A 57671-nucleotide genomic window follows, 5' to 3' on the forward strand; every position below is an offset into this window, starting at 1 on the left:
AGAATCCGAAGTTCGCGGTCGGCGATAAGGTCGTCGCGATGTTCGGCTGGCAGGAGTACGGCACCTCGAACGGTGCGGGCGTGCAGAAGGTCGACGATACGCATGTGCCGTTGTCGGCCTATCTCGGCCCGGTCGGCATGCCCGGCGTCACTGCCTGGTACGGCCTGAACAAGATTATCGTGCCGAAGGCGGGTGACACGGTGGTGGTCAGCGCGGCGAGTGGCGCCGTGGGCAGCGTAGTCGGGCAACTGGCGAAGCTGGCCGGTGCGCGTGCGGTCGGTATCGCGGGCGGCGCGGATAAGTGCCGCTATGTGGTCGAGACACTCGGCTTCGACGCCTGCGTCGACTACAAGGCCGGCAACCTGTATCAGGAGCTCAAAGCCGTGACGCCGGACGGCGTAGATGGCTACTTCGAGAACGTTGGCGGCGAAGTGCTCGACGTGACGCTTGCGCGCATGAATGCGTTCGGCCGCATCGCGTTGTGTGGGTTTATCGCGGGCTACGATGGCCAGCCGATGCCGCTCAAGCATCCGTCGCTGATGCTCACGCAGCGGCTGCTGGTACAGGGCTTCATCGTCAGCGAGCATATGGATGTGTGGCCGGAAGCGCTCAAGCAGCTCGGCACGCTGGTCGCGCAGAAGAAGCTGCAATATCGCGAGACCATCGCGCAAGGGCTCGATGCGGCGCCCGAGGCGTTTATCGGCCTCCTGAAGGGCAAGAACTTCGGCAAGCAGCTCGTCAAGCTGATCTAAGCTCGGCGGTCGTCGAGCCGCGCATGCGGGAGATGTCGATGAAACTCAGCCGATAAACATATCGGCTGAGACGGTTCCCAGCCGATAGTCCCCGACCGCTAAATCCAGGAGAGGAAGGATGTTCGAATTTGAAGGCAAGGTGGCGGTGATCACCGGTGCGGCAAGCGGTTTCGGCCGGGCGTTCGCGGAGAAGGGCGCGTCGCTCGGCATGAAGCTCGTGCTCGCCGACGTGAATCCCGAGGCGCTCGCGCAAACCGTCGACGCATTGCGCGCCGGCGGTGCGGAGGCGATTGGCGTGCCGACCGACGTGTCCGACGCCGCCCAGGTCGAAGCGCTCGCGCAAGCGGCGCTCGATGCCTTCGGTAAAGTCCATCTGCTGTTTAACAATGCGGGCGTGGGCTCGGGCGGCTTCCTCTGGGAAAGCACGGCGAACGACTGGGCGTGGGTGTTCAACGTCAACGTGATGGGTGTCGCGCACGGCGTGCGCGCCTTCACGCCGATCATGTTGCGGCAGAACGAACCCGCGCATATCGTCAACACGGCGTCGGTGGCGGGCTTGTTGTCGCCGCCCGCGATGGGTATCTACAACGCCTCGAAGCATGCCGTCGTGTCGTTGACGGAGACGCTTTATCACGACCTGCAGTTGGCGCAAGCCGGGAGTACGGAGGGCGGCACAGTCGGCTGTTCATTGTTGTGCCCGGCCTTCGTGCCGACCGGCATCGCCGATGCGGAACGCGCGCGGCCGGCGGATTTGCGCAACGATAGCAGGCCGACCCGCTCGCAGATCGCCGCCGGCAAGCAACTGCAGCGCGCGGTGCAATCGGGCAAGCTGACCGCGGCCGACGTCGCTGAGATCACGTTCGAAGCGATCGCTGCGCGGCGTTTCTACATCGTCACGCATCCGGGCATCATGGCGACGGTGAAGCTGCGTCATGAGGACATCGAGCAGTTGCGTAACCCGACTGATCCGATGTCGCTGAAGCCCGAAGTGAAGAACGCAGGCTAGGTGCTGTTTCCTCACTTTTGATCCACTAACCTTCGCCGCCCACGCGCCACCCGACGCCCAATGCCGCTGAACCCGAAAATCGAGCAGGTGCTCGACATGATCGCGCGCGCGAAACGCCCGCAGCTTCACGAGTTGACTCCACAACAGGCGCGCGCGTCCTACGAAAAAAGCGCGCCGATTCTGGAGATTGCGAGTGCGCCGATGTTCGCGATCGAAGATCTGCGCGTGCCGACGCGCGACGGCGCGACGATTCGCGCACGTCTTTATCAGCCGGTCGAGCCGAGTTGGGCCGAGCCTGCGCCGGCGCTGGTGTATTACCACGGTGGCGGTTTCACGGTTGGCAGTGTCGATACGCACGATGCGCTGTGCCGGATGCTCGCGCGCGACGGCAAGTGCACGGTGTTGTCGGTCGATTACCGGCTCGCGCCCGAGTACAAATTTCCCACCGCCGTTGAAGACGCATTCGATGCGTTGACCTGGCTGCACGCGCATGCAGCGGAGTACGGCATCGATGCGGAGCGGCTAGCCGTGGGTGGCGATAGCGCGGGTGGAACGCTGGCAACGGTGTGCGCAGTGCTGGCACGCGACGCGGGCATCAAGCTCGCGCTGCAATTGTTGATCTATCCGGGTACCACGGGTTATCAGCAAACCGATTCGCACTCGCGCCTCGCCAATGGCTTCCTGCTGTCGGGCGACACGATTCAATGGTTCTTCGACCAATACGTGCGCGATAAAAGTGACCGCGACGACTGGCGTTTCGCGCCGCTCGACGGCACGCGCGGCGCACCGGATTTCGGCGGCCTTGCGCCGGCATGGATCGCGACCGCCGAATACGATCCTTTAAGCGACGAAGGCGATGCGTATGCGGAGAAACTGCGCGCAGCGGGCAACCGGGTCACGCTGAAACGTTACCCGGGCATGATTCACGAGTTCTTCAAGATGGGTGGCTACGTAGCCGAGGTCGCAGAGGCGCATGCGGATGCCGCCGCGGCATTGCGGGTGGCGTTTGGCGTGGAGTAATCGCCGCTGCTGGTAGCGCCTCAGGCGATCTCGCGTTCAACGTTGAACGCAAAGCTTCGTTCGAAGTCTCCGGGCCGCACGATCCGATGCGAGCCGTTGTCATCGCTGCGTTCGGCGGCCGCTACGCTGATCACCTCGCCATGCGCCACCACGCGCACCGCGGTCGTGCCGCGCGTGCCGTACTCCGGCGTTTCGATAAACGCCGCCGACAACGCCCGCTCCCGTTCGAGCGGAATACCGGTGGACGGCAATTCATCATCGCGTGCGAGGTGCGGATCGCGCATCAGATCGATCAGGCGTTCGAGCGTCGGCATCGCATCACGCGCAAGCATGGCGCCCAGTTCCGCACGCTTTTTAACCAGCTTCGGCCAGGCGGTATCGAGCACCGCGTTCGAGATACCGTGCGTGCCGGACTCGAGCAGTGTGGGCGCGGTGTTCGACCGGTTGCAGTACCAGCCGAGTTCGCGGCGCGTCCAATCGCCGACGAGCAGATTGAAGCCGTTGTAGATGTCACCGGTTTGCGCGACGTGTTGCAGATAGTCGAGCGGCGTTTCGTGCGCTCCGTTGTGCGAGTCTTTTGCCGAGGGACTGAGCCAGTCGCTGACAAGCGTGCCGCGGGTCGGCGCATCGGCGCGCATTTCGTGCGGCGCGCGGTAATTGGTCAGCGCGGCGAAGCGGCCATCGCGCGACATGCCGAGCCACGTGCCGCCGCCCACCAGATCGCGTCCGGCCAGCACGGTCGGCGCGTCATGCCACCAGCTGATCGGTTCGGCCGTGCGGCGAAAAAATTCGTCGCGATTCGCGGTGAGCGTGAAGAGCGGTCCGTCGACCGCATCGGGCCGCCAGTCGAAAACGATCAGGCACATCGGGTGGAGTCTCCCGGTGGGGACGGTGGAGGAACAGAGACAGATGCCATGAAAAAGCGGCGCTCGATTGCGCCGCTCGGGTTGGGGCGTTTAAACCTCAGTCGGCAACCCATACGGCAACGCGAGGAATGTCAGCACCGGACCCTCCGCCGCGCCCAGATGCACCGTGCCGCCTTCGAGCGCCGCCAGCTTGATCTCCACCAGCACGTCGACACCACCTTCCGGCGCCGACGCTGCATTTACCACCATACCGCACGGCTGGCCGGGATCGGCCGAGTGGAACAGTTCGGCACCGGCCTTGACCGTCTCCAGTTCGCCCGTCACGTTCGCAAGCGACGTGCGCCGCTTGATCGTGCCGCGATACTGGCTGCGCGCCACCACTTCCTGACCCGGATAGCAGCCTTTGCGGAAATTGACCGCGCCGAGCACGTCGAAGTTGACCATCTGCGGCACGAACTGCTCGACCACCGGTTGCGTGATGCGCGGTTCGCCCGCGCGAATGTCGAGCCAATCCCATACCGCCGGCGACACGCGCTTGAGCTTTTCGTCGAGCAAGGGCAGGCGCGCCTCGACCGCGGCCTTCGGGCCAACCCACAGATAGCGCAGCCGGCCCAGCGCGTCCGGAACGCGAATCAGCGACCCCGCCGTGCCGTCCACCTGGACGTGCACGCCGTCGGGCAACGCGTCGAACACACCGGAAAGCGCTTTGCGCACGTCGCCCGCCAGACCCACCACCGCCAGTTCGCCGCTCGCATCAACCAGCTTGGCCTTGGCGCGCAGAACGAACATGGAGAGCCGTTTCTGCACGGCGGCCTGTACGTCCTTCGACACCAGCAGACGGATCGTCTCGCCGGTGCGCCACGTCAGGAACGACGCCAGCAGCCGGCCCTTGGCCGAGCAATAGCCCGCGAGGCGCGCATTGGCTGCGTCGAGATGCTGGGTGTCGTTGGTCAACTGGCCGTGCAGGAAGCTTGCCGCATCGTCACCGGTCGCGTCGATCACGCCGAATTGCGTCAGCGGCATGTAGGCGCCTTGCCCGATGACAGCGTCGAATTCGTCAGCGGCGGGGCGCGGCAAGACAGGAAGTCCGACGGGCGCGGAAGCCTGTGCCGTGGCAGCGGTACCCGTGTGAGCAACTGCGGGCGTAACTGAAGGCGTGCCTGAAGCGGTAGCGAGCGGTGTGTTCATGGATTCCGGGAACAGTCAATTCTGACTTTAGCTAAGGCAAACAAGTATTATATGAGGTCCAACCCAGCCACGTTTCGCATGTCCCTTCTGAAGAAATGTTTCGTCGCCGGCTCAATCGTCATTGTGCTGGCCGCAGCCGCAATCGCAGGCGGATATCACTGGGCCACCAGCCCACTCGATTTGACCCCCGCGCAACTCGATGTCACCGTCAAGCCGCACAGCAGCTTGCGCAGCGTCACGCTGCAGCTCAACCGCGGCGGCGTGCCGGTCGAGCCTGAGCTGTTCGTCATCATGACGCGGCTGCTCGGTCTGCAAAGCGACCTGAAATCGGGCAACTACGAGTTCAAGACGGGCATCACGCCGTACGAAGTGCTGCAAAAAATCGCCCGCGGCGACGTCAACGAATACGTGGCGACCATCATCGAAGGGTGGACCTTCAAGCGCATGCGCGCCGAGCTGGACGCCAATCCGGCGCTCAAGCACGACACGATCGGCATGAGCGACACCGATCTGATGAACGCGATCAACGCGCCGGAAGCGTCGATCGGCAACGGCGAGGGGCTATTTTTCCCGGACACCTATCTGTTCGACAAGAACACCAGCGATCTGGACATCTATCGCCGCGCGTATCGTCTGATGCGGCTGCGTCTGGACGAAGCGTGGACCGCGCGTGCGCCGAACCTGCCGTACAAGACGCCGTATGATGCGTTGACGATGGCGTCGATCATCGAAAAGGAAACCGGCAGGAAATCGGACCGGCCGATGGTCGCGGCCGTGTTCGCGAACCGTCTGCGCGTGGGCATGCCGCTGCAAACCGACCCCACGGTGATCTACGGCATGGGCGACAGCTACGCCGGCCGCATCAGGAAGAAAGACCTGCAGACCGACACTCCCTACAATACCTACACCCGGATGGGGCTTCCGCCAACGCCTATCTCGCTGCCCGGTGTCGCATCGCTGCAGGCGGCGATGAACCCGGCGCAATCCACCGCGCTGTATTTCGTTTCGCGCGGCGACGGCAGCAGTATCTTTTCTGACACCCTCGGCGATCACAACAAGGCCGTGGACAAATACATTCGAGGGCAATGATGGCGCGGGGCAAATTCATCACGTTTGAGGGCATCGACGGTGCCGGCAAGACCACCCACCTGGGCTGGTTTCGCGAACGCCTCGAAGAGAAAGTCGCGAGCACCGGCCGCTCGGTCGTCATGACGCGCGAGCCTGGCGGTACGTCGCTCGGCGAACAGATCCGCGAAATCGTGCTGCATCAGAAGATGGACCTTGAAACCGAGGCATTGCTGATGTTCGCGCTGCGCCGCCAGCATCTGGCCGAGGTGATCGAGCCGGCGCTTGCGCGCGGCGACTGGGTGTTGTCCGACCGCTTCACGGATGCGACCTTCGCCTACCAGGGCGGCGGCCGCGGCCTGCCGCGCGACAAGCTGGAAACGTTGGAGCGCTGGGTGCAGGGCGGTTTTCAGCCGGACCTGACGGTGCTGTTCGATCTGACGCCGGAGGTGGCCAGCGAACGGCGCAGCGCCGCGCGCGATCCGGATCGCTTCGAAAGCGAGTCGGAGGCATTTTTCAACCGCACCCGTGCCGAATATCTGCGCCGCGCGGAAGAGGCGCCGTACCGGTTCGCTATCATTGACTCTTCGCAGACCATTGCGCGAATTCAGAAGCAGCTTGAAGAATTGATCGCAGTTCTTTGATTTTAAAAGAATATAATCCTGAGTTATGACGGATGACGAAGTTCGTGTTATGTCTCATAAAATGTCGTCAACCGATTGATTTAAAAGAGAAACAATGATTTATCCGTGGCAAGCCGATGACTGGAACCGCCTGCAGCAGTTGCGTGGGCACTGGCCGCATGCCTTGCTGCTGCATGGCCAGGCGGGCATCGGCAAGCTGCGCTTCGCGCAGCACCTCGCGCAGGGGCTTTTGTGCGAGGCCCAGCAGGCCAACGGTGAGCCGTGCGGCGCCTGCGTCGCCTGCAACTGGTTCACGCAGGGCAATCATCCCGACTACCGGATCATCGTGCCCGAGGCGCTGGCCGCCGAAGCCGGACTCGCCGGCGCCGCGGACGAAAAAGCCGAAAAGGCCGACGGCGATGAAGGCAAGAAAACGCGCGCGCCCAGCAAGGAAATCAAGATCGAGCAGATTCGTGGCTTGCTCGATTTCGTCGGCGTCGGGTCGCACCGTGGCGGTGCGCGTGTGGTCGTGCTGTATCCCGCCGAGGGGCTGAACATCGCCGCGGCCAACGCACTGCTGAAAACGCTCGAAGAGCCGCCGGCCGGCGTGGTGTTTTTGATGGTGTCGGCGCGCGTCGACCGCCTGCTGCCCACCATCATCAGCCGTTGCCGCCAATGGCCGATGACGATGCCCGCGCCGGAAGTCGCCACGAAGTGGCTCGCCGCGCAAGGCGTCGCCGAAGCGCCAGCGCTGCTCGCCGAAGCCGGCGGTGCGCCGCTCACGGCCCTCGCTCTCGCGAGTGACGAGAACCGCACGCTGCGCGACTGGACCTTGAAGCAACTGGCCGCCGGCGCCGATTGCGACGCCTTCGCCTGCGGCGAGGCGCTGCAGAAGCTGCCGGTACCGCTCGTGCTCGGCTGGCTGCAGCGCTGGATGTACGATTTGCTGGCGCAACGCACGGCCGGCGCACCGCGTTATTTTCCGCAGGCGTCGACTGCCTTGTCGCGCTGTGCGTCGCAAGCCGATGCCAGCGCGTTCGCGCGCTTCATGCGCACCGTGACGCGCCAGCGCGCTGTCGAGAACCATCCGTTGAACGCGCGGCTGGTGTTCGAAGAACTGTTTATCGGCTACCGCGAGCTGTTTGCATAAATCAACTTGGGTGGCCGACGGTGTGTGCAAGGCTGGCGTGCCTTAACCCGCCGCGCCGACCTGTGCATCCGTCCGCTGATTTGCCTTCCATCTCACGTCAAAGCACCATGAGCCTTTCCTACCGCGATGCCACTTTCGACGATCTGCCCGCGATCGTCGCCATCTACAACTCGACCGTGCCGTCGCGGCAAGTCACTGCCGATCTCGAACCGGTCAGCGTCGAAAGCCGTCTGGCGTGGTTTCATGCGCACGGGCCGCACAAGCGTCCGCTGTGGGTGGTGGAAGATCCGCAGCAGTCCGGCCGCGTGATCGCGTGGTTGAGCTTCTCGGATTTCTACGGCCGCCCGGCCTATCTGCGCACCGCCGAAGTCAGCATCTACCTGGACGAAAGCGCGCGTGGCAAGGGGCTCGGCAAACAACTGCTGGCCGCCTCGCTGGCAGTGGCGCCGACGCTCGGCATCGACACCGTGCTGGGCTTTATCTTTGGCCACAATGACGCGAGCCTGCGCCTGTTCCGCGGCTTCGGTTTCGACACATGGGGGGCGCTGCCGCGCGTCGCGGTGCTGGACGGCGTAGAGCGCGATCTGGTGATTCTCGGCAAGCGGCTCGAGCCGGCCGCGGCCTGATTTACGGCCACGATTTACAGCCTGGTTCACACCCAGCTACTTATCAGCAGGACATCATCATGTTTGTCGATTCACACTGCCATATCAACTTCGAAGGACTCGCCGACCGCCTGCCGCAGGTGCTCGAGAACATGCGCAGCCATTCGGTCACGCATGCGCTGTGCGTATCGGTCGATCTGGAGACGCTGCCGTCCGTGCTGGCGATCGCCGACCAGTACGAGAACGTCTACGCGTCAGTTGGAGTGCATCCCGATCACGAGGACATGCGCGAACCGAGTCTCGCCGAACTGATTGAGCTGGCCGAACATCCGAAGGTGGTCGCGATCGGTGAGACCGGACTCGACTACTACCGTCTGGAAGGCCGCACGATCGCCGATATGGAATGGCAGCGCGAGCGCTTTCGCACCCATATCCGCGCGGCACACGCCACGAAGAAACCGCTGATCATCCACACCCGCTCGTCGTCGGAAGACACGCTGCGCATCATGGCCGAGGAGCGCGCGAGCGAGCCGGGCGGCGTGATGCATTGCTTCACCGAGCCGTGGGCGGTTGCCGAGCAGGCGTTGGCGCAGAATTTTTACATTTCGCTGTCGGGCATCGTCACGTTCAAGAGCGCGACCGACGTGCAGGACGTCGCGCGCCGTGTGCCGCTCGAGCGTTTGCTGATCGAAACGGACTCGCCGTACCTCGCGCCCGTGCCGTATCGCGGCAAGCCTAATGAACCTGCGTACGTAAGTTATGTCGGACGCTTCATCGCGCAGCAGCGCGAGATGGCGGACACGGCGCTGGCCGCCGCGACGACACAAAACTTCTTCCGGCTCTTCAAGATTCCCGCGCCGGCTGGTGTGTGATCGGTAAAGCCAATAAATATCAAATGGATAGGGACGTTTCCTAAAGTAAAACATGACAAATTATTCGACTTCGACGGCAGCGCTTCAAGAGACTTCAGCAGCGCAAACGGCCCTCGGTTCGGCACGCCGCAGCGCGTCGCGCCTCGCGCTGGCCGCCACGCTTGCCTGCGCCGCGCTGGCGTCGCTGGTCGCGGCGCCCGTTCAGGCCGCGCCGATCGACTCGCTGATCAAGTCGGTGAAATTCGACGACGTCGATGGCGTCAACAAGCTGCTTGCCAAGGGCATGGACCCGAACAGCGTCGACAACCAGGGCATCCCGCTGCTAGTGCTCGCCGCGCGTGAGAAATCGGACAAGGTGGGCGCCGCGCTGCTCGCCAATCCGAAGACCAACATCGAGATCGAGGACAAGGCCGGCGAGAACGCGATGATGATGGCTGCCCTGGCCGGTGACCTCAACTTCGTCAACCTGCTGATCGCGAAGGACGCCGAAGTCAACAAGAAGGGCTGGGCGCCGCTGCACTACGCGGCTGCGAACGGCCACGACGATATCGTCAAGCTGCTGCTCGACCATTCGGCCTACGTCGACGCCGGTTCGCCGAACGGCACCACGCCGCTGATGATGGCCGCGCGCGGCGGTCATGTGTCGACGGTGAAGCTCCTGCTCGATAACGGCGCCGACCTCACGGTGAAGAACCAGATCGGCCTGACCGCGCTCGATTTCGCGAAGACCTACAAGGAACCGGACGTGGTTGAAGGCCTCACCGCGCGCCTGCAGCAGATGCAACAGAAGTGAACTGCGAGAAAATCCGGAGGACCGGCTGCTGGATCGCCGGCCGCCGGTTCCCCGGACCAAAAATTTGCCTGAAGATAGCACCTGCTGGCATGCCTGCGGCTTCGCAAAACAGTGCAGAATGACGACTTGGCGCGTTGCGAGGCGCGCCGGTTCGATGCGGCGCAAGACCGCCTGATAAACGACCCTGGAAAGGAACACCATGCTGCGGGCTTTGATTTTCGCCAGCGCGCTTGCCGTACCGCTATCGGCAGCCGCGTTTACGGGAGGCGACCTCAACAAGCTGTGCACGAAAACCGATGTGGCATCGCGTAGTGCGTGTGCCGCGTATATCGAGGGGGCTGCCGACGGCATCTTCAATACGATCGACGCAATCGGCGGCACCACCGGGCCGCGCGTCGGCCAGTACTACTGCCTGCCGCCGGACGCGCGCTCGGCGCAACTCACCGACGCGGTACGGAAGTACATCGCCGAGAATCCGATCGTGGCAGGCTACAACGCCAGCACGGCGATCTCGCTCGGGCTCGGCAAGGCATTTCCTTGCAAGAGCGGTAGCTGATCGCGTAGTTGATTTTGGCTCAAACCCGGCCGCATTCAGAATGCCGCCGGCTTGAGCACCTTTCCCTGGTCTTGGCGGACGAACGCCTAAGATGTCTACAGGCATGCCGCGCCGGAAGCATCGAACCCTGGCCGGCGTGCCGCTGCTTCAGCGCTCGTTAGCGTTAGCGTCATCAGAGGAGCGTGGCATTCGCGCTCATGCTCGCCTCCTCGACGCTTTGCCGCCTGGTCGGCCGATGGATGGCCCGACGGCTTCGCCCGCGTAGCGCCCGCCCCACGCAACGCCACCGTCGCGCTTCGGGCTTGCGATTCCGTTCACCTTCGAACCAAGAGGAACACGCCCTCCATGCCAACTCCCGACGACTTCAGCCGTATCGCCGAAGCCCCGTTGCATACGTGGCTCGGCGCGTTGATCGTCTCGGCCATCGCGATCGTGCTGGCGCTGGGCATCCATCGAATCGGCGCACGCATCATCACGCGGATTGCGCGACCGTACCCACTCACGAGCGTCGTGCTGCGCTATATCGACAAGCCCTCGCTCTTCGTGCTCGTGATCCTGATGCTGGAGGCGGTGTGGTGGGAAGCGCCTGACACGCTCACCTTCATCACGCCGTTGCGCGACGCCGCCGCGATTGCGTTGATCGGCGCGATCACGTGGCTGTCGGTACGTTCGGCGGCGGCGATCGGCAAGGCGATCATCCAGGCCCATCCGCTCGATACCGCCGACAACCTGCAGGCGCGCCGCATCCATACGCAGGCGCGCGTGCTGGCGCGCTCGGTGATGCTGGTGATCGTGATCGTCGGCGTGGGTGGCGCGCTGATGACGTTTCCGAACGTTCGGCAGATCGGCGCGAGCCTGCTGGCGTCGGCCGGCGTGGCGGGTCTGGTTGCCGGCATTGCCGCGCGGCCGGTGCTCGGCAATCTGATCGCCGGTTTGCAGATCGCGCTCTCGCAACCGATCCGGCTCGACGATGTCGTCGTGATTCAGGGCGAGTGGGGACGTATCGAGGAAATCACCGGCACGTATGTCTCGGTGCGCTTGTGGGACCAGCGCAGGCTGATCGTGCCACTGCAATGGTTCATCGAAAACCCGTTCGCCAACTGGACGCGCAGCAGTTCGCAGATCATCGGCACCGTGTTCCTGTACGTCGACTACCGGATGCCGCTTGCGCCGTTGCGCGAAGAGCTTGCGCGCATCGTCGAAGCCGCACCCGAATGGGATCGGCGCGTGCAGGTGCTGCAGGTTACCGACGGCACCGAGCGCGCGATGCAGTTGCGCGCGCTGGTCAGCTCGCTTGATTCAGGCCTGAACTGGGACCTGCGCTGCCGCGTGCGCGAGGGGCTGCTCGACTTTATCCAGCAGCGCTATCCGCAGTATCTGCCGCGGGCGCGCGCCGACGTGTCGGCCGAACTCGAAACCGGCAAGAGCGAGGCGCCCGACTGGGTGCCGCGCAGCACGCAGACGCCCGCCGGCAGCACCGCCGCGCACACCGAGGCCGATCCCGTGGCAAGCCGCGCCGGTCGTCATCAGGCGAGCGATCCGTTGCAGCACGTGAAGGAAAAGGTGTAGCGCCGCGTGCCGCGCGGATCAGATGAGTGCAACTGATCGGACGCCGATGTGGTCGAACCGTCCATCTGACTCACGAACCTGGCGCGGTATCGCGTGTTGTTCGGCCTCTTGACGTCATCGAAGTGTTGCAACGCTCGAGGCGTCACAAGCCGCTGAAGCGCGAACGCCGCGCCGTGCGAACCAAGGAGGACTACCAACATGGGCCGACTGATCGTCGTGTCGAATCGTGTCGCTACGCCGACGGAAACCAAGGGGTCGGCGGGCGGCCTCGCGGTCGGCGTATTCGGCGCGCTGAAGGACGCGGGCGGCGTGTGGTTCGGCTGGAGCGGCGACGTGGTGAGCGAGACCGTCGCCAATGCCGGGCCGACGCTGGAGCAGGACGGCGCGGTAACCTTTGCGACCGTCGGACTCACGCGCAAGGATTACGACCAGTACTACCGCGGCTTCTCGAACGCGACGCTGTGGCCGGTGTTCCACTACCGCAACGACCTCGCGCGCTACGAGCGCGAAGAATACGCGGGCTACCGCCGTGTCAACGCATGGCTCGCGCACAAGCTGATCAAGCTGCTCGAACCCGACGACGTGATCTGGATTCACGACTACCATCTGATCCCGTTCGCCGAAGCGTTGCGCTCCGAGGGCATCACGAACCGCATCGGCTTCTTCCTGCACATTCCGTTTCCCGCGCCGCAGATTCTGCTCAACATCCCGCCGCACGAAGAGCTGGTGAAATCGCTGTCGTGCTACGACCTGCTGGGCTTTCAGACCGCGACCGATGAACTCGCTTTTCACGACTACGTGACGCGCCACGCGCGCGGCACCGTCAGCGAAGGCAATCACGTCGAAGCTTTCGGCCGCAAGCTGCGCACGGGTGTCTATCGGATCGGCGTGTTCCCCGACGAAATCGCCGAACAGGCGCAGCGCTACGAGAGCCGCCAACACGTGCTCGATCTGAAGCAGAGTCTGGAGGGCCGCAAGCTGATCATGAGCGTTGACCGGCTCGATTATTCGAAGGGGCTCGTCGAACGTTTTCGCGCCTTCGAGCAACTGCTGGAGCGCTCGCCCGAATGGCGCGGCAACGTGACGCTCGTGCAGATCGCGCCGCCGACCCGTTCGGACGTCGCCACCTATCAGAAAATCCGCCAGGATCTCGAATACGAAGCAGGGCGCATCAACGGCCGTTATTCGGGCCTCGATTACACGCCGATCCGTTATCTGAATCAGCAGTACGACCGCTGGAAACTGATGTCGCTGTTTCGCGAGTCGCAGATCGGCTTTGTTACGCCCTTGCATGACGGCATGAATCTGGTCGCGAAGGAATATGTCGCCGCGCAGAATCCGGAGGATCCGGGCGTACTGGTGCTGTCGATTTTCGCCGGTGCGGCGGCGGAGTTGACCGGCGCGCTGCTGGTCAACCCGCACGATGCAATCGGCATGTGTGAGGCCTTGCAGCGCGCGCTGCAAATGCCGCTCGATGCACGCCAGCGGCGTCACGAGATCAATATGGCGGCGCTGCGCAAGAACGATCTTGGCGTGTGGCGCGATACCTTCCTGAACGATTTGCGCAGTGTGCCCGTGCAGACGCCGGGCAAGGGCGGTGGGCATAAGTGATGGCGTGTTTGCACGGAGTTGTTTTGGTGAACGCGCCAAAGCGCGCGTTTGATCGAAAGGTGGCCGCATGCTGAGGACGTTGGCCATCGCGGGGTATCGGTCGCTGCGCGAGTTGATCGTGCCGCTCGGGCAGTTGAATGTCATCACGGGTGCGAATGGCAGCGGCAAGTCGAGCGTCTATCGCTCGTTGCGTTTGCTGGCCGAGACGGCGCGCGGCGGCGTGATTACTTCACTTGCGCGTGAGGGTGGTTTGCAATCCACCTTGTGGGCTGGACCCGAACGTTTCTCGCGCGCGATGCTGGCTGGGGAATTGCCCGTCGAGGGCACGCGCCGCAAAGACCCGGTGAGTCTGCGGCTTGGATTTTCCGGCGACGAGTTCGGCTATGCGATCGATCTCGGCTTGCCGCCGCTCGACAGGGCTACCCGCTTCCCGCTCGACCCCACCATCAAACGCGAGTGCATCTGGAGCGGCCCGGTGCTGCGGCCGTCGGCCTTGCTGGTCGACCGGCATGGCGCAGCGCTACGTACGCGCGACGAGCAGGGGGAGTGGCAAACCATCCCTCAACCTGTCGCGAGCTTCGACAGCATGATGACGGAGTTCTCCGACCCACGGACCGCTCCCGAGATGATCACGGTGCGCGAGCAGATTCGTTCGTGGCGCTTTTACGACCACTTCCGCACGGATGCCGAAGCGGCCGTGCGTTTGCCGCAGATCGGCACGCACACCCCGGTGCTCTCGAACGACGGCGCGGACCTCGCCGCGGCCTTGCAAACCATTCGCGAGATCGGCGACCCGGTCGCGCTCGATGCCGCCATCGACGACGCCTTCCCTGGTTCGCGCCTCGACGTCGCCTCGTCGGAGGACGGCCGCTTCGAAGTATCGATGCAGCAACACGGCCTGCTGCGGCCGCTGAAGGGTGCGGAGTTGTCGGACGGCACCTTGCGTTATCTGTTGCTGGTGGCCGCGTTGCTCACACCGCGTCCGCCGGCGTTGCTGGTGCTGAACGAACCGGAGACGAGCTTGCATCCGGACCTGCTGCCGGCGCTGGCGCGCCTGATCGCGCGTGCTTCCGCGCATTCCCAGGTGCTGGTGGTGTCGCACGCGGCGCGGCTGATCGCGGCGCTCAAGCGGGAGGACGGCAGCCAGTCGATCGTGCTCGAGAAGCACTTCGGCGCCACGCGCATCACCGACGCGGACGATCGCGACCTGCCGCCGTGGAAATGGCCGGCGCGATAGCCGTGGCCAGGCGATCCGGCCAAGGGCAACAGGCAAGCGAGCTACCCAGGCAATGTGTCTAAGCTACGTACCTGAGCGGATAATAGGCACGCCATCGGATGTAAGCTGAATGTAACAGCGCACAGGAATTGCAAGGCTAGGGGCTTTTTGTTCCACCCTGGTGAATAATGGTGTGATGCGGATGGTGCAGGCGGACGCCCGGCGTCCACTGCATTGATGGAGAAGGACCGGCGCTGCCATAAGCAGCGCCGCTGACGTGCACCGCCATTGGCGCGAGCCGTCAGTTCACGGAGACAAAATATGAAGATTGCGCAGATCGCCCCTCTGACCGAATCGGTGCCGCCGAAGCTATACGGCGGCACAGAGCGCGTCGTGTCCTATATCACCGAGGCGCTGGTCGATCTCGGCCATGACGTGACGCTGTTCGCGAGCGGCGACTCCGTTACGAGCGCGAAGCTCGAAGCCGTCTGGCCGCGTGCGCTGCGTCTGGACCCGGGTATCCGCGACCGCATTGCGCCCCATATGCTGTTGATGGAACTGGTGCGCCGCCAGGCCGAAAACTTCGACGTGCTGCATTTTCACCTCGACTATTACTCGTTTTCGGTCTTCAAGCGCCAGGAGACGCCCTTCGTCACGACGATGCACGGCCGGCTCGATTTGCCCGAGCAACAGCCGGTGTTCGACACCTTCAACACCGCGCCCGTAATCTCGATTTCGAATGCGCAGCGTCATCCCTTGCCGCAGGCCAAGTGGCTTACCACCGTCTATCACGGTCTGCCGGAGCAGCTCTACACGCCGCAACCGGTCGAGCAGAAGTACCTCGCGTTTCTCGGCCGTATCTCGCCGGAAAAGCGTGTCGATACCGCGATCCGGATTGCCGGACGCTGCGGCATGCAGATTCGCATTGCCGCGAAAGTGGACTCTGCCGACCGCGAATACTTCGAGCGCGAAATCCGGCCGTTGCTGGACTTGCCGCATGTCGAATTCATCGGTGAGATCGCGGATAACCAGAAGGCCGAGTTTCTATCCGGCGCGCATGCGCTGCTTTTCCCGATCGACTGGCCGGAGCCGTTTGGCCTCGTCATGATCGAAGCGATGGCGTGCGGCACACCGGTGATTGCGTTTAACCGCGGCTCGGTGCCGGAAGTGCTCGACGACGGCGTGACGGGCTTTATCGTCGAAGATGAGATCGGCGCGGTGGCGGCGGTCAATCGCCTGCATAAGATGCCGCGGGCGGGCGTGCGGCAACGCTTCGAAGAGCGCTTCACGTCGCACCGGATGGCGCAGCAGTATGTGGATGCGTATCAGTCGGTGATTCGCGCGCAGAAGCGGTCGCGCTTCAAGGTAATCGATACGTCGGGGAGTTGAGCGGCGTAAAACCGGCCCGCGCGGCGGTATGAAAAAAACGGCGATGTGCACTACGCATCGCCGTTTTTTTATTGCCGCTGTGCCTGGGGTCGGCAACCGGACCGCGCGGGACAGCGCAGGACCGCGCGCCTAGATCTTCAGGCGCGTTACCTTGGTGCCCTGCAGCGAGACATCGGCCATCAGGCCGGCATTGGTCAAAATGAATACTTCGACCGGGGCCGTTGCCGTGGTCGTGTCGATCGCGCCGTTGGCGCCCATCTTCACCAGCGCGACGGAGGCGTCGCCGCCCGCGGACCAGCCGTCGGCATTGCGGAATGAGTCGAGCGAGTCCTGCGTCATGAACAGGAAGATGATGGCCTTCGATTGCGCGCCCGCCTGCAGACCGAACGAGCCGGAAACCGTGCTGTAGTAGCCGACCGTGCCGCCGCCTACGCGCAGCGCACCTTCGCCATACTGGCCGCCGACGATGAAGCCCACCTGCAGTACCGACGGGAACACCAGGACGCCGCGCGCCTTGGATACGAGTTCGCGCGAACCCTTCACGGTCGTGAACAGGCGCGACATGGTGCCGTCGACACTGGCGTCGATCGACTGGCGTTTGGAGGCATCTGTGGAGGGGGTGTTGGGGTTGCCGCTGTTAGTCGTACAACCAGCGAGTGCAAGGCCTCCGAAAGCGAGCGCAGCGGTAGTCTTCAGCATGAAGTTTCGTCTTTGCATCGTTTTTCTCCATCATGGTTCCTGGGCGCAACCTCATATGGTGTTGCCGGGCTGCTTTTAAGTTATATCACACGCAAGCGTGAAGAGCGTACTTCGTCGTTCGGCGAAAAGCCTTGCGGGGCGGGGGTTTGCGAGCCATCGCCAGGCGCGCTGCTGTAATTTTGACCGGTGGCGGGAGGGCGTTGAAAGACGCTCGGACAGCGCCTTCGAATGGGCTTCCGGCGAATCGAATCGCCCAGGGACCGGCTCATCGGCGGCCGGGTTGAAACCGTATCGAAGACCGGTTTTTACCGATTTTCCGCGTCCACGATTCGCATTGAAATCGAATTGAAAGTGTTGCCTCGACGCTGCATTCGCACCCGCGTCCTCACCCATGGTTTGCCGGACTTTTGACCGGCGGGCGCCGCAGCACGCGGCGAATCATGCCGATCAATACGCCGATCAGGAACAGCGTGACGGCCGGCACGATCCAGTAGCCGACGAACGCATGCCAGAGGTAACCCATAAGCGTGGAGCGGCGCACGCTGTATTCGTTGCGGGCGTCCTGCTGGCGGGGCGCATTGGCCGCCAGCACATCGGCCGGACAGCCGGCGGCTTGCGCCTCGTCGGGCTTGCCGTGGCAGCGCGCGGGCGCGCCGGCGGCGCGTTGTGCGTCGGTGAAATTCCAGGTGGTCAGCGCACGGTCGAGGTCGACGGCGTTATACGCCATTTCCTCCCGGATCTCGCTGACTGCAACGATCGCCACGGGCACGGCCCAGAAAATGATGACGACCAACCACCGCCTCAACCAGCGGTTTTTATGCTTCGATACCATCCTTGCCTCCGATCGATGCTCTGCAGCACCAACGACAAGATGGCGGCCCGTCTAATGTTGTGTATGGGGGTGGGCCGTCTCCGCAGCCATCATAGAAGAAAAACGGCGCGTTCGCGCGGATGGGCTGCGAAGGGAGAGGTAGCGCGAGGGCGGCCGCCCGGAGATCAGCGGCGAGAGAGCGCAGGCGTCGGGACAGAAGGAAGGCCAAGGCCGCGCCGGAAAACGGCGCGGCCCTGTTCGAGCAATACGTGGCCAGGCGCGTGGCGTGAGGCCCGCGCCGATTGCCTCGTGTTTAGTTAGCCGGTGCGGACGACAGGCAGGTCTTCATGAAGGCTTTACGGTCGTCGCCTTTCTTGCCGGCGGCTTGCGTGTTACACGCCTTCATCTTGTCCTGCTGGCTCATTGGCGCTGCGGCAGCCGGCTTCGCGGACAGGCAGGTCTTCATGAAAGCCTTGCGGTCGTCGCCTTTCTTGTCGGCAGCCTGCTTGTTGCAGTCAGCCATTTTCGTTTGCTGGCTGTTCTGCGCGAACACCGGCGAAACGAGGACAGTACCCAGCACCAGCGCAGCGATAGCGGATTGGATTTTCATGTGACACTCCATCGGTGGTGAAAACGTTTTTGGTCGTTCATGCGCGTGGGCGTCAACGGCGTCCAGGACCCCTCGGCACGTCCATTATGGCAAATGCTGTCTGCCAGAACGGACGGAATGCCATTCCGGTTGACACGCGAGCACGCTGGTTTTCCCCTACGGAGCGGGGTTGGCGGCGCTCCCGGGCGATAAAACGGCCGAATCACGGCAGTGCAAGAATATGTTATGCAATCCGGATTAATTGGTAAGGCGTATGCAAATGAATTAGGCCGTCGTCATTCCATATGGGCGATCAAATTCTAAACATCCAATTTGCATTGCTGCAGGTGCAAATGAATAGGAAATCGGCAGAAAATCCCGTTGAAGATCGCAGGGGTAATCTTGACGGAATTCCCGCGCAGATGCGCCGCCCGTCGTCCCAGTCACGCAAGCCAAAGGAGGCTCGCCATGCACTACCTGTTGATGTACGACCTCGTGCCGGACTACCTCGAGAGGCGTGGCACGTATCGCGACGCCCATCTGGCGCTCGCCTGGGCGGCCACCGAGCGCGGTGAATTGCAACTGGGTGGAGCCTTGACCGAGCCTGTGGACACGGCCGTGCTGCTCTTCAAAGGTGACACGCCCGAAGCCGCCGAAGCCTTTGCCAGAGCCGATCCGTATGTGCTCGCGGGGCTCGTGACGCGCTGGCGCGTACGCCCATGGATGACCGTGGTGGGTGAGGGCGCGGCGAACTCCGTGCGTTAGAAGCAAACCAAACCGCCGCGCTCGCGCGGCGTCGAGAGGAATGCGAACGGCATGAAGAAGCGCTGTGTTCGCTTCGACGGCAATCGCACCTCGATGTCACCCAGTTGCTGCCAAAACACTGCGCCCAGGCATCCCGCAGCCAGGCGGAAATGCCATCAAAATGCATCGAAATGCGTTGTGGCTCAAATATAAATTTCGTAAACGCAATTCGCCATCGTTGCCGCGCCGTTGTGCTGTGCAACAGCGTCTTTCGGCGCCGGAACCGACGGCAGTTCTGTTACGGCAATACGAGAAATGACGCAGCAAAAAGGACAAGATTGTTTCCATCCGTAACACTTGTCTCAATCATATTCACGCAAACCCTGGTGGTGGTATGCTTCGTGCACAAATTCTCCCATGCACGAGTGAGACCACGTTTTGTGCTTCGCAATAGGGACAAACCGCACTAACCCAGTGCGCTATTGACCCGCAAACAGAACGTACAAAACATATTTGTGCAACCGCGGGCTGCACACGGATCGTGAAAGTTGAATCCGTGGCCGCCCAAAGCCGCGGCCCGGCCAGGCTGCGTGGAGAAAACCCAATGTTTTTCGATGAGCTAAGCAATGACGAATGGGCGCTGCTGGCAGCGCTTGTCTCTGATGAGCCGGCCGTCCGTCTGAACCGACGCGGCCGGCCCCGCGCCGAACCGCGTATCGTGGCGAATGCCGTTCTGTGGATCCTGACAACTGGCGAACCCTGGTCGAAACTGCCGGGACGCTATCCGTCAGGTCCTACATGCCGGCGCCGTTTTGAAGAATGGCAGTTGAACGGCACGCTGCTCGAGATGGTTCGGCTGTTGTCCAAAACCGGACGTACCTTCGCGTACGTCCCACAACCGGCGCCGCCTGTCGCGGCCAAACCGGCAGCACCGGTAGCCGAAACCCCTAGTGTGCGCGACGAAGGTCTGCGTGGTGTGTCGTGGAAGAGCCCCGAATCGTGGCAGGCGCCCGGCGTATCGAGCAGCCTGAGCAACTGGCGTTCGGCGGATCCGTTCGCCGATATCACGCGCCAGTTGTCGGGCATGACGACGGGTATGACAAACGCGCCGCCGGTGTCGCGTACACCTTCGGCCAGCTCGACATCCGCGTCATCTGCAGCCCGGCCCGCCATGCGCGCCGGTTTGCAAAGCATGGAAGAAGCGCGGGCGGTGGGCGCGGCAATGCACAGCCTGGATTCGGCCATCACGTCGGCACGCCGCACGCAACAGCTTGAAGATCAGCAGCGCAGCTCGCTGTCGATGAGCCTCGCGCCACGCGGCACGCAGGTCGCCGACCGGCGCGGCTATGTGATCTACGTTGCGGCGGAGCAGGTGCCCAACGCCATGTATCGCGCGTGGGCGGAGATCATGAAGGACGGCAAACGCGTCGAGCGTTCCGGCCTCGTGGGCCCGCGCTTTGCCGAGGCCGACGCGGCGGAGGAATACGCGCTCGAATGGGCGCGGCAGTGGATCGACCGTGAATGCCGTACGCAGGCTGCAGCCGAGGCCGCACCTGCAGTGAATGCCACTGCGGCGGCTGCTGCAGCGGCGCGTCCGTTGCCGGCCATGCGTCATGTGCCGGAGCCGGTCGCGGTGAATCACGGTGGGCCTTTGCACGGTCCGCTCAATGCATTCCGTGGACCGCTGCGCCGTTATCCCAGCGAACCGGCCGCACCTGCAACCGCAACCGAAAGCAGTGCATCAGATCGTTTTCCGTCCTATCCAGAACTCATCTCCCATGCGGGGTGAGCACGGCGGTTAGCGATACAGCAATACCCCCGCGGCCGTCAGGAGCAACAGCCGCAGGTTCCCGCTTCATTCGTTGTGAATCATTGACGTCCATACGTATCGTCGAAGCGCACGATATCGTCTTCGCCGAGATATGAGCCCGACTGCACCTCGATCATTTCGAGCGGCATCTTGCCCGGATTCTCGAGACGGTGAGTGACGCCCAGCGGAATATAAGCTGATTCGTTTTCGGAGACGATAAAGCGCTCTTCACCCCGCGTGACGAGTGCGGTGCCGCGCACGACGATCCAGTGTTCCGCGCGGTGATGATGCATTTGCAGAGAGAGTCGCGCGCCCGGTTTCACGACGATGCGTTTGACCTGGAAGCGCTCGCCGGTATCGACGGAATCGTAGTTGCCCCACGGGCGATGCACCTTGCGATGGTTGGTCGCTTCCAGTCCGCCATCGTTGCGAATCCGTCCGACGATTTTCTTGACGTCCTGCACGCGCGATTTGTCCGCGACCAGAATCGCATCGGCCGTTTCGACCACCACGAGATCCTGCGTGCCGACGCAGGCGATCAGGCGTCCTTCCGAATGCGCGAAGGTCGAGCTTGCCCCTTCGAACATCACGCGGCCGCGCCCCACGTTCCGATCGGCGTCTTTCTCCGAAATGTCCCAGATCGCGTCCCACGAACCCACGTCCGACCAGCCCGCTTGCAGCGGCACGACCACGCCGGATGCGGCGGTCTGATCGTTACCCAGTTGCTCCATCACCGCGTAGTCGATCGAATTCGACGGCGAGGCGCAGAACGCGTCGCGTTGCAGGCGGAAGAAATCGCCGTCCGCTTTGCCGCCTGCGAAGGCCGCGTCGCAGGCTTCGTAAATCGCCGGCTGGAAGTGGCGGATCGCCTTCAGCCAGGTCGAGGCGCGCATGATGAAAATGCCGCTGTTCCACCAGTATTCCTGCGAATCGATATACCGCTGCGCCAGTTCCAGATGCGGTTTTTCGACGAAGCGATCGAGCTTGTGCGCGCCGACCTTTCCGGCCGCATCGCCGTCCGTTGCGCGAGCGTCATTAGGCATGCCAAGCGCCGCACCAATACGGATGTAGCCATAACCCGTTTCCGCACGCGTCGGCACGATGCCCATCGTCACGATATGGCCGGCTGCCGCATGCTGCACGCCGGCCGCCACCGCTGCATGAAAACCGGCGCTGTCGGTTACCGCGTGATCGGCGGGCATCACGACCATGATGCCGTCCTCGTCCTGCGCGGCGATCGAAAGCGCGGCCACCGTCAGCGCCGGCGCCGTATCGCGGCCGGCGGGCTCGAGAATCAGCCGGGTCGGCTTGCCGCTCGTCCGCAATTGCTCGGCTGTGGTGAAGCGCTGTTCTTCATTGGCCACCACGACGAGTTGCTCCGCAAGCGGATGGCCCGTTTCGAGCCCGTCGAGCCGGCGCGTGGTCGACTGCAGCAGCGAGTCGTCGCCGAGCAGGCCAATCAGCTGTTTCGGATGCTGCTCGCGCGACATCGGCCACAAGCGTGTACCGGAGCCGCCCGCCAGAATCACGGGATGAACTTTGAGCTTGACGTTTAGGTGCATAGCTTGCGTGGACCGGGTGTCGGCAGGTGTGGCCGTAACCGGAGCTGTCATGATGGACTCCTCGAGGCTGGGTGAATGCGTCGAGTTTTATCACGAAGTAAAGAATGAATAAAAGCGCGTTAAATAGAAACTATATAAACCGTCTAATAAAATTGACTGTTTCGTGAAGAAAAAATGTCCGGCCAATTTTTAAAAAAGAAAAATTACCCGAAAAAAATAACAGGTGATTTTTTTATCCGGCGGAATGACGCAGAATGGGGACGAAAGGCGGGGCGTAAGCTTCGTAGGAAAACGGACAGCCTGGCTCACATCCGCTTCCAGAAAGGCAAGAAACCGGCCTCTCAAACGCGAAATCGGTAACAATTGCCGCGCAAAATTCCGAAAAAATATCGAAAAAATGACCGATACATTTTGAGATATTTTGCTGTCTTGCAGTCCGAATTTTAATACCGCTTTATCTATACCTGTACAAGGGTATTCACTCATTTCGACACCTGTTTTCCGGATCGTCCGTTCAGGAATTTTTTTAATCCGGAAAGCGGCAGGGTAATTAACACCGGGTCAATCAGTTTCGCGCCGCGCATCGATCTGCGGGCGCGAATACCGGCGTTGCGCTCCCGGTGGCAGGACGTGATGAGTGTGACGGGAATTCAACCAACCAACGGATGGCACTTGACTGACGAACTGAGGGGCAGCTCATGCTGAGCGTTCTATCGAGAATCATCGACATCGCCATGGTCGCGCTCGGCGCGGCTATCGCGACGGCCGTGCACAGCGGGAAATTGGTGTGGCTGGACGACGTCCAAAGCGTGTCGCTCGCGTTCGACTGCCTGCTCGTGGTGGTGTTCTTCCCTGCGCTCGGGATCTATCAGTCGTGGCGCGGCAAGCCGCTGTACGACCTGCTGTGCCGCGTTGCAGGCGGCTGGGTGATGGTGGAGATCACCGGCATCCTGATCAGCTTCAGCCTGCACCGTTCGGACAGCCTGTCGCGTCTGTGGCTGTTTTACTGGGCGATCGCCACGATCGTGCTGCTGATCGTCACCAAGGTGATCGTCTATTCGATCCTGCGCGGACTGCGCCGCGAAGGCTTCAATCAGCGCGCGGTGGCGATCGTCGGCGGCGCGCCGTATGGGCGCTTCCTGATCGAACAGATGCGCAGCCGCCCGGAAGCTGGCTTTAGCCCCGTCGTGCTGTTCGACGAGGAGGGCACGATCAACCCGTATGAAGATCCGGATGCGAGCGATGCGATCGAAGGCGTGCCGGTCGAGCGCGACTACTCGCGGATGCTTCAACTGGTGCGTCAGCGGGCGATTCGCGAACTGTGGCTCGCGCTGCCGATCTCGAAGGAGAAGGCGATCCATCGCTTCGTGATGGACCTGAAGAACGACTTCGTGAACATCCGCTTCATTCCGGACGTTCGCAGCCTCACGCTCTTCAATCAGCCGATGGTGGACCTGCTCGGTGTGCCGGCGATCAACCTGGCCGCCTCGCCGATCACCGATCTGCGCGTGCTGCCCAAGCGCATCTTCGACCGGCTGTTCGCGCTGGCGGCATTGACAGCGCTGTCGCCGGTGATGCTGGTGATCGCGGTGATGGTGAAGGTGAGCTCGCCGGGCCCGGTGTTCTTCCGCCAGAAGCGCAAGGGCATCGACGGCAACCAGTTCGAGATCTACAAGTTTCGCTCGATGAAGATGCACAAGGAAGAGGCCGGCAAGATCACCCAGGCGACCCGGCGCGATCCGCGCATCACCGCGGTCGGCGCGTTCCTGCGGCGCACCAGCCTCGACGAATTGCCGCAGTTCATCAACGTGTTGCGCGGCGAGATGTCGGTCGTGGGTCCGCGTCCGCACGCGCTCGAACACGACGACATCTACAAGGATCTGGTGAAGGGCTACATGCACCGTTACCGGATCAAGCCGGGCATCACCGGGTGGGCGCAGATCAACGGCTATCGCGGCGAAACCGATCGCATCGAAAAGATGATGGGCCGCGTCAAGCTCGATCTGTACTACATGCAGCACTGGACCTTCTGGCTCGACATCAAGATCGTCGTGCTGACGCTGTGGAAGGGCTTTGTGGGCAGCAACGCATATTGAGGCGCAGCCGTGCAACGCGCGGCCGCTCTCCCGAATCAACTCCATTTTCCGAGGTGTAATACATGAACCTGACGATCATCGGTAGTGGCTACGTAGGCCTCGTAACGGGCGCATGTCTCGCCGACATCGGCCACGACGTGTTCTGTCTCGACGTCGATCAACGCAAGATCGACGTGCTCAACAACGGCGGCGTGCCGATCCATGAACCGGGTCTGCAGGAAATCATTGCGCGCAATCGCAAGGCCGGCCGCCTCAAGTTCTCGACCGACATCGAGGCCGCGGTCGCGCACGGCGACATCCAGTTCATCGCGGTGGGCACGCCTTCCGACGAAGACGGTTCCGCCGACCTGCAATACGTGCTGGCCGCCGCGCGCAATATCGGCCGCCATATGACGGGCTTCAAGGTGATCGTCGACAAATCGACGGTGCCGGTCGGCACGGCTTCGCGCGTGCGCGACGTGATCGCCGAGGAACTGGCCGCGCGCAACGCGAGCCACATGTTCTCCGTGGTGTCGAATCCGGAATTCCTGAAAGAAGGCGCGGCCGTGGAAGATTTCACGCGCCCCGATCGAATCGTGCTCGGCTGCGATGAAGACGTGCCCGGCGAGAAAGCGCGCGAGCTGATGAAGCGCCTCTATGCGCCGTTCAACCGCAATCGCGAACGCACGCTGTACATGGACGTGCGTTCGGCCGAGTTCACCAAGTACGCGGCTAACGCGATGCTCGCCACGCGTATCTCGTACATGAACGAACTCGCGAATCTGGCCGACCGCGTCGGCGCGGATATCGAAGCGGTGCGCCGCGGCATCGGTTCCGATCCGCGCATCGGCTATGACTTCCTGTATGCCGGTTGCGGTTACGGCGGCTCGTGCTTCCCGAAAGACGTGCAGGCGCTGATTCGCACGGCGGCCGACCACAAGGCCAATCTGCGCATTCTCGAAGCGGTGGAAGCCGTTAACGACACGCAGAAAAAGATCCTTGCGCAGAAGATCGTCGACCGTCTGGGCGAAGACCTGTCGGATCGCACCTTCGGCGTGTGGGGCCTCGCCTTCAAGCCGAATACCGACGACATGCGCGAAGCGCCGAGCCGCCCGCTGATCGCCGAACTGCTGCGCCGCGGCGCACGCGTGAAGGCCTACGACCCGGTCGCGATCGACGAATCGAAGCGCGTGTTCGCACTCGATCTGAAGGACGTGCCGCAACAGCATGCGCGCCTGTCGTTCGTGAATGAAGAGATGGAAGCGGCCGAGGGTGCCGATGCACTGGTGATCCTCACCGAATGGAAGGTCTTCAAGAGTCCGGACTTCGGTTCGCTCAAGGAGAGCCTCACCACGCCGCTGATTTTCGACGGCCGCAATCTGTACGAACCGGACGCGCTGCTCGAACTCGGTATCGAGTATCACGCGATCGGCCGTCAGCACGCGCTGCGCAATGCGCCGGCGAAAGTCGGCGCGAACGGTCTGCCGGTCACGGTAGACGCGGCAGAGACGGTCGAGGCCGGCCAGTAAGTTGGCCAATAAGTTGGCCAATAAGCCGCCGTGTAGCCAAAGCCTCACTAAGGAGCCCGCCATGTTCGCCAACGTTCTGATCGTCTGCCACGCCAACGTGTGCCGTTCGCCCGCAGCCGAGATGCTGTTCAAGGCCCGGCAGCGCGCGCCGTCGCGGCCGTCCTCAGCGCCGATCGCGTTTCATTCCGCGGGTCTCCGCGCCACCAACGGCCACGCCATGGACCCGGTGATGCGGCGCCTGCTCGCCGAGCAGGGTGTCGCCTCCGGCATCCACTATTCGCGGCGCCTCGACCGCCAGCTCGTGCGCGCAGCCGATCTCGTACTCGTCAGCGAGCGCTCGCAGGTGAGCGCGGTTGAAGCGCTCGATCCGGCTTCGCGCGGCAAGGTCTATCCGCTCGGCAAGTGGGAAGACGATTCCGACGTCGCCGATCCGCACGGCGGCAAGGAAGCCGACTATAGGGAGAGTCTCGTGCTCATCGAACACCTGGTCATGGGATGGCTGAAGAAAATATGCTGATGAAAAAACGCACTGCACACACATTCGCGAACGTCAATTCGAAACTCGCCGCCACGCTTTTGCTGACGTCCTTTCTGTCGGCCTGCGCTACCGCACCTGGCAATTATCTCGACACGTCCCGTCTGAAAGACGACGGCCAGCACCCGAGTCAGCAAGCTAACGAAACCTATCCGGTTCATCTGATCGACGGCCCGCTGGTGGCGGCGCAAGCTCAGGCGCAAGCCACTGCCGCGCAACAGGCGTTGCCGACTTCGCACTATAGCGATCCGTCGCAGTACGTGTACCGGCTCTCGCCGCAGGACATTCTCGGCATCACCGTGTGGGACCACCCGGAATTGACGACCCCGCAGGGCAGCACGCTGTCCGCGGGCGGCAACACCACGCAGTCGATCGGCGGCGCCTTGCAGCAGCCGTATACCGCCGCGCTGCCGGGCCAGGCCGATCCGTACGGCCAGACGATTGCCCCCGACGGCACGATCTTTTTCCCGTTCGTCGGCCGCATCAAGGCCGCGGGCAAAACCGTGGGCGAAGTGCGCGATCAGTTGAGCGCCGGCCTCGTGCGCTACATCCGCAATCCGCAGGTCGACGTGCGCGTGCTGTCGTACCGCGGCCAGAAAGTGCAGGTGACCGGCGACGTGAAGACGCCGGGCCCGCTCGCCATCAGCGACGTGCCGCTCACGCTGGTCGACGCGATCACGCGTTCGGGCGGCACCAACAGCGACGCCGACATCCAGCGTGTGCGCCTCACGCGCAACAACAAGCTCTACGTGCTCGACGCCAACCGCATGCTCGACCAGGGCGACACCACGCAGAACGTCATGCTGCAAAACGGCGACGTGATCAACGTGCCGGATCACAACGACAGCCGCATCTTCGTGATGGGCGAAGTGAAGACGCCGATCCAGCTGCCGATGGTGAAGGGCCGCCTGACGATCGCCGACGCGCTCACCCAGTCGGGTGGCATTCTCGACACGGACGCCAATCCGCGCCAGATCTTCGTGATGCGCGGCATGCGCGAGCATCCGACCACGCCGGACGTGTACCGCCTCGACATGACGCAGCCCGACGCGATCATGCTGTCGTCCCAGTTCCAGTTGCAGCCGATGGATGTCGTGTATGTGGGCACCGCCGCTTCGACCACGTTCAACCGTGTGTTGCAGCAAGTCCTGCCGAGCGTACAGACGTTGTTCTACCTGAAGCAGTTGACGAGATAACTACTGTCTGAGCCGTCGACAGGCCCGCGCCGCTCTCAAAGGGCGCGGGACCGAAGCAAACGCCGAGGCAAACGCGCAAGCCCATGCCAGAGCACCCGCTGAAGCCCACGCCGAAGCAACCGAAACGGGATCGAATTGTGAGCAACCAAATCTCTCCACACATGGCCGGTCCGATCAAGACCGAAGAAGAGGACGTCGTCCTCGGGCAACTGGTGCAGGTGATCCTCGACGACATCTGGTGGCTGATCACGATCGCCGCGGCGATCGTCGCGCTGGCCGCCGCGTACTGTTTCCTCGCCAAGCCGATCTATTCGGCCGATGCGCATGTGCGGGTCGAGCAGTCCGACAACACCTCGCAGGCGCTCACGCAGACGCAAACGGGCGCGGCCATCACCACCGGCTCGACTTCGCTGCCTACCGATGCCGAAATCGAAATCATCAAGAGCCGCGGCGTAGTCGGCCCGGTGGTCCAGCAACTGAAGCTGAACTTCAGCGTCGTGCCGAAGACGATTCCGCTGCTCGGCAGCATTGCCGCGCACCTGGCGACGCCCGGCCAGCCGGCGGCGCCGTGGCTGGGTCTGGCTTCATATGCTTGGGGCGGTGAAGAGGCCGACATCGACACGCTCGACGTCGTGCCCGCGCTCGAAGGCGAGAAGCTGACGATGAAGGTGTTCGACGAACAGCACTACGAGCTCTACGCAAAGAACGGCACGCTGCTGCTGCGCGGCCAGGTGGGCCAGCAGGAGCAGGGCGGCGGCGTGACGATCCTCGTCAACAAGCTGGTGGCCCGCCCGGGTGAAGAGTTCACCGTGACGCGTTTTAACGACCTCGACGCGATCACCGCGTTCCAGTCGGCGATCACCGTGCAGGAGCAGGGCAAGCAGACCGGCGTGATCCAGATCTCGCTGGAAGACAAGAGTCCTGAGCACGCCGCGCTGGTGGCCAATGCGCTCGCGCAGTCGTATGTCCGTCAGCACGTGTCGAACAAGCAGGTCGACGCGAGCAAGATGCTCGACTTCCTGAAGAGCGAAGAGCCGCGCCTGAAGGCCGATCTCGAACGCGCCGAAGCCGCGTTGACCGCTTACCAGCGTCAATCCGGCTCGATCAATGCGAGCGATGAAGCCAAGGTCTACCTCGAAGGCAGCGTGCAGTACGAGCAGCAGATCGCCGGTTTGCGTCTGCAGATGGCGCAACTGACCGAGCGTTACGGCGACGACCATCCGATGCTCGTGGCCGCGCGCCAGCAGATGGCCGAACTGGAGGCGCAACGCGCCAAATACGCTGACCGCTTCCGCGATCTGCCGGCAACCGAAGTCAAGGCCGTGCAGTTGCAACGCGATGCGAAGGTGGCGGAAGACATCTACGTGCTGCTGCTCAACCGCGTGCAGGAATTGTCGGTGCAGAAGGCCGGTACCGGCGGCAACGTGCACATCGTCGACCAGGCGATGCGTCCGGGTGCGCCGGTCAAGCCGAAGAAGGTGCTGATTCTCTCGGCCGCAGTGATTCTGGGCCTGATCTGCGGCACCGGCTTCGTGTTCCTGCGCCGCAATATGTTCAAGGGCATCGACGACCCCGACCATATCGAGCGCGCATTCCATCTGCCGGTGTACGGTCTCGTGCCCTTGAGCGCCGAACAGGCTCTGCTCGAAAGCAGCTTCCAGCGCGGCGGCGAACGCCTGCGTTCGGTGCTGGCGGATGCGCGGCCGAAGGACGTCACGATCGAGAGCCTGCGCAGTCTGCGCACGTCCATGCAGTTCACGATGATGGACGCGAAGAACCGCATCGTCATGCTGACCGGCCCCATGGCCGGCGTCGGCAAGAGCTTCCTGACGGTCAATCTGGCGGTGCTGCTCGCGAATTCGGGCAAACGCGTCTTGATGATCGACGGCGATATGCGTCGCGGTGCGCTCGAACGTTATGTGGGCGGCGCGCAGGACAACGGCCTGTCGGAATTGCTGAGCGGGCAGATCTCGCTCGAAGAAGCGATCCGCGCCTCGAACGTCGAAGGCCTGAGCTTCATCTCGTGTGGCCGCCGTCCGCCGAATCCGTCGGAACTGCTGATGTCGCCGCGTCTTCCGCAATACCTGGAGGGCCTTGCCAAGCGTTACGACGTGATTCTCATCGACACGCCGCCGGTGCTGGCCGTGACCGATGCATCGATCATCGGCGCCTATGCCGGTTCGACCTTCTTCGTGATGCGTTCGGGCGTGCATAACGAAGGCGAGATTGCCGAGGCGTTGAAGCGCCTGCGTGCCGCCGGCGTGCACGTGCAGGGCGGCATCTTCAACGGTATGCCGGCGCGCTCGCGCGGCGGCTACGACCGTGGCTATGCAGCGGTCCAGGAATATCTGAGCACCTGAGCCACGAGGCTGAGCCCAGTGTGCTGATGCCAGCGCAAACACGATAGAAAAGGACATCACGATGAAAGTCACCGTACTGGTTCCGACCTACCGCCGCCCGGCCGACCTGGCGCGCTGCCTTGCGGCGTTGCAACGGCAGTCGCGCGCGCCGGACGAAGTGGTGGTGGTCGCGCGCGCCGACGACGAAGCGACCCACACCTGCCTCCGCGATCCGGCCGTGCCCGGCAGCTTGCCGTTGTCCGTCGCGCTGGTGGAGGTGCCGGGCCAGGTCGCGGCTTTGAATCGCGGACTGGATGCGGCCAAAGGCGACGTGATCGCGATCACCGACGACGACGCCGCGCCGCACGTCGACTGGGTCCAGCGGATTGCTGCCGCGTTCGAAGGCGACGCGCGCCTGGGTGCGCTGGGCGGCCGCGACTGGGTGCACGAAAAAGGCCGCGTGCTCGACGGCGAGCGGCCGCTGGTCGGCAAGGTCACGGCGCACGGCAAGATCATCGGCAATCACCACCTGGGTGTGGGCGGCGCACGCGAAGTCGACATCCTGAAGGGCGCCAACATGAGCTACCGGCGCGACGCGGTCCGCACGATCCGTTTCGATCAGCGCCTGCGTGGCGCGGGTGCCCAGGTTCATAACGACATGGCCTTCAGCCTCGCCGTGAAGAACGCCGGCTGGAAGCTGATGTACGACCCGCGCGTGGCCGTCGACCATTTCCCGGCCGAGCGTTTCGACGACGACCGGCGCGACGCGCAAACCATGGCGGCGTTGCGTAACGCCGCCTTCAACTTCCACCTGATCCTGCGCGACCAGTTGCCGCCGCTGCGCCGCGAAACTGCGTGGTGGTGGTGGACGCTGGTGGGCACGCGCGTTTATCCGGGCCTCACGCACGCCGCGCTTGCGCTGGTGTCGAAACAGGCGAGCCTGAGGCTGTCGCGCTGGCGTGCGGTGCGCACCGGCGCGCATGAGGCGCGCCGCGCGTTGTCGCGGACCGCGTGACGCCCGCGAGCGCTCACGTGTCCCCAACGTCCTGCACGTTCGTGCATCGGCACTGGCGCCTGCTCGCGCGGGCCGATGCCCCTTTCCACCGGCAGAGCGGAGTGTCTGCATGAGTACGAAAGTTCACGTTCATCTGTTTTATGGCGCCGACCCGCGCTTTTACCGGCCCGGCGACAACATCGGCTGCCTGTACGGGTATCACCATGCCGAATCCGATGCATTCAGGCTGACCTACTCGCAGGACGCACGCGAAAGCAAACCGGTGCGTTTGCTGCGCCGCGCGCTGAAGGCGGCGTTCGGGTTCGACTTCATCCATACGTGGCGCAACCGCGACGAGATGCTGCGCTCGGACGTCATCTGGACGCATACCGAGCAGGAATGGCTGTCCGCCGCGCTGATGTTGCTGCTGAGCGGCCGCAAGGCGGGCGCTAATGCCAGCCCCTTGCTGCTGGCGCAAAGCGTGTGGCTGCTCGATAAATGGCCTTCCTATGGAATTCTGCGCAGCTGGCTCTATCGCAAGCTGATGACGCGCGCCGACCAGCTGACGACGCTCGCCAGCGAAAACGCCGAGCTGTGCCAGCGCTTTTTCAATCGCGACGCGAAGCCGCTCCTGTACGGCCTGAACACGCAGGACTTTCCCGTGAAGGCGCCGACCGAATGGACGCCGCATACGCCGATCCGCATCGCGGCGATCGGCAACGATCGCGACCGCGATTGGGAGACGCTCATCAAGGCCTTCGGCAACGATGCGCGCTACACGGTGAAGCTTGCGACACGCCGGCGGATTCCCGCCTCGCTGCGTGCGCCGAATGTGGAGATCGCGTTGTTCTCCGGGATCAAGAAGCAGCACGAACTCTACGACTGGGCCGACGTGATCGTCGTGCCTCTGCGGCCGAATTCGCACGCCTCAGGCATCACCGTGATGCTGGAGGCGGCGGCGGTCGGCAAGCCGATGGTGGTCACCAACGTCGGCGCGTTGCAGGATTACTTTCCGGCGGGCGAGGCGGCTTACATCCCGCCGTTCAATCCCCAAGCGTTGCGTGAGGCGGTGGACCAGCTGGCGGCTTCTCCCGCGGACGCGTTGCACCAGGCACAGGCGGCCGCCGCCGGTTTGCTGTCGCGCGATCTGACCACGCAGAACTATGCGATGCAGCACGTGAGAATCACGCAGGAGATGCTGCGGGCGCGCGCAGCGTCGCGCGGACGCGTTGTGGCCGGCGCGGCGGACGCCGATGCCGTGGCAAAGGCGCCGCGTACCGCGGTGAACCAACCGGCGCGAGTTCGCGCGGGCAGCCAGGGGCAAGGCCAACGCCCTGGCCCGCGCGAATCACGCGGAGGCCTCTAAACGATGTCGACGATTGCGCGAGGCGGCGATAACGCGGAGCGGGTACTGTCCGGCGCTCGCAAGGAGTGGCTGCCGGAGGCCTTACTGTGGCTGATCACCGTGATGTTGATCATCGCGCATCAGGGCACGGTGCTCACGCTCGGTTTCCCGGTGCTCGCGATCCTGACGGGCCTGTGGCTCTACTTCAAGAGCCCGGCGCGCTACATCGGCTTCATGTGGTGGCTGTGGTTCCTGAGCCCGGAGGTGCGGCGACTTGCCGACTGGTCCAAAGGCTCGTTCACGCCGACCAGCCTGATCCAGGTCGCGCCGCTCGCGGTGACGATGATCAGTGCGCTTTCCTTGCTCCGCTACTACAAGCTGCTTTCGCAGCGTCGCGGCTTGCCGGTGCTGCTGGTTCTGATGGGGCTCGCCTACGCGTTCATGATCGGTGTGATGTCGAGCGGGCCGCTCGCCGCGACCTATGACCTCGCGAACTGGCTCTATCCGATCCTGATCGGCTTTCACATCATGGCGCACACGCGCCAGTACCCGAAGTATCGCGACACGATCGTGAGTACCTTCATCTGGGGCATGCTGGTGATGGGCGGCTACGGCCTGATCCAGTTCTTCATCATGCCGCCGTGGGACGCGCTGTGGATGCTCGGCTCGCAGATGAATTCGCAGGGCGATCCCGTGCCGATGGGCGTACGCGTGTTCAGCACGATGAACTCGTCGGGACCGTTCGCGTTCGCGATGATGGGCGCGATGGTCTACGTGATGGCGGCGACGCACCGCGTGCGCTGGGTTGCGGCGGCGCTGGGCTTCTTCGCTTTCGCGCTGAGCCTCGTGCGCTCGACGTGGGGCGGCTGGGTGATCGCGCTCCTGATCCAGCTGGTCAAGGCGAACAACAAGGTGCGCGTGCGGATCGTGGCGAGTGCGGTGCTGCTTGCCGGTCTTTGCGTGCCGCTGCTTACGGTCGGCCCGGTGGCCGAGCGGATGCAGGCGCGCCTGAACACGCTCGTCAACCTGAGCGACGACCAGAGTTACGCCGCGCGTAACGAGTTCTACGCGACCTTTGCGAAGACGGCCTTTACCGACGTCTCCGGCGAAGGCATGGGCGCGACCGGTACCTCGACCAAGCTCTCGAACGACGGCGGCCAACTCGGCCAGTACGGCAACTTCGACAGCGGCGTGATGAACATTCCGTTCGTGCTGGGCTGGCCCGGCACCTTGCTCTACATGTCCGGCATCGTGTGGCTGGTGGTGCGCGCGGCGCTCGCGTCGTTCAAGCTGCGCAACGACAAATTCGTTTCGGCCTGCCTGAGCCTCAGTCTCGCGACCTTCGCGATGCTGGTGTTCACCAATTCGCTAGTCGGCACCGGCGGCCTGCTGCTTTTCATGAGTGTTTTTTCGATCCTATCCGCGGTGCACTACGAAAAGATGAACCGCAGACGCACGCTACTTTTCCACGGAGGCACTGATTGAGAGTCGCCATTGTCACGCACGTCGTGCGCCATAACGACGGCCAGGGGCGCGTCAACCACGAGATTGCGCGCGCCGCCCTCGAGGAAAACATCGGTGTGACGCTGGTTGCGTCGCACGTTGCGCCGGATTTGCTCGCGCATCCGAATGTACGCTGGGTGCCGATGAAGATCGGCCGCTGGTGGCCCACCAATCTGCTGCGCCAGCAGGTGTTCGCCTTCAAAAGCGCGATGTGGCTGCGCTCGCATCGCCGCGAATTCGACGTGCTGCACGTGAACGGCTTCATTACGTGGGCGCCTGCCGATGTCAACACCTCGCACTTCGTGCATAGCGGCTGGTTCGGCAGCAAGTACTACCCGTTCGGGCTCACGAAGGGCGTGTGGTCCGCGTATCAGTCGGTCTATACGCGCTGCAACGCACTGCTCGAACGCTGGGCTTACCGGCGCTCGAAGGTGATCACGGCGGTGTCGCAAAAGGTCGCCGATGAAATTCGCGCGATCGGCTTGACGCCTCATAACCGGGTCGACGTGATCTACAACGGCGTCGATACGCAAGGCTTCGCGGCCGCCACGGGCGACCGCGCGAAGTTCGGCTTGCCGGCGGACGCGTTCCTGCTGCTGTTCGTCGGCGACTTGCGCACGCCGCGCAAGAACCTCGGCACGGTGTTGCAGGCGCTCAAGCATCTGCCCGAACACGTGCAGATCGCAGTGGCCGGTTTTCTGCCGGGCAGCCCGTATCCGGAACAGGCGAAGGCGCTCGGCATTGCGCATCGCGTGCATTTTCTCGGGCTGGTCAAAGAAATGCCGGTGCTGATGCATTCGGTCGACGCGTTCGTGTTTCCGTCTCGCTATGAGGCGATGAGCCTGTCGCTGCTCGAAGCGATGGCCGCGGGTCTGCCGGTGGTCACGGCGCGCACGGCGGGCGGTGCGGAAATCATCACGCCGGAATGCGGCATCGTGCTCGACGACCCGGACGATCCCAAGGCATTGGCGGGCGCTGTCGCACGTCTTGCCGACAACGACGATGCGCGCCGCGCGATGGGCGTCGCCGCCAACGAACTTGCGACCGGCTTTGGCTGGGCGCGGATGGCCGAGCAATACATCGCGCTGTACCGGCAACTGGCGGGGCAGCAGAAGGACCGCCGACGCAGCGAAGCGGAAGCCGCAGTGGTCGCCAAGACCGACGCGCTGACGCTCAACACGCTGGCCGGGCAGACAATCCACCACAACGCTCAGAACGCTCAGGGACAACAACTATGACCTCAAGATCAATCAAATCGCTGCAGATCGGGATGCACTGGTTTCCGGAACGCGCGGGCGGTCTCGACCGCATGTATTACTCGCTGGTCGGCGCATTGCCGGGCGCGGGCGTCGCGGTGCGCGGCGTGGTGGCCGGCTCACCCAAAGTAGCCGCGGACACCGGTGGCGCGATCAACGGTTTCGGCTCCGCCGCGCAGTCGCTGCCGCTGCGCTTGATGGCGGCACGCCGCGCGCTGCGCCAGGAGATCAGCACTTCGCGTCCCGATGTGATTTCGTCGCACTTCGCGCTGTACACGTTTCCGGGTCTCGACGTGACGCGCGGCATTCCGCAGGTGTCGCATTTCCAGGGACCGTGGGCCGACGAGAGTCACGTCGAAGGCGCCGATTCGCTCGGCCAGCGCGCGAAGCGCTATCTGGAGCAATCGGTGTATGCGCGCTCGTCGCGGCTGATCGTGTTGTCGGAAGCGTTCGGCAAGATTCTGACTTCGCGCTATCGCATCGCGCCGGACCGCGTGCGCGTGGTGCCGGGCTGCGTGGATGTCGAGCAGTTCAATCTGCCGATCACGCCGGCCGAAGCGCGTCTGAAGCTGCAACTGCCGCAGGACCGGCCGATCGTGCTGGCCGTGCGGCGTCTGGTGCGCCGCATGGGTCTGGAAGATCTGATCGATGCGGTGAAGCTGCTCAAGCGCACTGAGCCCGATGTGCTGTTGCTGATCGCGGGCAAGGGGCGGCTCGAAGGCGAATTGCAGGCGCGTATCACCGAGGCGGGCCTCGAGGACAACGTGAAGCTGCTGGGCTTCGTGCCCGATCAGCATCTGGCCGCGTTGTACCGTGCGGCGAATATCAGCGTGGTGCCGACGGTGGCGCTCGAAGGCTTCGGGCTAATTACCGTTGAATCGCTGGCTTCCGGCACGCCCGTGCTGGTGACGCCGGTGGGCGGTTTGCCGGAAGCGGTGGCGGGTTTGTCGCCGAATCTGGTGTTGCCGGAGACCGGTGCGAAGGCGATCGCTGAAGGCCTGGCAGGCGCGTTGAACGGCTCACTGAAGTTGCCGGATGCCGATGCCTGCCGCCGCTATGCGCGCGAGAACTTCGATAATTCGGTGATCGCGAAGCGTGTGGCGTCGGTGTATAGCGAGGCGATCGCGGCGGGTGGCGTGCATTGAAGGCTTCATGACGCAATAGAAAAAAGGCCTGAATCATTGCGACCAGGCCTTTTTTCATGGAGTGACGGCCGCTCGCGCAGCCGTCACTCAGGACAGTATTAGAACGTCTCGTGATGCTCGTTGCGGCCCAAGTCCGCATGAACCATCATGTGGCACAGCTGTTCAAGCGTGGTTTCCGGCTTCCAGCCGAGCTTCTCGTGCGCCTTGTCCGCGCAGCCGATCAGCAGATCCACTTCCGCCGGGCGATAGAACTTCGGATTCACGCGCACCAGCGTCTTGCCGGTTGCCACGTCGATACCCGTCTCACGCTCTTCCTTGCCCGACCATTCAATCTGATAACCCGCTGCGGCGAACGCCATGCGCACGAAGTCGCGAACCGTCTCGGTGCGGCCGGTGGCGAGCACGAAGGTATCGGGCTCATCGGCTTGCAGCATGCGCCACATGCCTTCCACGTATTCGAGCGCGAAGCCCCAGTCGCGCTTGGCGCTCAGGTTGCCGAGTTCCAGCACGTCCTGTTTGCCGAGCTTGATCTTCGCGACGGTGTCCGTGATCTTGCGCGTGACGAATTCGCGGCCACGTAGCGGCGATTCGTGATTGAACAGAATCCCGCTGCTTGCAAACAGGTTGTATGACTCGCGATAGTTGATGGTCGACCAGTGCGCGAACAGCTTGGCCACACCATACGGGCTGCGCGGATAGAACGGCGTGTCCTCGCGTTGCGGCACTGCCTGCACGAGACCGAACATTTCCGAGGTCGACGCCTGGTAGTAACGGGTCTTCGGATTCAGAATGCGGATGCCTTCGAGCAGATTCAGCGCGCCGATGCCGGTCACTTCGGCGGTCGTCACGGGCTGGTCGAACGAGACCCCCACGAAGCTCTGCGCGGCGAGGTTGTACAGCTCGTCGGCCTGCGCGCCTTCGAGCAGGCGCAGCGTCGAGCCCAGATCGGTCAGGTCGTGTTCGACCAGACGCAGATTCGGATGATCGAGCACGCCGAGCTCACGAATGCGCCAGAAGTTGACCGAACTCGTGCGCCGGTAGGTGCCGGTCACGTGGTAGCCCTTGTCGAGCAACAGTTTGGTCAGATAGGCGCCGTCCTGTCCGGAAACGCCGGTGATGATCGCTTTGCGTGGTTGGCTCATAGCTTGCCTTCGATATTGGTAAAAGAGAAAGAGAAGTGCACTTGAAAAAGGAGCTTCAAAGCGTGCCGTCCAGCAGTCGCCGCACTAGCGGATCGACGACCTGAAAATCCTGTTCCGCCTTGAGCCGGTACAAACCTGGCTTGGGATGCGCGCCGTCGGACATCAGCGTCTTCCAGTCCGGCAGATTGCTGACGTACGCGAACTGATCGACGAGCGGCACCTGCTGTTCGGCGGCCACCCGGCGCGTCATCGCGACCATCGCGGCGAGCCGCGCGTTCAGGTGGTTGTCGGGCATCGGATTCGAGGTCTGTAAAACCGGCTCCTTGCCGAGCGCGCGGGCGGTTTTCACGAGCGTCGTTTCCGCTGCGTAAAACTGCTCGGGCGTCTGGTTCTGCATCACTTCGTTAATGCCGTAGTTGATCAATACGATCTGCGCGGACGAAGCCGCGAGCCGTTCCTGCCACGGCAAGCCGGCGGTCGGGCCGGCGCGGCGGCTGCCGGTGCCGTCGCGCAACTGGCTCGCCATCGTGCCGCCCACGCCGTAATTCGTGACGCGCACCTTTTGACCGTACCTGGCTTGTAACTCGTCCTGCAGATACGACACGGCGTTTTGTGGCTGCGGTCCGCAGTGGCCCTCGCTGCACGTAATGCCGAGCGTGGTCGAATCGCCGTAGGCGTCCACCAGCACCTGCGATGCAGGTCCGCTGGCGTGCGCATCCAGTGTCAGCGAAAGCAGCACTGACGCAGCGGCCGACACGCTCGCAGCGAGCCACGCGCGGCGCCTCATGCGCGGCTTTGCGGCGCTCGCGTTGCGCCCCCCGACACGCTGCCGGCGGGTGCATGCGTTTTGCCTGCCGAGCCGAAGATCAAACGTTTTTCGAACGCGAACCACGTGATGCTGGCGTAGGCGAGGGTGATCGCGAGTGCCAGCGCCGCCGTCAGATAGCGGTTCAGATGCAGGGGCCACAGCGTGTACAGCACGCTCAGGTGAATCAGATAGATCGTGTAGCTGATCGTGCCGATATAAACCAGCACGGGGTTGCACAGCAGCCGCTTGACGATGCCCTTGCTTTGCAGGGCGATGACCACGACCGAAGTACAAAGCACCAATGAAACGCTGTAGAGCGCGGCATTCGATAGCGGCGTATTGGCAGCCCGGAACCGCGGATAGTGCAGATGCAGCCACGCCAGCACGGCGAGCGCGGCGAAAAAGCCGAGCACGGCGAGGCCCTTGAACGGCTCGAGTGCGTTGCGGTCGCGCCGTACGGCGACGGCGAGCAATGCGCCGGCGGCCAGCAGGTCCATGCGGAACGGCGTCAGGTAGTAGATCGGCCAGAACGAATCGAACCAGGGCGTGGCGACCGCGCGCAGCACCGGCACCAGCACGATCAACGCAGCCGCCACGTAGCCGAGCACGCGCTCGGGCAGCAACAGGATCACGAACGGCCAGAAAATATAGAACTGCTCTTCGACCGCCAGCGACCACAGCACATTCAGGCTGTCGTGACCGCTTTGATTGAGCGCGTCGCCAATATTGGTCGCGAAGAACGCATACCACTGCCAGTGCTGCGCCCAGCCGATGCCGAACAGAATCGACGACACCACCATCAGCAGCAGATAAGGCGGCAGGATGCGCCGCGCCCGGCGTGCATAGAAATAGCCGAAATACGACTGCTGGCGCGCCTTGCGCTCGAGCAGGATGCCGGTAATCAGGAAACCGCTCAAAACAAAAAACAGATCGACGCCCATCCACAGCGGCGCTTTCAAGGCGTGCTGGGCGAATACCGCGAGCACGGCGATGGCGCGCAAGCCGTCGAGCTGCAGGATGCGGCGAGAGTGAGAAGGCGCTAAGGGCAGTGCGCTAGCAGTCATGAACCGTCCATGGTGTGAAGCGGATGGGCCGGGCGAAGGATCGCGCGAGTCGTCTCAAGTCAGGAACAGGGCTTGAGGGCAAGAGCGCGCTCGCTTCGCATCGCAACGGAAGTGCATTCGATTCTAGGGAAAATAAATTGATGAAAAAACGGGAATGAAATGGATAAATGAATCAGATTGCAACAGGGTGTTTCGTTATCCATTCGCAATAGATTTTTATGCTTGTGTCTTGTGGCTGTCGTAATCCGTAAGAAGTGCAGCCGGAGTCAGGCGGCATCGGTAAGGATGGGGCGCCAAGGCGCCGCGGGACCCCGCCGTGCACGGCCATTTTCATTTAATCGATTTTTAAATCATTTTCTTTCACGACGCTTAAAGCGTCGAATATTTTTGAATTATTTTCGATTTTCGTCGCGGCATTCTTTCCGCGTAATGTGAGCCGTGTGGACGGGGGCCGGGGATGGCGCGTGCGTCACGCGCCGAGCGCTTGTATTCGACCGGGTTCGGGCTGCGGCGAATCTGCGCTCAACGCCCCTTCTTATACGTCGTGTCTTGCGGGAATCAGTCTCGTGTTCTTGCGTCGCTTCTAGCGGCCCCAGCTGTCATCTCATTGGATTTTGCATCCGCGCGGGCTTTTACCCCATCGCGGCACGGCCCTGATTGGAGGAATAACTTTGGCCCGTTTCACGTTCAAAACCTGGTTTGCTGTGTTTGCCTATGCGGCCGGAATGACGGCGGCATCGGTCAGCTTCACGGCATCCGCGGAAACCGCCTTGAACGCGAAAAACTCCTGGATCGGCAACACCTTCGGTTTCGGCGATGGCACGTGGACGCAGATCAACATCACCGCCATCGCGGTCGCGCCCGACGGCAAGGTCTATACGAACGCGCCGTGGGACGAAAGCGGCGCCGAAGCGAGTGTCTACCAGAACGGCAAGATGCTCGGCTTCGCGGGCGGCACGCATGGTTGGGGCAACGCTGGCGGCAGCGCGATCGCGGTGAATCGGAAGTACGCCTTTGTGGCGATCCAGGTTGGCAACGAGAAAGGACGTCTGGTCGAGCAGGGCGTGTGGCCGGAGAAGGGTAAGCAATGGTTCGGCATTTCGCGCAGGCAGATCGCCGATCCGAAGCGCGCCGCGCCGTTCCAGCCGGCCGCGAAAAGCGCCGACCCGCATGCGCAACTGGCAGCGGGCTTTCTGATGATGAACGAAGTGCCGACCGGCACGAGTGCCGAAATCGGCGGTTTGGCAGCGAATGACACGACGCTTTACGCGGCGAACACCGCGCGCGATCGCATCGAGGTGTATGACGCGGAATCGATGCAGCAGAAAACAACCTGGACCGTGCATGAGCCGGGCCGTATCGCGTTAGCGCCTGACGGCACGCTCTGGGTTTTGACCGGCACGCGCAACGATAAGACGCCGCAGGTGGAGCACTACACCGCCGCGGGCAAGCGCATCGACGAAACGTTCACGTTGCCCGCCGATACGGTGGCGGTCGATATCGCTTTGGATGCACAAGGCCGCGTTCTGATCGCGGACAACGGCCCGCGCCAACAGGTGCTGTTTTTCAGCAAGAACAACGGCCGTTATGCAGAGTCGGGCTCGCTCGGTGAACGCGGCGGCATTTTCAGCGGTACGCCCGGCAAGCCGGGGCCGCAGCGCTTCAATGGTTTGACCGGTGTGGGCGTGGATGCACGCGGCAACGTCTATGTGTCGACCAACGGCATCGGTCCGCGTTACGACCCGATCGGCGCGGGCCTCGGCGCCACGCTCGAGAGCTACGCGCCGGACGGCAAACAGAACTGGCAGGTGCAAGGATTGTTATTCGTCGACGGCGCGTGGATCGATCCGTCGCGTCCGGACAGCGTCTATACGGGCAACAAGCGTTTCGAACTCGATCTCTCGAAGCCTGCGGGGCAGGACTGGAAATACGCGGGCTTTCTGTCGAACCGCTTCAAGTATCCCGACGACCCGGTCTTTCACACCGACCAATATCCCGGCTTGCCGATCGCTCGCAAGCTCAAGGGCCGCACGTTCCTGTACTTAACCGACATGTACGCGGATCACCTGAAGATCTATCGTTTCGACCCGCAGCACGACGGCGAGACTGCGATTCCTTCGGGCTTCATCGCCGGGCGTGAGCGCGCGGTCTCCAAGGTGCCGAATGCGCCGCCGGGCGGCGACTGGATCTGGCGCGATGTGAACGGCGACGGCAAGTTCAACACGGACGAATTCACGCTCAACACGAGCGGCACGAAGCTCGCGGGCGGCTGGGGCTGGTGGGTCGACAGTGCCGGCGACATCTGGCGCACCCGCGATAACAAGGGCATTTACCGCTTCCGTTTCGGTGGACTCGATGGGAAGGGCAACCCCATCTACTCGTATTCGAACCTGACGCAGTACCCGGTGCCGCAGCCGTTCACCGAACTGCATCGCGCGATCTATGAGCCCGAGACCGACACGATGTACGTGACCGGCTATACGCCCGATACGCCGGTGGATCGCGGCTTCTGGAAGGAAGTGGGCCGCGTGCTGGTGCGCTACGACAAATGGTCGAGCGGCAATCCGGTACAGCGCTATTCGCTCACGCTGCCGTGGACCACGCAGACCAAACCCATCGCCACGATCATCGGCCTCACGGTCGAAGGGCAATACATCTTCGGCGTGGAACCGGTCGGCGCGGTGCACGTGTGGGACAAGGACAGCGGCAAGGAGATCGGTGTGATCCGTCCGGGTCCGGAAGTGGGCAGCGCGTCGGGTTGGGTCGACGTACCCAACGGCATCAGCGCCGCGAAGCGCAGCAACGGCGAGTACCTCGTGTTCGTCGAAGAAGACGCCCGCGGCAAAGTAATGATGTATCGCTGGAAACCATGACACAACGTATGGCATGACCGCTTTCTTCGTAATACCAGGCAAATGTAGTCAAACCCAAGGCATCCGATGGACAAAGGCATTCTCAAGAACGTAGCGATCAACTTCTTCGGGCTGGTGCTGCCGACTTTCGTCTCGCTCGTGACCGTGCCGTCGTATATCAAGCTGCTCGGTGTCGAGCGCTACGGCGTGATCAGTCTCGTGTGGACCCTGATCGGCTACTTCGGGATTCTCGATCTCGGCATGAGCATGGCCGCGCAGAACCACATCTCGAAGGCGCGCGCCTCGGGCGACAAGGGCGAAAGCGCGCGCGTGTTCTGGAGCGCGACGTGGCTCAATCTCGCGACCGGTGTGATCGGCGGCCTGATCATCTATTTCGGCGCGTTTCTGTACACCGCGTACTTCACCAAGGTGTCACCCGAGTTGCAGCATGAGGTCTATATGGCGCTGCCGTGGCTCGCGGTGGCGATTCCGATTGCCAACGTGTCGTGGGTCTTCGCCGGTGCGATCAATGGCGCGGAACGCTTTGGTGTCTACAACACCAATCAGACGATCGGCACCTTCCTGTTCCAGTTGCTGCCGCTCGGCGCCGCACTGTGGCTGGGGGCGACCTTGCAGAACGTGCTCGCCGCCGCGGTGTTCGCGCGGATTCTCGCGGCGATTCTGCTGGGCCGCTCCGCGCTGAAAGTGCTGGACATCCGCAGCATTCTGCCGCCGCAACTCGGCGTGGCGAAGGGGCTCTTCAACTTCGGCGGCTGGATGCTGATTGCGAGCGTCACCAACATGATCGCTGAATCGCTCGACCGCGTGATGCTCGGCACGAGCCTCGGTGCACGCTTCGTGACGTACTACACGGTGCCGCAGAATCTCGTGACGCGTCTGAATATCGTGCCGACCGCGCTGGTGCGCACGCTGTTTCCGCGCCTGTCGGCCGTGGGCCGCGCGGATGCGGACACCATTACCCAGCAGTCGCTCGAATTCCTGAATGGCGTGTTCACGCCGGTCGCCCTGGTCGCGATGCTGGTACTCGAGCCGTTTCTGCATCTGTGGGTCGGCAATGAGATCGCCACCGTGGCAGCGCCAGTGGGCCGGATCATGATCGTCGCCGTGTGGCTCGTCGGCCAGGCGAACGTGACGCGGATTCTGATCCAGTCGCAGGTCAACCCGGCCACCGCCGCGCGCGTCGGCCTCTTTGAATTGCCCTTGTTTGCAGGGGCGTTGTGGCTGGGCATTACCCATTTCGGCTTGACGGGCGCGGCGATGGCCGTGGCCGGCCGGGCGCTCTTCGATTACGTCGTGCTGCTGCGCCTGTCGGCGATTCGCGCCCGCCAGATCGCGCTCGACATGCTCGCCCACCTCGCTTTTCTGCTGGCCAGCCTGTGGCTTGCCAGCTTCCTGCCGAGTCTCGCCTTGGCGATCGTCGCCGGCCTGTTGATGGTTGGCGCGAACGTCGCCTGGTCGATCACGATGACACCCGCTTTGCGCGATCTTGCGCGTTCACTGCTGTTGCGACTGAATCCGAGGAAAAGCGCATGAACCACGAAGTCCTTGAAGAAGCCGTGCTGCAACCCGCGACGCGCAGCGCACTGGCTGAACTCACCACCGTTCCCGGTGCTCAGGCGCCGTCGCGCCGCTCGGCGTTGCGCAGCGACAAGACGGTGCGTGTCGCGATCGTGCACGACTGGCTCGTTACCTATGCGGGCGCCGAGAAGGTGCTCGAGCAGATCGTTGCGTGCTTTCCGGACGCTGACCTGTTCAGCCTCGTCGATTTTCTCGACGATCGCAGCTTCCTGCGCGGCAAGCCGGTCACGACCTCATTTATCCAGAAACTGCCGCTTGCACGGACCAAATACCGCACGTATCTGCCATTGATGCCGCTCGCAATCGAGCAGCTCGACGTGTCGGCCTACGACGTGGTGATTTCCAGCAGTCACGCGGTGGCGAAGGGCGTTCTGACCGGCCCCGATCAGGTGCATATCAGCTATGTGCATTCGCCGATTCGCTACGCATGGGATCTGCAGCATCAGTACCTGCAGCAGTCGAAGCTGACTGCCGGGCCGAAGTCCGCGATGGCGCGGCTGATTCTGCACTACATCCGCAACTGGGATATCCGCACGTCGAATTCGGTGGACGGCTTTGTTGCGAACTCCGATTTCATCGCACGGCGGATCAGGAAGGTTTATCAACGCGAAGCGCAGGTGATCTTTCCACCTGTCGATGTCGAAGCGTTTGCGCTGTGCACCGACAAGGATGATTTTTATCTGACCGCCTCGCGGATGGTGCCGTACAAGAAGATCGATCTGATCGTCGAAGCGTTCGCGCAGATGCCGGAGCGCAAGCTCGTGGTGATCGGCGACGGCCCCGATATGCAGAAGATCCGCGCGAAGGCAGGGCCGAATGTCGAGATCATGGGCTACCAGCCGTTCAAGGTGCTCAAGGAAAAGATGAGCCGTGCGAAAGCGTTCGTGTTCGCCGCGGAAGAAGACTTCGGTATTTCGGTGGTCGAAGCGCAGGCCTGCGGCACGCCGGTGATTGCCTACGGCAAGGGCGGGGCGCTTGAAACCGTGCGCGATCTGTCCGAGTCGAAACCCACGGGCATGTTCTTCGATGAGCAGAACGTCGAGTCGATCATTGCGGCGGTCGAGCGTTTCGACGGCCACGTGAAGCGTTTCTCGCCGGCGGATTGCCGCGCGAATGCCGAGCAGTTTTCGGCTGCGAATTTCCGCGAACGTTTCTTCGCCCACGTGCGGGCTTCGGTGCCGGCATTGCGCTCGGCGACGTTGCCGACGTACGTCCCTTATAAAGCAGAGCCGGGCGCCACCGCGCCGCGCATTCTCGCGGTCGATCAGAGTGGCGTGCTCGGCGGCGCCGAGTTATCGCTGCTGGAAATCGTTAAAGCCTTGCGCTCGCGCATCGAAGTCGTGCTGTTCGACGACGGTCCGTTCCGCACCGCTCTGGCCAAGGCCGGCGTGACGGTCAACGTGCTGGAAGCCGGCGCATTGCGCAACGTTCGCAAGCAGGGCGGCTCGTTGCCGAAGGGGCAGGCACTCAAGGGCCTGACGTCGCTCGTGCGCGCCACCGCGAAACGCGCGCGCGACGCCGAGGTGATCTACGCGAACACCCAGCGCGCGATGGTGATCGGCGCGATTGCCGGCAAGCTGGCCAGACGGCCGGTGGTCTGGCACCTGCGCGATATCGTGAGTTCCGAGCATTTCGGCGGCAAGCAACTGGCGATCATCAAGTGGTGCGCGCGCCTCGGCCTCACGCACGTGATCGCCAATTCGGCGGCTTCCGCTCACGCCTTCGCTGAACTCACGCACTTTGACAAAAAGCGTATCGACGTGGTGTTCAACGGTATTTCCGCGACGCCCTTCGACGCGTTGCGCACGGTCCCGCAAGCGACCCTGCGCCAGCGCCTGAACCTGCCGCAGGATGCGTTTCTGGTCGGTTCGTTCAGCCGCCTCGCGCGCTGGAAGGGCCAACACGTGCTGCTTGAAGCGATGGTCCTCAATCCGCAGATGCATGCCGTGCTGGTGGGTGCGCCGCTGTTCGGCGAGGACGCGTACGAGATCGAGCTGCATGCGTTCGTCGCCGCGCACAACCTGGGTGGCCGGGTGCATTTCCTCGGCTTCCAGCACGACATTCCGGCCTGCATGTGCGCGGTCGATGCCGTGGTCCATACGTCGATCACGCCGGAGCCGTTCGGTCGCGTGATCGTCGAGGGGATGCTGGCGCAGCGGCCGGTGGTGGCGGCACGCGCAGGCGGCGTGCTGGAGATCATCGACGATTACGAGAATGGCGTGCTATGCACCCCCGGCGACGCGCATGGCCTCGCCGACACGCTCGCCGAGCTGCGCTCGAACGACGACCTGCGCAACAAGCTGGTCAGAAACGGCTATCAGACGGCGCTGAGCCGGTTCGGGACGGCAACGTATGTGGAAGGTGTCGAACGGATTCTGAAGCGCGTGGCGGGGCGTTGAGGGGCTTGTGCGGGCGCTTCTTGAGCAGATGAACGTGCGAAGTGATTTAACGCGGGGGTAGGCAGGGACTCGGCCAGTCTTTGTCGTTAGCGCAGCGGAGCGAAAGTCCTGGGGACTTCCGCTCCGTTTTTTTCGCGCGACACACAGGCTATGCAACCGACCGGCTATGCAACCGACCGGCTATGCAACCGGGTTATACAACGTGGTCCCGGCGGCACGGCTTCTTCACATTGTCGAAGGAGAAACCTGTTTCTGAACTGAACAGTGTGTTTCTCCGACCTTTCTCTTACATCGCTCTCAGGCTGGCTTCACTACGTTCTTCGGTTTGAAACTCGCGGACCACTTCATCGCCGGCAGTTCGACCAGCCGGTAGAACACGTAGGCCACCGGCACGGCCACCAGCATGTAGCCGAACGACGGCCAGATCGACATCTGCAGCGACGAACGGAACAGGATCGACGACAGCAGCACGAAGATGGGCAGATGGATCAGATACAGCGAGAAGCTGAAATCGCCGAACCGTGACAGGAGGCGCACGCCTGGGGTATCGGCCTTATCAGCATTAGGGCGCTCCAGCGCCTTGTACAGGTAGAAGGCAAAGCCGACCGCCCACAGTTGGAATGCCCCGTACTGGCCGAAATGAAACGCCGCGCAGCCGAGCGCAATGAACGCCGCGGCGAGCACGTAGAGCCAGACCGACGAACGCGCCTCCGGCGTGCTACGGGCCTTCGCGTCGGCGATCCACGCGCCGAGCGTCCACGAAAACCAGTAGGACGTGAAGAACTGCAAATCGTGGCGCTCGAGCACATAGGCGGACACCACATTGATCACCGCGACGATCGCCAGCACGGAAGTCATGCCCAGACGCCGGCGCAGCGCGAACAGCAGCGGATAGATCGCGTAGAACTGTACTTCGAGCGATAGCGTCCAGAGCGCGCCGTTCGACCCAAACGTCTTGCCGGCCACCCCTTGCAGCGAAAACAGGTTGACGAGGAAGGCCTGCAGGCCGATCTCGCGAATCTTGTGGTTGACCGGCGGCAACTGCAAGCTGACCCAGTCGAGTGCAAAGGTCAGCACGAGCGCCGCCAGCAATACCGGATAAATGCGCGCGAAACGGCGGATCCAGAAATTGCCGGTGTCGAGCCGGTAGTCGGGATTTTTTGCCAGACGTAGCGCGCCGCCGCGATGAATGCAGTAACCGCTGATCACGAAGAAAATCGGCACGCCGGCCGAGCCCCACGCAATCGGGAAGGTCAGGTAGGCGGCGATCGTACTCAGACTGAAAGAATGGCCGACGCTTTGGTGAAAGGTTTGCATGCCCACCCATTCGACCTGGCGGCAATGAAAATAGGCGACCAGAAGCGCGGCAAAGCCCCGCATGGCGTCGATTACATGTTCCTTGCCGGCGCTCTCGGCGCGCGCTTCGCTCTGCGCGCGCGGCGCGGCGGCCTTTCGTGACGGGGAAAGGGGCAGGGATGAGCCGGCGGCATCCAGTGCTGAGTCGCTCATACGCGGTCCTTAATCTGAAGGAAGAAAAAGCTTATTCCGCGGGCACGCCGTGCGCGCCCGCGGTGCATCACATGCTAGTGCACAGCGCAGGTAAAAAAACGATAAAAAATTGCGTGGCAAATCGAATTAAATGGCGATTTTGTGACGAAGTGTAATTCCGCATAAGTACTTGCTACATCGAATTATTTACCGCTTTTGTTGTGCTAATTTAAAGCACGGATTCTCTTGACCAGAGGTGAAGTCATGAACCTGCATTTACTCGCCGGCATTGCCGTGCTGCTGATCCTTGTCGCCGCCTCCGCCTACCGCGAGGCGCTGCGCAACGAGCCGATCCGCCGTTTTCGGATGAACCCGGGCAAGCTGCCCCAGATCGACGAGAACGAATGAGCGGTGCGCGGGGGCGCTTTCGTGCATCCACGATGCGCCCCCGGACGAGCTTGAGATGGCCCGTGATCCGCTTCGCCGGATACGTAAAATTTTCGGAATTTCAGAAAATAATTCGACACCGATACGTAATTGTTTCCTGATGCATGCCACGATCCGGAATATCGAAAGCCAATCGATTTATTTATTTGGATCGAGAAAAATTAACGCACGAAATGGATTAATTTTTTTGTTAGTCTTTTCTGCGACATCGAGTGGCCGCGAGGCCCGCGAACACACTAATTTCTAACCGATGTGGGAATGCCTACCATGCTGAAAGTCACCAAAGCCGTGTTTCCCGTAGCGGGCCTCGGGACACGCTTTTTGCCGGCTACCAAAGCAAGCCCCAAGGAAATGCTGCCGATCGTCGACAAGCCGCTGATTCAATACGCGGTTGAAGAGGCGATTGCCGCCGGCATCACCGAGATGATCTTCGTGACGGGCCGCAGCAAGCGCGCTATCGAAGATCACTTCGACAAGTCCTACGAGATCGAAGCCGAACTCGAGGCACGCAACAAACAGAAGCTGCTCGACCTCGTGCGCAGCATCAAGCCGGCTAACGTCGACTGCTTCTATGTGCGTCAGGCCGAAGCCCTCGGTCTGGGCCACGCGGTGCTGTGCGCCGAGAAACTGGTGGGCGACAGCCCGTTCGCCGTGATTCTGGCGGACGACTTGCTGCACAGTTCGAAGCCGGTGATGAGCCAGCTCGTCGACACCTTCAACCACTATCACAGCTCGGTGATCGGCGTCGAAACCATCGCGCGCGAAGACAGCCGTTCGTACGGCGTCGTGGATGGCCGCGAGTGGGAAGACAATGTGATCAAGCTGTCGGGCATCGTCGAAAAGCCGGCGCCGGACAAGGCGCCGTCGAACCTCGGCGTAGTGGGCCGCTACGTGCTGATGCCGACCATCTTCAAGCATATCCGCGCGCTCAAGCCGGGCGCGGGCGGTGAGCTGCAATTGACCGACGCGGTGCAATCGCTGCTGACCGAAGAGCAGGTGCTCGCGTATCGCTACTTCGGCACACGCTTCGATTGCGGCAGCAAGTTGGGCTATCTGAAGGCGACCGTGGAATTCGCGCTGCGCCATCCGGAAGTGAAGGCGGAATTCGAAGCGTATTTGCAAACCTATATGCAGGCGAATATGTCGGCCGGCGTGCCGGCGCAGTACACGGCTGAAGCAGCTTAAGGTGTAGGAAACTCGGTGTAGGAAACTCTTCACGCAGAAGCAACGCGCAGCACTATCGCGCAAATTAAAACGGGCGCCGCATGATGCGGCGCCCGTCTTTCTATCTGGGCTGCTTATCTGGCCGGATTTGCGGCTGGTACCCAGGTCATGCGCAAAAGGCCTTTACTGCGCCTTCTTCACTTCCAGCCGGAACTTGTGCAGCAACGGTTCCGTGTAACCGCTCGGCTGTTCACGTCCTTCGAACACCAGCGCCTGCGCAGCCTTGAACGCCAGCGTGTCGAAGCCCGGCGCCATCGGCTGGTAGTGCGGATCGCCCGCGTTCTGCTCGTCGACCACCTTCGCCATGCGCTTGAAGGTCTCTTCGACCAGCTCGCGCGTGACCACGCCGTGATGCAGCCAGTTCGCAATGTGCTGGCTGGAGATACGCAGCGTGGCACGGTCTTCCATCAGACCGACGTTGTGAATGTCCGGCACCTTCGAGCAGCCCACACCCTGATCGACCCAGCGCACCACGTAGCCGAGAATGCCCTGAGCGTTGTTCTCAACTTCGCTGCGGATCTCATCCGCATTCCACTTCGCTTCGGCAACGACTGGAATCGTCAGCAGGCCGTCGAGCAGTTCGTCGCGAACCTTCGAGTAGTCCGTGCGTTCGAGCTCCTGCTGAACCGCCTGTACGTCGACCTGGTGATAGTGCAGCGCATGCAGCGTCGCGGCGGTCGGGGAGGGCACCCATGCGGTGTTCGCACCGGCCTTCGGATGCGCGATCTTCTGTTCGAGCATGGCGTGCATCAGGTCCGGCATCGCCCACATGCCCTTGCCGATCTGCGAGCGGCCACGCAGGCCCGCGCTCAAACCGACCAGCACGTTGCTGCGCTCGTACGCGGCAATCCATGCGCTCGACTTCATGTCGCCCTTGCGCATCATCGGGCCGGCTTCCATCGCCGTATGCATTTCGTCGCCGGTGCGGTCGAGGAAACCCGTGTTGATGAACGCGACACGTTCGGACGCTTCGCCGATACAGGCGAGCAGGTTGACGCTCGTGCGGCGCTCCTCGTCCATGATGCCCATCTTGATCGTGTTGCGCGGCAGCTTCAGCAGGTCTTCGACGCGCGCGAACAGTTCGCTCGCGAACGCGACTTCGGCCGGGCCGTGCATTTTCGGCTTCACGATATAGATCGAACCGGTGCGCGAATTCAGCTGGTGCTTGCGGTCGTGCAGCGCGCACAACGTGGTGATGACGCCATCGAGAATGCCTTCCGGAATTTCCTTGCCGTCTTTCGTCAGCACGGCCGGATTCGTCATCAAATGGCCGACATTGCGGATGAACAGCAGCGAGCGGCCATGCAGCACGACCGGCGCTGTGCCGTTCGCGGCGGTGTACACGCGATCGGCGTTCAGACTGCGCGTGAAGGTCTTGCCGCCCTTCGTGACTTCTTCCGTCAGGGTGCCGTTCATCAGGCCGAGCCAGTTGCGATAGAGCTGGACCTTGTCGTCCGCATCCACGGCTGCAACGGAGTCTTCGCAGTCGATGATCGTGCTCACCGCGGCTTCGACCAGCACATCCTTCACGTGCGCCGAATCGGTCTTGCCGATCGAATCGTTCGCGTCGATCTGGATTTCGAAGTGCAGGCCGTTGTGCTTCAGCAGCACGGCGGACGGTGCGCTCGCGTCGCCCTGATAGCCGATGAACTGCGCCGGCGTTTTCAGTTCGGTCTTGCCGCTCTTCAGCGTGACGACGAGCTTGCCGCCTTCGACGCTATACAGCGTGGCGTCGACGTGCGAGCCGTTCGCGAGCGGGGCGGCCTGGTCGAGAAACTTGCGGGCATAAGCGATCACCGCGGCGCCGCGCACCGGGTTAAAGGCCTTCTGCTTTTCGGCGCCGTTGGTCTCGGGGATCGCATCGGTGCCGTACAGCGCGTCGTACAGGCTGCCCCAGCGGGCGTTGGCCGCGTTCAGCGCATAGCGCTGATTCGACAGCGGCACGACGAGCTGCGGGCCGGCCTGTTCGGCGATTTCGGTGTCCACTTGGTCGGTCGTGGCTTTGACGCTCGCCGGCGACGGCACGATGTAGCCGATGCCTTCGAGGAAGGCACGGTACGCGCGCAGATCGCGCACCGGACCCGGATTGGCGCGATGCCATGTATCGAGTTCGGTTTGCAGGCGGTCGCGCTCGGCCAGCAGCGCACGGTTTTTCGGCGCCAGCTCATGCACGAGTGCGTCGAAACCTGACCAGAATGCGGCGCTGTCAATTCCGGTGCCGGGCAGGGCTTCGGTTTCGACGAACTGGTCGAGGTTGGCGGCGACTTGCAGTCCACCGCGCGTGTTCATCTGAGTCATCGACTGCTCCATCCTTGAATGGGACCGATGAGGGGGCATCGGTCCGTGTTGTGTTTCGTTTTTATTGCCGCCGCTTTGAACGGATTCCGAATGGCTCCCGACTTAAGCGGCGATTGCCTGAATACCGGCCTTGGCGATCTGCGCGTCCTGATCCGACTTGACGCCCGACACGCCGACCGCGCCGACCACCTGGCCCTCGACGATCACCGGCACGCCGCCTTCCAGCGTGCCTTGCAGCGGCGCGCTCAGGAATGCCGTGCGGCCGTTGTTGATCATGTCTTCGTATACCTTGGTTTCGCGGCGGCCGATCGCCGAAGTGCGGGCTTTTTCCGTCGCGATGTACGAACTGGCCGGCGCGCTGCCGTCCAGACGCAGCATGCCGAGTTGATGGCCGCCGTCGTCGACCACCACGATGGCCACGGCCCACTGGTTCTTCTCGGCCTCCGCGCGGGCGGCTTCGAGAATTCGGGTCGTTTCGGCAACGGTCAACACGGGTTTGCTCAGCATAATGAATTTCCTGTTTCGTTTATGGTAGGGATGCTTCTACAAGTTCAATCCTGTAACGCACCGGAGTGTGCCCGGCGCCGGCTCTGTCGTTGCCCGAGCGGTTCGATTGGGGATTTTACGTCCAAGCGTGGCCGGAAGAAACGACCGCATCGCCCGGCCGGTTTCAGGCCGCATGGCAACTCCCGCCGGATTCGCGATCGCGTGGCGCAAACTCTTGCTCAGCAGGCGTTTCGGGGCGGGCCGCTCAAGAGGAAGCTCGATAGGCCGCTCAAGTTCGGCGCGACCAATGTCCGGCAGCACGCGCCAGCGCTTTACAATCGGAGTTCAACACAAAAAGCGCGTGTTTCCCACACCACCCACACTATGCCTACCATCAGCGAGCTTTTCGTCTATCCGATCAAATCCTGCGCCGGCATTGCGTTGAACGAGGCGCGCCTGCTCGCCACCGGCCTCGAATACGATCGATACTGGATGGTGACCGACCCGAGCGGCGCGATGCTCACGCAGCGCGCGTATCCCCGCATGGCGCTGATCAGGGTCGAGCTCGGCGAACATGAGCTCGTGATCCGCGCGCCGGGTATGAGTGAGTTGCGCACGCCGCTCGACGCCGCCGGGCTCAGCGCTCCGCACAAGGTGCAAACCGTGGTCTGGCGCGACGCGGCTTACGGACTCGACACCGGAGAAGAGAGCGCAGCATGGTTTTCGGCGTTTCTCGGCGTGCCGTCGCGGCTTCTGCGCTTCGATCCCGAACGCGAACGGCAGGTCGATCCGGACTACACCGCTAGCGTCCCCGGGGCCACCACGTATTTCGCCGATGGTTTTCCGCTGCTGGTGATCGGCCAGGCCTCGCTCGACGATCTGAACGTGCGCCTGAACAGCAAGGGCGCGCCGTCCATTCCGATTGACCGGTTTCGCCCGAACGTCGTGCTGACAGGGCTCGAAGCGTACGAAGAGGACTATGTCGAGAGTCTGAGTGTCGGCGGTGCGGCGGAGGAGGCCGTGGAACTGAAACTGGTCAAGCCGTGTGCGCGCTGTCCGATGCCGACCGTCGATCAGGCAAAGGGCGCGCCGGATCCCGATTGGCCGAACGAACCTACGGATACGATGAGCGTCTACCGGGCGAATCCGCAGCGGGATGGGGCGGTGACGTTCGGCAACAATGCGCTTGTCGCGCGCGGGGCTGGGGCGTGGCTGCGCGTCGGTCAAACGGTCAACGCTGAATTGGGCTTTGGCGATTAATGCCGGCCGCGCCCGGTCAGCGCCGCGAGGATTACCGGCATCGGCACGGGTTTGACGAAGTGATGATTGAATCCGGAGCGTAACGACTCGCGCCTGTCCTCGTCGCGCGCGAGGCCGGTCACGGCGACCAGCATGGGCGCCGGCGTGTCGGCTTCATGGCGGATGCGCCGGGCGACTGCGCGGCCATCGAGACGCGGCATTTCGACGTCGAGCAGCGCGGCGCCCGGATGCCACGCGCAATACTGCGCGAGCGCGTCGAGGCCGTTGCGCGCGGTCCGGATGTCGAAACCGTGTGCGCTGAAATAGAGTACGTAGGCGGCCAACAGATCCGGATCGTCGTCGGCGATCAGGAGGCGGGCGGCATCATCAATGGACATCCGGCTTCTCCAGGTTGCGTACCTTGTATTGAGCAATTTGGGGTCCCGATAGAATCGAAGCCCTTTATTCTGTTTTTTTCGCTCATTCCAGCAAGGTATTTGGCGCGGCTTTCGTACGAATGAGTTACCACCCGGGGACGACGAGGAAGCGCGAATCGCACGGGATAGCGCCGCGGGCAGCCGCATTCACGCCGTGTCCAAGGTCCTGCGTCTGATCTGCAAGAACACTCGGATGGGCTTTGCCGCCGCCGGTCTATCGCGGCCGTCATACACTGCTGATCTACAACCTGGGTAGGTACATTTCCGTACCGATCGGTCAGATCGTGCGCGGTAAGTCTCGCCCAGTGCCGCGAAACGCTGCCCGCACGTACACGGTGCTGCGTCGCACCATCCCTGTGCCTCGCTGCATCAAGACGTGCCCACATCCTGCTGACAGCAGACCCGTGTCATATGCCGCAAGGCCCCGTCCCACGGCGCCACAGCGGGAATTTCTCTCGATTGGCACAAGCTTTGCATTAAGCCCTGCCAGCGGATCAACGTGGATCCGTCGCGAGTGCAACAACAAAGTACTCGCCGCAGCACAGGTCAGGACAACGGCGTCCCCCGAACTCAGTCATCGACTGGGTTCGCGGGACGCCGTTTTTATTTCCGGAATCGCTTTCGCGCAGCAGCCAGCCGGCAGCGATTCGAGCCCAGCACATTGAGGAAGCCGCGGTCATGAAAATCATCGTTATCGGTCACGGGATGGTCGGCCACAAACTGGTTGAATGCCTCGCACAAGATGCGGCGCATGGCCTCGACATCACCGTGCTGTGCGAGGAATCACGCCCTGCGTACGACCGCGTGCACCTGTCCGAATTCTTCGCGGGTAAAACGGCGGATGATCTGTCGCTGGTCGAACCGGGTTTCTTCGAGCGCCAGAACGTTTTGCTGAAGCTCAATGCAAAAGCCGTGGCGATCGATCGCGACGCCCGCACCGTAACGGTATCGACCGGCGAGACTCTGCCGTACGACAAGCTGGTGTTCGCTACGGGTTCCTATCCATTTGTGCCGCCCGTGCAAGGGCGGGAGCGCGCCGACTGCTTTGTCTACCGCACCATTGACGACCTCGAAGCGATGCAGGAATGCGGCGCCCGTTCGAAGACCGGTACCGTGGTCGGCGGCGGCCTGCTCGGTCTCGAATGCGCGAAGGCGTTGCGTGACATGGGGCTGGAAACGCACGTGGTCGAGTTCGCGCCGCGCCTGATGGCGGTGCAGGTCGATGAAGGCGGCGGCCGCGTGCTGCGTGCGAAGATCGAAGAGCTGGGCGTGACGGTGCACACGCAGAAGAACACCTCGGCGATTGTCGATGGCGAGTCGGGCACGCATCGCATGCAATTCGCCGACGGCAGTCACCTCGACACCGACATGATCGTGTTCTCAGCGGGCATTCGTCCGCGTGACGATCTCGCGCGCCAAAGCGGGCTCGCGCTCGGCGAACGCGGCGGCATCGTGATCGACAACGCGTGCCGCACCAGCGACCCGCACATCTACGCGATCGGCGAGTGCGCGCTATGGGAAGGCAAGCTGTTCGGCCTCGTTGCGCCCGGCTATGAGATGGCGCGCGCGGTGGCGAAGCAACTGCACGGCGACTCGGCGGAATTCGCCGGCGCCGACATGAGCACCAAGTTGAAACTGATGGGCGTGGACGTCGCGAGTATCGGCGATGCGCATGGCAACACGCCGGGCAGCCGCGCCTATCAGTTCAGCGACGAACGCAAGCAGATCTACAAGAAGCTGGTGGTGTCCGAATGCGGCAAGTATCTGCTCGGCGGCGTGATGGTCGGCGATGCGAGCGAATACGGCACGCTGCTGCAGATGATGCTGAACCGGATCGAATTGCCGGCGTCGCCCGAATTCCTGATCCTGCCGTCGTCCGACGGTCAGGCGAAACCGGCGCTCGGCGTCGAGGCATTGCCCGCCGGCGCGCAAATCTGTTCGTGCAACAACGTCTCGAAGGGCGACCTGTGCGCCGCCGTGTGCGCGGGCGCGACCGACATCGGCGCGTTGAAGTGCGCGACCCAGGCCGGCACGTCGTGCGGCGGCTGCGTACCGCTCGTCACCCAGGTGATGAAGGCCGAGATGAAAAAGCAGGGCCTCGCGGTCAATAACCACGTGTGCGAGCACTTCCCGTATTCGCGCCAGGAGCTGTATCACCTCGTGCGCGTGGAGGGTGTGCGCAGCTTCGGCGAGTTGCTGTCGAAGCATGGTCACGGCCTCGGTTGCGATATCTGCAAACCGGCGGCGGCGAGCATTCTCGCGTCGTGCTGGAACGAATTCGTGCTGAAGAAGGAGCACGCGGCGCTGCAGGACACCAACGATTACTACCTCGCCAACATCCAGCGCGATGGCACCTATTCGGTCGTGCCGCGCATGGCGGGCGGAGAAGTGACGCCGGACGGTTTGATTGCCGTCGGCCAGGTGGCGAAGAAGTACGGTCTCTACACGAAGATCACCGGCGGTCAGCGGGTTGACCTGTTCGGCGCGCGCGTCGAGCAACTGCCGTTCATCTGGGAAGAACTGATCGCCGCAGGCTTCGAGTCAGGCCACGCCTACGGCAAGTCGCTGCGCACCGTGAAGTCGTGCGTCGGTTCGACGTGGTGCCGTTACGGCGTCGGCGATTCGGTGGGCCTCGCGGTCGAGCTCGAGAACCGCTACAAAGGCCTGCGCACGCCGCACAAGATCAAGTTTGGCGTATCCGGCTGCACTCGCGAATGCGCGGAGGCGCAGGGCAAGGACGTCGGCATCATCGCCACCGAAAAGGGCTGGAATCTCTACGTCTGCGGCAACGGCGGGATGAAACCGCGCCATGCCGAACTGCTCGCCTCGGACCTCGATAAGGACACGCTGGTGCGCTACATCGACCGCTTCCTGATGTTCTACGTGCGCACGGCAGACCGTCTGCAACGCACCAGCGTGTGGCGCGACAACCTTGAAGGGGGCTTGGACTATCTGATCGACGTGGTCGTCAACGATCGTTTGGGCGTAGTCGCGGAGCTCGAGGTGGAAATGCAGCACGTGGTCGACACCTACGAATGCGAATGGAAGCGGGCCGTCACCGATCCAGAAACGCGTAAGCGCTTCCGTCACTTCGTCAACAGTGGCGAGCCCGACAGCAACGTCACCTTCGTCGAGGAACGCGGCCAGATCCGGCCCGCGACGGTGACCGAGCGGCTGTCGAAGCTCACGTCGATTCCCGTGGTTGTCGAGACCGTCTAATTTTTTTGCGCTATTCACCGAGGACTTCCGCCATGAACCTTGACCGCCTGCCGCTCGCCTGGACGCCGATTTGCCCGCTCGACGACATCGTGCCCAACACGGGCGTCTGCGCGCTCGTCAACGGCGAGCAGGTGGCGGTATTTCACGTAAACAACGGCGACGCGGACGGCGCCGTGTATGCGATCGAAAATTACGATCCGGGCTCGCAAGCCGCGGTGCTCTCGCGCGGACTGATCGGCAGCCTCGGCGAGCGCCTCGTGGTCGCTTCGCCGATCTACAAGCATCACTTCGATCTGCGTACCGGCGAGTGCCTCGAAACGCCGGCGTATTCCGTTAGCGCGTTCGCCGCGCGGGTGGAAGACGGGCAGGTGTGGGTCGCGGCCTGAGTTGCTGATTTCTCTTTGTATCCATTCGAACGACGTCGCGCTCCATGTCTTCCTCTAGCGTAAAAACCGTGTGCCCCTACTGCGGCGTTGGCTGCGGAATGGTGCTGCACGTCGAGGACGGGCAGGTCGTCAAGATCTCCGGCGATAAAGAGCATCCGGCTAACTTCGGG

The 57671-nt window shown here is 62.8% G+C and carries 48 protein-coding genes (2 of these 48 cut by a window edge); 35 read left to right on the forward strand and 13 right to left on the reverse strand.

What is annotated here, in order from left to right; translation table 11 throughout:
- The 3 genes from M0D66_RS10055 to M0D66_RS10065 all read left to right on the forward strand — a co-directional run.
- Positions 1-752, forward strand: partial view of an NADP-dependent oxidoreductase gene (locus M0D66_RS10055; protein ID WP_200619949.1) — the 3' portion only. The gene continues 247 nt to the left of window position 1, outside the view; 752 of the gene's 999 nt are visible here — the last part of the coding sequence; the start codon falls outside the window, past its left edge; it ends in the stop codon at positions 750-752.
- A gap of 118 nt (positions 753-870) precedes the next feature.
- The gene (locus M0D66_RS10060) at positions 871-1758 is read left to right on the forward strand and encodes an SDR family oxidoreductase (RefSeq protein ID WP_200619950.1); all 888 of its coding nucleotides are present in this window, start codon (positions 871-873) and stop codon (positions 1756-1758) included.
- Positions 1759-1818: 60 nt separating this feature from the next.
- Positions 1819-2778: an alpha/beta hydrolase gene (locus M0D66_RS10065; protein WP_093633770.1), complete on the forward strand. Its 960-nt coding sequence runs from the start codon at positions 1819-1821 to the stop codon at positions 2776-2778.
- 20 nt (positions 2779-2798) lie between these two features.
- On the opposite strand, the gene M0D66_RS10070 is transcribed toward M0D66_RS10065, so the two are convergent.
- A complete protein-coding gene (locus M0D66_RS10070) occupies positions 2799-3644 on the reverse strand; it encodes an NRDE family protein (protein WP_266210680.1) in 846 nt (281 codons plus the stop codon).
- A gap of 90 nt (positions 3645-3734) precedes the next feature.
- On the reverse strand, positions 3735-4832 hold the full coding sequence (locus tag M0D66_RS10075; RefSeq protein WP_266210681.1) for a folate-binding protein YgfZ: 1098 nt from the start codon (positions 4830-4832) through the stop codon (positions 3735-3737).
- Between the two features lie 78 nt (positions 4833-4910).
- On the opposite strand from M0D66_RS10075, the gene mltG reads away from it, so the two are divergent.
- The 11 genes from mltG to M0D66_RS10130 all read left to right on the forward strand — a co-directional run bounded on the left by mltG (position 4911) and on the right by M0D66_RS10130 (position 16281).
- Complete coding sequence (mltG, locus tag M0D66_RS10080) at positions 4911-5921, forward strand: endolytic transglycosylase MltG (RefSeq protein ID WP_200619954.1); 1011 nt, start codon at positions 4911-4913, stop codon at positions 5919-5921.
- Positions 5921-6541, forward strand: a complete 621-nt coding sequence (gene tmk, locus M0D66_RS10085; protein WP_093633766.1) for a dTMP kinase — start codon at positions 5921-5923, stop codon at positions 6539-6541. The genes mltG and tmk overlap by 1 nt, the downstream gene beginning before the upstream one ends.
- Before the next feature lie 94 nt (positions 6542-6635).
- Positions 6636-7670, forward strand: coding sequence for a DNA polymerase III subunit delta' (locus M0D66_RS10090; protein ID WP_256454910.1), 1035 nt, complete (start codon positions 6636-6638; stop codon positions 7668-7670).
- A gap of 107 nt (positions 7671-7777) precedes the next feature.
- The gene (locus M0D66_RS10095) at positions 7778-8296 is read left to right on the forward strand and encodes a GNAT family N-acetyltransferase (protein ID WP_171925704.1); all 519 of its coding nucleotides are present in this window, start codon (positions 7778-7780) and stop codon (positions 8294-8296) included.
- A gap of 59 nt (positions 8297-8355) precedes the next feature.
- Entirely contained in the window at positions 8356-9147 is a 792-nt protein-coding gene (locus tag M0D66_RS10100) for a TatD family hydrolase (RefSeq protein WP_093633763.1), read from the forward strand.
- Positions 9148-9199: 52 nt separating this feature from the next.
- On the forward strand, positions 9200-9940 hold the full coding sequence (locus M0D66_RS10105) for an ankyrin repeat domain-containing protein (protein WP_266210682.1): 741 nt from the start codon (positions 9200-9202) through the stop codon (positions 9938-9940).
- Positions 9941-10139: 199 nt separating this feature from the next.
- Entirely contained in the window at positions 10140-10496 is a 357-nt protein-coding gene (locus tag M0D66_RS10110; protein WP_054042704.1) for a Rap1a/Tai family immunity protein, read from the forward strand.
- A gap of 345 nt (positions 10497-10841) precedes the next feature.
- On the forward strand, positions 10842-12065 hold the full coding sequence (locus M0D66_RS10115) for a mechanosensitive ion channel family protein (RefSeq protein ID WP_266210683.1): 1224 nt from the start codon (positions 10842-10844) through the stop codon (positions 12063-12065).
- 198 nt (positions 12066-12263) lie between these two features.
- Entirely contained in the window at positions 12264-13676 is a 1413-nt protein-coding gene (otsA, locus tag M0D66_RS10120) for an alpha,alpha-trehalose-phosphate synthase (UDP-forming) (protein ID WP_093633759.1), read from the forward strand.
- A gap of 67 nt (positions 13677-13743) precedes the next feature.
- Complete coding sequence (locus tag M0D66_RS10125; protein ID WP_266210684.1) at positions 13744-14913, forward strand: AAA family ATPase; 1170 nt, start codon at positions 13744-13746, stop codon at positions 14911-14913.
- Between the two features lie 300 nt (positions 14914-15213).
- Entirely contained in the window at positions 15214-16281 is a 1068-nt protein-coding gene (locus M0D66_RS10130) for a glycosyltransferase family 4 protein (protein WP_093633757.1), read from the forward strand.
- A 129-nt stretch (positions 16282-16410) separates the two neighbouring features.
- Here the strand turns inward: M0D66_RS10130 and M0D66_RS10135 are convergent, their stop codons facing one another.
- The 3 genes from M0D66_RS10135 to M0D66_RS10145 form a co-directional block, all read right to left on the reverse strand.
- Positions 16411-16998, reverse strand: coding sequence for a YSC84-related protein (locus M0D66_RS10135; protein WP_093633756.1), 588 nt, complete (start codon positions 16996-16998; stop codon positions 16411-16413).
- A gap of 367 nt (positions 16999-17365) precedes the next feature.
- On the reverse strand, positions 17366-17812 hold the full coding sequence (locus M0D66_RS10140; protein ID WP_093633755.1) for a hypothetical protein: 447 nt from the start codon (positions 17810-17812) through the stop codon (positions 17366-17368).
- A 292-nt stretch (positions 17813-18104) separates the two neighbouring features.
- A complete protein-coding gene (locus tag M0D66_RS10145; RefSeq protein WP_093633754.1) occupies positions 18105-18401 on the reverse strand; it encodes a PsiF family protein in 297 nt (98 codons plus the stop codon).
- 447 nt (positions 18402-18848) lie between these two features.
- Between M0D66_RS10145 and M0D66_RS10150 the strand changes: the two genes are divergently transcribed.
- Complete coding sequence (locus M0D66_RS10150; protein ID WP_266210685.1) at positions 18849-19145, forward strand: YciI-like protein; 297 nt, start codon at positions 18849-18851, stop codon at positions 19143-19145.
- A 583-nt stretch (positions 19146-19728) separates the two neighbouring features.
- Complete coding sequence (locus tag M0D66_RS10155) at positions 19729-20913, forward strand: transposase (protein ID WP_266210686.1); 1185 nt, start codon at positions 19729-19731, stop codon at positions 20911-20913.
- A gap of 80 nt (positions 20914-20993) precedes the next feature.
- On the opposite strand, the gene M0D66_RS10160 is transcribed toward M0D66_RS10155, so the two are convergent.
- The gene (locus tag M0D66_RS10160; RefSeq protein ID WP_093633751.1) at positions 20994-22547 is read right to left on the reverse strand and encodes a mannose-1-phosphate guanylyltransferase/mannose-6-phosphate isomerase; all 1554 of its coding nucleotides are present in this window, start codon (positions 22545-22547) and stop codon (positions 20994-20996) included.
- A 647-nt stretch (positions 22548-23194) separates the two neighbouring features.
- On the opposite strand from M0D66_RS10160, the gene M0D66_RS10165 reads away from it, so the two are divergent.
- The 10 genes from M0D66_RS10165 to M0D66_RS10210 all read left to right on the forward strand — a co-directional run bounded on the left by M0D66_RS10165 (position 23195) and on the right by M0D66_RS10210 (position 36413).
- Positions 23195-24592 carry an undecaprenyl-phosphate glucose phosphotransferase gene (locus M0D66_RS10165; RefSeq protein ID WP_093633750.1) on the forward strand — a complete coding sequence of 466 codons (1398 nt, stop codon included), beginning with the start codon at positions 23195-23197 and terminating at the stop codon, positions 24590-24592.
- 62 nt (positions 24593-24654) lie between these two features.
- Positions 24655-26100, forward strand: a complete 1446-nt coding sequence (locus M0D66_RS10170; protein WP_266210687.1) for a UDP-glucose/GDP-mannose dehydrogenase family protein — start codon at positions 24655-24657, stop codon at positions 26098-26100.
- Positions 26101-26161: 61 nt separating this feature from the next.
- Positions 26162-26617 (forward strand): exopolysaccharide biosynthesis protein, encoded by a 456-nt coding sequence (locus tag M0D66_RS10175; protein WP_093633748.1) that lies wholly within the window; start codon positions 26162-26164, stop codon positions 26615-26617.
- Positions 26611-27831, forward strand: a complete 1221-nt coding sequence (locus tag M0D66_RS10180; protein ID WP_266210688.1) for a polysaccharide biosynthesis/export family protein — start codon at positions 26611-26613, stop codon at positions 27829-27831. The genes M0D66_RS10175 and M0D66_RS10180 overlap by 7 nt, the downstream gene beginning before the upstream one ends.
- A 161-nt stretch (positions 27832-27992) precedes the next feature.
- Positions 27993-30191 (forward strand): polysaccharide biosynthesis tyrosine autokinase, encoded by a 2199-nt coding sequence (locus tag M0D66_RS10185; protein WP_211701846.1) that lies wholly within the window; start codon positions 27993-27995, stop codon positions 30189-30191.
- Positions 30192-30252: 61 nt separating this feature from the next.
- Positions 30253-31185, forward strand: coding sequence for a glycosyltransferase family 2 protein (locus M0D66_RS10190; RefSeq protein WP_266210689.1), 933 nt, complete (start codon positions 30253-30255; stop codon positions 31183-31185).
- Between the two features lie 109 nt (positions 31186-31294).
- Entirely contained in the window at positions 31295-32530 is a 1236-nt protein-coding gene (locus tag M0D66_RS10195; protein WP_266210690.1) for a glycosyltransferase, read from the forward strand.
- Positions 32531-32533: 3 nt separating this feature from the next.
- Positions 32534-33994, forward strand: coding sequence for a glucose-6-phosphate isomerase (locus M0D66_RS10200; protein WP_093633743.1), 1461 nt, complete (start codon positions 32534-32536; stop codon positions 33992-33994).
- On the forward strand, positions 33991-35250 hold the full coding sequence (locus M0D66_RS10205) for a glycosyltransferase family 4 protein (protein WP_211701602.1): 1260 nt from the start codon (positions 33991-33993) through the stop codon (positions 35248-35250). Before M0D66_RS10200 ends, M0D66_RS10205 begins: the two co-directional genes overlap by 4 nt.
- Complete coding sequence (locus M0D66_RS10210) at positions 35247-36413, forward strand: glycosyltransferase family 4 protein (RefSeq protein ID WP_054037586.1); 1167 nt, start codon at positions 35247-35249, stop codon at positions 36411-36413. Before M0D66_RS10205 ends, M0D66_RS10210 begins: the two co-directional genes overlap by 4 nt.
- A gap of 98 nt (positions 36414-36511) precedes the next feature.
- On the opposite strand, the gene gmd is transcribed toward M0D66_RS10210, so the two are convergent.
- From gmd to M0D66_RS10225, 3 genes are read right to left on the reverse strand one after another with little or no spacing between them, the layout of a single operon-like run.
- The gene (gene gmd, locus M0D66_RS10215; RefSeq protein WP_093633741.1) at positions 36512-37555 is read right to left on the reverse strand and encodes a GDP-mannose 4,6-dehydratase; all 1044 of its coding nucleotides are present in this window, start codon (positions 37553-37555) and stop codon (positions 36512-36514) included.
- Between the two features lie 55 nt (positions 37556-37610).
- The gene (locus tag M0D66_RS10220) at positions 37611-38342 is read right to left on the reverse strand and encodes an SGNH/GDSL hydrolase family protein (RefSeq protein ID WP_256454919.1); all 732 of its coding nucleotides are present in this window, start codon (positions 38340-38342) and stop codon (positions 37611-37613) included.
- Positions 38339-39427 (reverse strand): acyltransferase, encoded by a 1089-nt coding sequence (locus M0D66_RS10225; protein WP_256454920.1) that lies wholly within the window; start codon positions 39425-39427, stop codon positions 38339-38341. Before M0D66_RS10225 ends, M0D66_RS10220 begins: the two co-directional genes overlap by 4 nt.
- A gap of 671 nt (positions 39428-40098) precedes the next feature.
- Here M0D66_RS10225 and M0D66_RS10230 point away from each other — a divergent pair.
- From M0D66_RS10230 to M0D66_RS10240, 3 genes are all read left to right on the forward strand, one after another.
- Positions 40099-42300, forward strand: a complete 2202-nt coding sequence (locus M0D66_RS10230; protein ID WP_200651023.1) for a hypothetical protein — start codon at positions 40099-40101, stop codon at positions 42298-42300.
- 66 nt (positions 42301-42366) lie between these two features.
- Positions 42367-43833, forward strand: coding sequence for a flippase (locus M0D66_RS10235; RefSeq protein WP_200651022.1), 1467 nt, complete (start codon positions 42367-42369; stop codon positions 43831-43833).
- On the forward strand, positions 43830-46277 hold the full coding sequence (locus M0D66_RS10240; RefSeq protein ID WP_200651021.1) for a glycosyltransferase family 4 protein: 2448 nt from the start codon (positions 43830-43832) through the stop codon (positions 46275-46277). The genes M0D66_RS10235 and M0D66_RS10240 overlap by 4 nt, the downstream gene beginning before the upstream one ends.
- A gap of 297 nt (positions 46278-46574) precedes the next feature.
- Here M0D66_RS10240 and M0D66_RS10245 read toward each other — a convergent pair whose 3' ends face one another.
- Positions 46575-47786: an acyltransferase gene (locus M0D66_RS10245; protein ID WP_200651020.1), complete on the reverse strand. Its 1212-nt coding sequence runs from the start codon at positions 47784-47786 to the stop codon at positions 46575-46577.
- 243 nt (positions 47787-48029) lie between these two features.
- Here M0D66_RS10245 and M0D66_RS10250 point away from each other — a divergent pair, with 243 nt between their 5' ends.
- A complete protein-coding gene (locus M0D66_RS10250) occupies positions 48030-48173 on the forward strand; it encodes a hypothetical protein (protein WP_167378338.1) in 144 nt (47 codons plus the stop codon).
- A gap of 306 nt (positions 48174-48479) precedes the next feature.
- Entirely contained in the window at positions 48480-49397 is a 918-nt protein-coding gene (gene galU, locus M0D66_RS10255) for a UTP--glucose-1-phosphate uridylyltransferase GalU (RefSeq protein WP_093634048.1), read from the forward strand.
- A gap of 162 nt (positions 49398-49559) precedes the next feature.
- Here the strand turns inward: galU and M0D66_RS10260 are convergent, their stop codons facing one another.
- Positions 49560-51734, reverse strand: a complete 2175-nt coding sequence (locus M0D66_RS10260; RefSeq protein WP_200651019.1) for a malate synthase G — start codon at positions 51732-51734, stop codon at positions 49560-49562.
- Between the two features lie 102 nt (positions 51735-51836).
- Positions 51837-52241 (reverse strand): heme-binding protein, encoded by a 405-nt coding sequence (locus tag M0D66_RS10265; RefSeq protein ID WP_093633733.1) that lies wholly within the window; start codon positions 52239-52241, stop codon positions 51837-51839.
- Positions 52242-52604: 363 nt separating this feature from the next.
- Here M0D66_RS10265 and M0D66_RS10270 point away from each other — a divergent pair, with 363 nt between their 5' ends.
- On the forward strand, positions 52605-53480 hold the full coding sequence (locus M0D66_RS10270; RefSeq protein ID WP_093633732.1) for an MOSC domain-containing protein: 876 nt from the start codon (positions 52605-52607) through the stop codon (positions 53478-53480).
- Here the strand turns inward: M0D66_RS10270 and M0D66_RS10275 are convergent.
- Positions 53477-53857 (reverse strand): response regulator, encoded by a 381-nt coding sequence (locus tag M0D66_RS10275; RefSeq protein WP_200651017.1) that lies wholly within the window; start codon positions 53855-53857, stop codon positions 53477-53479. The two genes, M0D66_RS10270 and M0D66_RS10275, sit on opposite strands and share 4 nt — an antisense overlap.
- 717 nt (positions 53858-54574) lie before the next feature.
- Here M0D66_RS10275 and nirB point away from each other — a divergent pair.
- The 3 genes in view from nirB to M0D66_RS10290 are tightly spaced (at most 44 nt apart) and all read left to right on the forward strand, a layout consistent with a single transcriptional unit that may run on beyond the window.
- Positions 54575-57115, forward strand: coding sequence for a nitrite reductase large subunit NirB (gene nirB / locus M0D66_RS10280; protein WP_266210691.1), 2541 nt, complete (start codon positions 54575-54577; stop codon positions 57113-57115).
- Between the two features lie 32 nt (positions 57116-57147).
- Positions 57148-57501: a nitrite reductase small subunit NirD gene (gene nirD, locus M0D66_RS10285; protein WP_054037565.1), complete on the forward strand. Its 354-nt coding sequence runs from the start codon at positions 57148-57150 to the stop codon at positions 57499-57501.
- Between the two features lie 44 nt (positions 57502-57545).
- Positions 57546-57671: the beginning of a bifunctional nitrate reductase/sulfite reductase flavoprotein subunit alpha gene (locus M0D66_RS10290; protein WP_266210692.1), read on the forward strand. The gene runs 4131 nt beyond the window's last position; the window shows 126 of its 4257 coding nt (coding positions 1-126); it begins with the start codon at positions 57546-57548; the stop codon falls past the right edge of the window.

The organism is Paraburkholderia sp. SECH2, from assembly GCF_030464795.1.
Taxonomy (GTDB): Bacteria; Pseudomonadota; Gammaproteobacteria; order Burkholderiales; family Burkholderiaceae; genus Paraburkholderia; species Paraburkholderia aspalathi.

Excerpts from the sequence above, each read along its gene's own strand:
- M0D66_RS10060 (WP_200619950.1), top strand. The coding sequence starts at position 871 with ATGTTCGAATTTGAAGGCAAGGTGGCGGTGATCACCGGTGCGGCAAGC.
- M0D66_RS10065 (WP_093633770.1), top strand. The coding sequence starts at position 1,819 with ATGCCGCTGAACCCGAAAATCGAGCAGGTGCTCGACATGATCGCGCGC.
- M0D66_RS10070 (WP_266210680.1), bottom strand. The coding sequence starts at position 3,644 with ATGTGCCTGATCGTTTTCGACTGGCGGCCCGATGCGGTCGACGGACCG.
- M0D66_RS10075 (WP_266210681.1), bottom strand. The coding sequence starts at position 4,832 with ATGAACACACCGCTCGCTACCGCTTCAGGCACGCCTTCAGTTACGCCC.
- mltG (WP_200619954.1), top strand. The coding sequence starts at position 4,911 with ATGTCCCTTCTGAAGAAATGTTTCGTCGCCGGCTCAATCGTCATTGTG.
- tmk (WP_093633766.1), top strand. The coding sequence starts at position 5,921 with ATGGCGCGGGGCAAATTCATCACGTTTGAGGGCATCGACGGTGCCGGC.
- M0D66_RS10090 (WP_256454910.1), top strand. The coding sequence starts at position 6,636 with ATGATTTATCCGTGGCAAGCCGATGACTGGAACCGCCTGCAGCAGTTG.
- M0D66_RS10095 (WP_171925704.1), top strand. The coding sequence starts at position 7,778 with ATGAGCCTTTCCTACCGCGATGCCACTTTCGACGATCTGCCCGCGATC.
- M0D66_RS10100 (WP_093633763.1), top strand. The coding sequence starts at position 8,356 with ATGTTTGTCGATTCACACTGCCATATCAACTTCGAAGGACTCGCCGAC.
- M0D66_RS10105 (WP_266210682.1), top strand. The coding sequence starts at position 9,200 with ATGACAAATTATTCGACTTCGACGGCAGCGCTTCAAGAGACTTCAGCA.
- M0D66_RS10110 (WP_054042704.1), top strand. The coding sequence starts at position 10,140 with ATGCTGCGGGCTTTGATTTTCGCCAGCGCGCTTGCCGTACCGCTATCG.
- M0D66_RS10115 (WP_266210683.1), top strand. The coding sequence starts at position 10,842 with ATGCCAACTCCCGACGACTTCAGCCGTATCGCCGAAGCCCCGTTGCAT.
- otsA (WP_093633759.1), top strand. The coding sequence starts at position 12,264 with ATGGGCCGACTGATCGTCGTGTCGAATCGTGTCGCTACGCCGACGGAA.
- M0D66_RS10125 (WP_266210684.1), top strand. The coding sequence starts at position 13,744 with ATGCTGAGGACGTTGGCCATCGCGGGGTATCGGTCGCTGCGCGAGTTG.
- M0D66_RS10130 (WP_093633757.1), top strand. The coding sequence starts at position 15,214 with ATGAAGATTGCGCAGATCGCCCCTCTGACCGAATCGGTGCCGCCGAAG.
- M0D66_RS10135 (WP_093633756.1), bottom strand. The coding sequence starts at position 16,998 with ATGCAAAGACGAAACTTCATGCTGAAGACTACCGCTGCGCTCGCTTTC.
- M0D66_RS10140 (WP_093633755.1), bottom strand. The coding sequence starts at position 17,812 with ATGGTATCGAAGCATAAAAACCGCTGGTTGAGGCGGTGGTTGGTCGTC.
- M0D66_RS10145 (WP_093633754.1), bottom strand. The coding sequence starts at position 18,401 with ATGAAAATCCAATCCGCTATCGCTGCGCTGGTGCTGGGTACTGTCCTC.
- M0D66_RS10150 (WP_266210685.1), top strand. The coding sequence starts at position 18,849 with ATGCACTACCTGTTGATGTACGACCTCGTGCCGGACTACCTCGAGAGG.
- M0D66_RS10155 (WP_266210686.1), top strand. The coding sequence starts at position 19,729 with ATGTTTTTCGATGAGCTAAGCAATGACGAATGGGCGCTGCTGGCAGCG.
- M0D66_RS10160 (WP_093633751.1), bottom strand. The coding sequence starts at position 22,547 with ATGACAGCTCCGGTTACGGCCACACCTGCCGACACCCGGTCCACGCAA.
- M0D66_RS10165 (WP_093633750.1), top strand. The coding sequence starts at position 23,195 with ATGCTGAGCGTTCTATCGAGAATCATCGACATCGCCATGGTCGCGCTC.
- M0D66_RS10170 (WP_266210687.1), top strand. The coding sequence starts at position 24,655 with ATGAACCTGACGATCATCGGTAGTGGCTACGTAGGCCTCGTAACGGGC.
- M0D66_RS10175 (WP_093633748.1), top strand. The coding sequence starts at position 26,162 with ATGTTCGCCAACGTTCTGATCGTCTGCCACGCCAACGTGTGCCGTTCG.
- M0D66_RS10180 (WP_266210688.1), top strand. The coding sequence starts at position 26,611 with ATGCTGATGAAAAAACGCACTGCACACACATTCGCGAACGTCAATTCG.
- M0D66_RS10185 (WP_211701846.1), top strand. The coding sequence starts at position 27,993 with ATGGCCGGTCCGATCAAGACCGAAGAAGAGGACGTCGTCCTCGGGCAA.
- M0D66_RS10190 (WP_266210689.1), top strand. The coding sequence starts at position 30,253 with ATGAAAGTCACCGTACTGGTTCCGACCTACCGCCGCCCGGCCGACCTG.
- M0D66_RS10195 (WP_266210690.1), top strand. The coding sequence starts at position 31,295 with ATGAGTACGAAAGTTCACGTTCATCTGTTTTATGGCGCCGACCCGCGC.
- M0D66_RS10200 (WP_093633743.1), top strand. The coding sequence starts at position 32,534 with ATGTCGACGATTGCGCGAGGCGGCGATAACGCGGAGCGGGTACTGTCC.
- M0D66_RS10210 (WP_054037586.1), top strand. The coding sequence starts at position 35,247 with ATGACCTCAAGATCAATCAAATCGCTGCAGATCGGGATGCACTGGTTT.
- gmd (WP_093633741.1), bottom strand. The coding sequence starts at position 37,555 with ATGAGCCAACCACGCAAAGCGATCATCACCGGCGTTTCCGGACAGGAC.
- M0D66_RS10220 (WP_256454919.1), bottom strand. The coding sequence starts at position 38,342 with ATGAGGCGCCGCGCGTGGCTCGCTGCGAGCGTGTCGGCCGCTGCGTCA.
- M0D66_RS10225 (WP_256454920.1), bottom strand. The coding sequence starts at position 39,427 with ATGACTGCTAGCGCACTGCCCTTAGCGCCTTCTCACTCTCGCCGCATC.
- M0D66_RS10235 (WP_200651022.1), top strand. The coding sequence starts at position 42,367 with ATGGACAAAGGCATTCTCAAGAACGTAGCGATCAACTTCTTCGGGCTG.
- M0D66_RS10240 (WP_200651021.1), top strand. The coding sequence starts at position 43,830 with ATGAACCACGAAGTCCTTGAAGAAGCCGTGCTGCAACCCGCGACGCGC.
- M0D66_RS10245 (WP_200651020.1), bottom strand. The coding sequence starts at position 47,786 with ATGAGCGACTCAGCACTGGATGCCGCCGGCTCATCCCTGCCCCTTTCC.
- M0D66_RS10250 (WP_167378338.1), top strand. The coding sequence starts at position 48,030 with ATGAACCTGCATTTACTCGCCGGCATTGCCGTGCTGCTGATCCTTGTC.
- galU (WP_093634048.1), top strand. The coding sequence starts at position 48,480 with ATGCTGAAAGTCACCAAAGCCGTGTTTCCCGTAGCGGGCCTCGGGACA.
- M0D66_RS10260 (WP_200651019.1), bottom strand. The coding sequence starts at position 51,734 with ATGACTCAGATGAACACGCGCGGTGGACTGCAAGTCGCCGCCAACCTC.
- M0D66_RS10265 (WP_093633733.1), bottom strand. The coding sequence starts at position 52,241 with ATGCTGAGCAAACCCGTGTTGACCGTTGCCGAAACGACCCGAATTCTC.
- M0D66_RS10270 (WP_093633732.1), top strand. The coding sequence starts at position 52,605 with ATGCCTACCATCAGCGAGCTTTTCGTCTATCCGATCAAATCCTGCGCC.
- M0D66_RS10275 (WP_200651017.1), bottom strand. The coding sequence starts at position 53,857 with ATGTCCATTGATGATGCCGCCCGCCTCCTGATCGCCGACGACGATCCG.
- nirB (WP_266210691.1), top strand. The coding sequence starts at position 54,575 with ATGAAAATCATCGTTATCGGTCACGGGATGGTCGGCCACAAACTGGTT.
- nirD (WP_054037565.1), top strand. The coding sequence starts at position 57,148 with ATGAACCTTGACCGCCTGCCGCTCGCCTGGACGCCGATTTGCCCGCTC.